This window comes from Pseudomonas sp. NPDC086251, from assembly GCF_044746405.1.
GTDB lineage: Bacteria > Pseudomonadota > Gammaproteobacteria > Pseudomonadales > Pseudomonadaceae > Aquipseudomonas.
This window is the reverse complement of the sequence record NZ_JBIVBY010000033.1, coordinates 1-54,910: the sequence shown is the minus strand read 5'-3', so window position 1 is coordinate 54,910 and position 54,910 is coordinate 1. Positions and strand designations below refer to the sequence as shown.

Sequence of the window (54,910 nt, the reverse complement as noted above, 5' to 3'; positions counted from 1 at the left end):
ATGTCGGCGGTCATGTTGACTTCTTGCGGCATCCAGTGGTTTGCGCAGCCGTCCAGGTATTTCTGCCAGGCCCAGTCGTACTTGAAAGGTACGAGTTGGTTGAGGTCGGCGCGGCAGTTGATCATGCGCTTTTCGTCGACCGCTACACGGGCCGAGGCGCCTTCGAGTTCGGCAAGGCCTTCGGCGACGTCAAGGTTGTCCAGGGCCGCTTTGGCACGGGCGATGGCGGCTGAGTCCGACGCGGTAACAGCGCGAGCTTCTTGCGCAGCGACACCACCAGCGGTGTCGAGGCGGTCCATGTTGGCTTCAGTCGCGTGGCCGGCGTTGGCGCCTTTCACCACGGTTTCGCCGCTGTCTTCTTTGTCGAATTCGTCCCAGCTCAGCATGACGTGTCGTCTCCTGCGTGAGGGCCAGATGCCCGTGTGAAAACTGATAGGTTGGTTTTTCACACGACCGTCTGGCCGCGTTGGATCTTAAGGAATCGTTTTTTGCAGCGGTACACGCAGACAATAAACAGAATTTTGTACGGGTGTTCTGAGGCCACTGACGGGCGCAGAAAGTGTGGACGGCTTCTGCGTGGGCTTCAGACTGGCGTGTTCCCCTGTAAGGGAATATTGCAGGCCCGATTTACGGCGCATTATAGGGAAATTTTCGGCCGCGTGGTGCGACGAAATGGCACTGAGAAGGGTAGGCAGGGGACGTTTTTAGGCGGGAGTGAGGGTTTACAGGGCTTTGGCTGGTATCGCGGGTGCAGATTTTTTTTTTCATAAATTTTGGCGCTCGATTATTTTTGTTCAAAAAACAATCAAAAACCGCGTTTTCCACTACATGTTGTGTTTTGAGTCGGTTTTCGGTAGCTCAAGACACAACTAAGCCCGACCAGCGTCGGGCCTTGAAGTCATGCTCATTGATCAGCTGAGACGCGCTGCACCGACGTGGTCTGCGCCATCGGCCGCTAACTTGGCAGCGCCGGTGTGATCGGAGCCGTCGGAAGCGAAAGATGCCGAGCCGGTGTGGTCGTAACCATCAGAAGCGACAGCCGCTGCAGTGGTGAAAGCAGCCGAACCTGTGCGGTCGTAGCCGTCGGCGGCGAAGGTGTTGGCGGCCAACATAGACAGGGTCAGGGCGAGGATCAGTTTGGTGTTCATGGTGTGGCTCCAGATGCTTGGCGTTGTGTGCCTTAGTGTGGAATGCATGTTACGCCGGTCAATTCGATTAAAAAGCCAAATAAATGCTAAAAGTAATCGTATAAATCGATAGGTAAGGTTCGGCGCTTCATCTGCCTTAAGTAGCGGGCGGGTGGGTCGAACCTTGGGAAAGTGAGGGTGGGTGATTAGCCGCTGGTGCAGCCGTTACCCATGACGCTGTAACGCAGAATGTGGCGTTGGCCTTTGGAATCGTCGTATTCCATTTTCGCCGGAACAACTTCGCAAACGTTGGGGATTTCGCTCATCGAGATAACTTTGGCGATGTCCAGATGCGTGGAGTAAGTGTATTCCTCTACCGCCGGTTGTTGCTGTGCGACATCAGCCGGGGCCTCGTCTGCCATGGCGGTTGCGCACAGGCTGCTGAGGGCCAGAACTAATAAAGCTTTCATTTCAGGTTACCTTTTAAAGGTCGAGTGGGGTCACGCAATCTTTTTGGGATTGCGTGTGGAACTTGAGTTTTCGTCTTGGATTTACACCCTTCGTGGGGGCTGCAACTGGGTGAAGCGTTTGCCTAGTTGGCGAGGCTGATTTTAGGCGTGGGGGGTGGATTCATATAGGCGTGCTTTTGATAAACACCTTTGGCAAATTTCGTAACAATCGCGCCAAACCCTGTAGGAGAGAGCTTGCTCGCGATGGACGTAAACGAAAACGTGCCCCGTCTGACACCCCGATGCGCTCTCGGATTTATCGCGAGCGAGCTCGCTCCTACAGGGGCTGCGGGGTGTTTGGGACGTGCGTTCCGGGCTTATCACGATAATTTGTAGGGGCTTGTTACTACCATCGTCGAATGGTTCTATAGGCCCGTCCCGGCTACAACAGGGTCATACAAAAACAACTATTCCACCGAGGTAAGAAAGATGAGTGCGGCTTCCCTGTATCCCGTTCGTCCCGAGGTTGCGGCTAACACGTTGACTGACGAGGCGACCTACAAGGCCATGTACCAGCAGTCCGTCGTCAACCCGGACGGCTTCTGGCGCGAGCAAGCCAAGCGCCTCGACTGGATCAAGCCTTTCACCACGGTGAAGCAGACTTCCTTCGACGATCACCATGTCGACATCAAATGGTTCGCCGACGGCACCCTGAACGTTTCCTACAACTGCCTCGACCGTCATCTGGCCGAGCGCGGCGATCAAGTGGCGATTATTTGGGAAGGGGACGACCCTGCCGAAAGCCGCAACATCACCTACCGCGAGCTGCACGAACAAGTCTGCAAGTTCGCCAACGCCTTGCGCGGCCAGGATGTGCACCGCGGCGACGTGGTGACTATCTATATGCCGATGATCCCCGAAGCCGTGGTCGCCATGCTGGCCTGCACCCGGATCGGCGCGATTCACTCGGTGGTGTTTGGTGGTTTCTCGCCGGAAGCCCTCGCCGGTCGCATCATCGACTGCCGCTCGAAAGTGGTGATCACTGCGGACGAAGGCATTCGTGCCGGCAAGAAAATTCCGCTCAAGTCCAACGTCGACGACGCGCTGACCAACCCGGAAACCAGCAGCATCCAAAAAGTCATCGTGTGCAAGCGCACCGGTGGCAACATCAAGTGGAACCAGCATCGCGACATCTGGTACGAAGACCTGATGACAGTGGCGGGCAGCGTTTGCGCGCCGAAAGAGATGGGCGCCGAAGAAGCGCTGTTCATTCTTTACACCTCCGGTTCCACCGGCAAGCCGAAGGGCGTGCAGCACACCACCGGCGGTTACCTGCTGTATGCGGCCATGACCCACGAGCGCGTGTTCGACTACCGCCCGGGCGAAATCTACTGGTGCACCGCCGACGTCGGCTGGATCACCGGCCACACCTACATCGTCTACGGCCCGCTGGCCAATGGCGGGACCACGCTGCTGTTCGAAGGCGTGCCGAACTACCCGGACATCACCCGGGTGGCGAAGATCGTCGACAAGCACAAGGTCAACATCCTCTACACCGCGCCAACCGCGATTCGCGCGATGATGGCGTCCGGCACCGCCGCTGTTGAAGGCGCTGACGGCAGCAGCCTGCGACTGTTGGGTTCGGTCGGTGAGCCGATTAACCCGGAAGCGTGGGACTGGTACTACAAGAACGTCGGCCAATCCCGTTGCCCGATCGTCGACACCTGGTGGCAGACCGAAACCGGCGCGACCCTGATGAGCCCGTTGCCGGGCGCTCACGGCCTCAAGCCTGGTTCTGCGGCGCGTCCGTTCTTTGGTGTGGTGCCAGCGTTGGTGGACAACCTGGGCAACATCATCGAAGGCGTGGCCGAGGGCAATCTGGTAATCCTCGATTCGTGGCCAGGCCAGGCGCGTACGCTGTATGGCGACCATGACCGTTTCGTTGACACCTACTTCAAAACCTTCCGTGGCATGTACTTCACCGGTGACGGTGCGCGTCGTGACGCCGACGGTTACTTCTGGATCACCGGGCGTGTGGATGACGTCCTTAACGTGTCCGGTCACCGCATGGGCACCGCCGAGATCGAAAGCGCGATGGTCGCTCACCCGAAAGTCGCCGAAGCGGCGGTGGTCGGTGTGCCGCACGACATCAAGGGGCAGGGCATTTATGTCTACGTCACCTTGATCGGTGGCGAAGAGCCGACCGAGCAACTGCGCCTGGAGTTGAAAAACTGGGTGCGTAAAGAGATTGGGCCGATTGCCTCGCCGGATGTCATCCAGTGGGCGCCGGGTCTGCCGAAAACCCGTTCGGGTAAAATCATGCGCCGGATTCTGCGCAAGATTGCGACGGCCGAATACGATGGGCTGGGGGATATCTCCACCCTGGCGGATCCGGGTGTGGTGCAGCATTTGATTGATACGCACAAGACCATGAATGTTGCGTAAGTAGCGGTTCTTGAGTCATCGAAGCCCCACCGGGTGTTGAGCCTGGTGGGGCTTTTTGTTGGAAGATCAAAAGATCGCAGCCTCGTTTTACTCGACAGCTCCTACAGGACAACGCGATCCCTGTAGGAGCTGTCGAGTAAAACGAGGCTGCGATCTTTTGATCTCCACCAATATTTATCGGCTCACCCGTAGGGCACTTCCCACTGTTACCCGCCGCTCAACAAGTAACCGAATGTGTAACCTGGTGCACGCAGGCGGGGCATTGGGAAACACAAAACCCCGCTCCCCGGCCTCTCCAGCATCGCTAAAGAATAAGAAGCAACGCTAAGCTTGCCGGATTAGAAGGCTTTGCCAATAATAGGCCCGCAATTTGCAGCATAGATCGGTTCATTGTCTTTTGCTCTTGCATGAATTTGCAAGGCTGTCAACGCGCCTAAACCGCTTTCTCAGTGCATCTGTAATTAGTTGTCGCATTGAAGAAATATCGGCTTCGGGCCTGTCGTTAGAATGCCGATCACTCGCTCGTCGTTGCTCGCGTTGAAATCAACGTGGGTTTCCCAAGACGCAGCATCGCTTTGCGGTTTAACCCATTCGCATATTGGGCTGTCGCTCACTCTGCCGTTTTAGCCCTTTACCGATGGAGTCCCAAGATGAAGAAACTCGTGCTGCTTGGCGCCCTGGCACTGTCCGTGCTGTCCCTGCCATCCTTCGCCGATGAAAAGCCTCTGAAAATTGGTATCGAAGCGGCTTACCCTCCGTTTGCTTCCAAGGCACCGGACGGCAGCATCGTTGGTTTCGACTACGACATCGGCAACGCCCTGTGTGAAGAGATGAAGGTCAAGTGCGTGTGGGTCGAGCAAGAGTTCGACGGCCTGATCCCGGCACTCAAAGTGCGCAAGATCGACGCGATCCTGTCGTCCATGTCGATCACTGAAGATCGCAAGAAGTCCGTGGACTTCACCAACAAGTACTACAACACCCCGGCTCGCCTGGTCATGAAGGCGGGCACTCCGGTCAGCGACAGCCTGGCTGAACTCAAGGGCAAGAACATCGGCGTGCAGCGTGGTTCGATCCACGAGCGTTTCGCCCGCGAAGTCCTGGCCCCGCTGGGTGCCGAGATCAAGCCTTACGGTTCGCAGAACGAAATTTACCTCGACGTCGCAGCCGGTCGCCTCGACGGCACCGTGGCAGACGCTACGCTGCTGGATGACGGTTTCCTGAAAACCGACGCCGGCAAAGGTTTCGCCTTCGTTGGCCCGGCCTTCACCGACGTCAAATACTTCGGCGACGGCGTGGGTATCGCGGTTCGCAAGGGTGACGCGCTGAAAGACAAGATCAACACCGCGATCACTGCCATTCGCGAGAACGGCAAATACAAGCAAATCCAGGATAAATACTTCGCCTTCGATATCTACGGCAAGTAACACGTCCCGGCGACAAGTCCGAAATGGCGCAAGCAACAGGATCACTGAGGTTTGCGCCATTTTTTCATCCCAACTTTCGAGGACCTGAATCATGTTGAAAGGCTACGGGGCTGTCATCCTCGATGGCGCATGGCTGACGCTTCAGCTCGCCTTGTCGTCCATGGTTTTGGCCATTTTTCTGGGTCTGATCGGCGTTGCGCTGCGTCTGTCCCCGATCCGCTGGCTGGCCTGGCTGGGCGACCTGTATTCCACGGTGATCCGCGGGATTCCCGACCTGGTGCTGATCCTGCTGATTTTCTACGGTGGTCAGGACTTGCTTAACCGCGTTGCGCCGATGCTGGGTTTTGACGATTACATCGACCTCAATCCGCTGGCCGCCGGTATTGGCACCCTGGGCTTCATCTTCGGTGCGTACCTGTCGGAAACCTTCCGTGGCGCTTTCATGGCGATTCCTAAAGGTCAGGCCGAAGCCGGCATGGCGTACGGCATGAGCAGTTTCCAGGTGTTCTTCCGGGTGTTGGTGCCGCAGATGATTCGCCTGGCGATTCCGGGTTTTACCAACAACTGGCTGGTACTGACCAAGGCCACCGCGCTGATTTCGGTGGTGGGGCTGCAAGACATGATGTTCAAGGCCAAGCAGGCGGCAGATGCCACCCGCGAGCCTTTCACCTTCTTCCTCGCAGTGGCGGCGATGTACCTGGTGATCACCAGCGTCTCGTTGCTGGCATTGCGTCACCTTGAGAAGCGCTACTCGGTAGGCGTAAGGGCGGCTGATCTATGATCTTCGACTACAACGTCATTTGGGAGGCCCTGCCGCTGTACTTCGGCGGCCTGGTGACCACCCTCAAATTGCTCGCGCTGTCGCTGTTTTTCGGCCTGTTGTGCGCCTTGCCGCTGGGCTTGATGCGCGTCTCGAAAAACGCGGCCGTCAACATGAGCGCCTGGCTCTACACCTACGTGATCCGCGGCACGCCGATGCTGGTGCAGCTGTTTTTGATCTACTACGGCCTGGCGCAATTCGAAGCGGTGCGTGAAAGCTTCTTGTGGCCGTGGCTGTCCAGCGCCACGTTCTGTGCGTGCCTGGCCTTCGCCATCAACACCAGCGCCTACACCGCCGAAATCATCGCCGGCAGCCTGCGCGCCACGCCGAACGGCGAGATCGAAGCGGCCAAGGCGATGGGCATGTCGCGCTACAAAATGTACAAGCGCATCCTGTTGCCATCGGCCCTGCGCCGGGCGCTGCCGCAGTACAGCAACGAAGTGATCATGATGCTGCAGACCACCAGTCTGGCGTCCATCGTGACCCTGATCGACATCACCGGTGCCGCGCGCACGGTCAACGCTCAGTTCTACTTGCCGTTCGAAGCCTACATCACGGCGGGCGTGTTCTACCTGTGCCTGACCTTCATTCTGGTGAAGCTGTTCAAACTGGCCGAGCGCCGCTGGCTGGGCTATCTGGCCCCGCGGAAGCACTGATATGGAACGCATCGATCATGCATTGCCGTGGAGCCACCTGGGCAGCGAACGGCAGATTTCGGTGTTCCGCTTCGGTGCTGGCGAGCGCAAGGCTTACATTCAGGCCAGCCTGCACGCCGATGAATTACCGGGGATGCGCACGGCCTGGGAGCTGAAAAAACGCCTGACCAAACTCGAAGCCCAAGGCTTGCTCAACGGTGTGATCGAACTGGTGCCGGTGGCCAATCCACTGGGCCTCGGTCAGTTGCTGCAAGGCAATCATCAAGGTCGTTTCGAAGCCGGCAGCGGCAAGAACTTCAACCGGGATTTCGTCGAGCTCAGCGCGCCCGTGGCCGCCGAGTTGGACGGGCACCTGGGCGATGATCCGCACGCCAATATTCGTTTGATCCGCCAAGCCATGAGCGATGTGCTCGCCGCATTGCCACCGGCCGCGAGTCAGTTGCAAGGCATGCAACGCATCTTGCTCAGCCATGCTTGCACTGCCGACGTGGTGCTGGACTTGCATTGTGACGCCGAAGCGGCGCTGCACATGTACGCCTTGCCGCAACACTGGCCGCAATGGCGTTCGCTCGCCGCGCACCTCGATGTAAAGGTCGGCCTGCTGGCGGAAGATTCCGGCGGCAGTTCCTTTGATGAAGCCTGTTCACTGCCGTGGCTGCGTTTGTCGCGCCTGTTCCCGGACGCACAGATTCCACTGGCCTGCCTGGCGACGACCATTGAACTGGGCGGACAGGCCGACACCGGTCGTACCCAGGCTGAGTTCCACGCCGAAGGCATTCTGGCGTTCCTCGCCGAGCAAGGCCTGATCAGCGGCGAATGGCCGAAGCCTGCGCAAGAGGCGTGTGAAGGCATGCCGTTTGAAGGCACCGAATTGCTGTTCGCGCCGCACCCTGGCGTGATCAGCTTTTTGCGTAAACCCGGTGAGTGGATCGAGGCCGGCGACGAAATTTTCGAAGTGATCGATCCGTTATCGGATCGGGTCAGCACGGTGTGTGCTGGTACGTCCGGGGTGCTGTTTGCCATTGAACGGCTGCGTTATGCCCAACCCGGTTTCTGGCTGGCCAAGGTGGCGGGGCGCGAAGCGCTGCGTCACGGGCGCTTGCTCAACGACTGACTGACTGTTTTTGTGAGAACCGACCGCATGTACAAACTTGAAGTCCAAGACCTGCATAAACGCTATGGCAGTCACGAAGTGCTCAAGGGCGTGTCCTTGAAAGCGGCGGCTGGCGATGTGATCAGCATCATCGGCTCCAGTGGCTCCGGCAAAAGTACTTTCCTGCGCTGCATCAACCTGCTGGAGCAGCCGCACGCGGGCAAGATTCTGCTCAACAACGAAGAACTGAAACTGGTCGCCAACAAGGACGGCGCGCTGAAAGCCGCCGACCCGAAACAGCTGCAACGCATGCGTTCGCGCCTGTCGATGGTGTTCCAGCATTTCAACCTGTGGTCGCACATGACCGCGCTGGAAAACATCATGGAAGCGCCGGTCCACGTGCTCGGCATGTCCAAGGCCGAAGCCCGCGAGAAGGCCGAGCACTACCTGAACAAGGTTGGCGTGGCCCATCGCAAAGACGCTTACCCGGGCCACATGTCCGGCGGCGAACAACAGCGTGTGGCGATTGCCCGTGCGTTGGCGATGGAACCTGAGGTGATGCTGTTCGACGAACCGACCTCGGCCCTCGACCCGGAACTGGTGGGCGACGTACTGAAGGTGATGCAAGCCCTGGCGCTGGAAGGCCGGACCATGGTCGTGGTCACGCACGAAATGGGCTTCGCCCGCGAAGTGTCGAACCAGTTGGTGTTCCTGCACAAAGGCGTTGTCGAAGAAAGCGGCAACCCGCGTGAGGTACTGGTCAATCCACAGTCCGAGCGTTTGCAGCAATTCCTCTCGGGCAGTCTCAAGTAAACCGAACTCCCGTTGCGCACCGGGATAGTGCATGCTTCGCAGCCTAGAGGCCGGCCCCAATCCCGGAGCGGACTTGTCGGCTCCCCTGTAGGAGCTGTCGAGTGAAACGAGGTTGCGATCTTTTGACTTTGGTTTTTTAAGATCAAAAGATCGCAGCCTCGTTTCACTCGACAGCTCCTACAGTGGGGGAGATAAGCCGGTTCCCACAGTTGATCGGGGCCGGTTTCGGGATTTGCGTTCATTTACGGGCTAGCATTGGCCCATGCCTTCATCACTGTTTTTGTTTCGGATTGCCCGCCATGACTGCCCATCGAATTGGTTTCCTGATTTGGCCCAGCACTAAAGCACTGACGCTTGCGCTGGCTGAGGAGGCCTTGCGTGTTGCCCAGCGTGTGCATCCGGACGTGGTCTACGAACTGTCGTTCTTGCAGGCCGAACCGCCAGCCGAAGGCGCCTGGCAATTGCCGGGGGAACCGTGGGCCGGCAAGCTCGAAAACTTCCAGAAACTGTTCCTGCTCGCCGATGAGCCGCCGACCTCGCTTGCGCCGGCGCTCAGCAGTTCGCTCAAGCAATTGGTGCGTGCCGGTTGCGTGATCGGCGGTTTGTCGGCCGGTGTTTACCCGTTGGCGCAACTCGGTCTGCTCGACGGTTATCGCGCCGCCGTGCACTGGCGCTGGCAGGACGATTTCGCCGAACGCTTTCCGAAAGTCATCGCCACCAGTCATCTGTTCGACTGGGATCGCGATCGCCTGACGGCCTGCGGTGGCTTGTCGGTACTCGACTTGCTGTTGGCGGTGCTGGCCCGTGACCACGGTGCCGAACTGGCTGGCGCGGTCTCCGAAGAACTGGTGGTCGAGCGCATCCGCGAAGGCGGCGAACGCCAACGCATTCCGCTGCAAAATCGCCTCGGTTCGAGTCATCCGAAGCTCACCCAAGCGGTGTTGCTGATGGAAGCCAACATCGAAGAACCGCTGACCACCGACGAAATCGCCCAACACGTGTGCGTGTCCCGTCGGCAATTGGAGCGCATCTTCAAGCAATACCTCAACCGCGTGCCGAGCCAGTACTACCTGGAACTGCGCCTAAACAAGGCCCGGCAGATGTTGATGCAAACCAGCAAGTCGATCATCCAGATCGGCCTGTCGTGTGGCTTCTCCTCGGGGCCGCACTTCTCCAGTGCCTACCGCAACTTCTTCGGCGCCACGCCGCGCGAAGATCGCAACCAGCGGCGCAGCAGCAGTCCGTTCGAATTGTCCTCGGTGCCGTCGGAGCGCGGTTAAGGCTGGCGCCGGTCACTCGTCGACATCAGAGTCCTCGGAAGTCGACACCTCCATTTCAGCCTGTTCGATCACGGCTTCGACGCCGAAATCGGTGCTGGTTTTTTTGAAGTAAGCGATCAGTGTTTGCACGCTCTGCGCATTCAGCGGATTACCCCTCAGGTTGATGCTTTCAGCGATTTCCAGTGGCAGCTCCAGGATGTCGTGGGGGATGTGGGTGATCGCGTTGTCACTCAGGTCGGCGACATCCAGTCGTGTCAGTTTCAGCAGGCCCGGCGGCAGTTCAGTGATGCCCGTATGGGTCAGCAGCAGTGTTGATAGATCCGGCATCTGACTGACGTCGGGGGTCAATCCCAGTGGGTTGTTGCTCAGGTCCAGATAGTCGAGTTGCTCCAACTGCGCCAGTGCCTGCACGGCTTGAGCGGTCAGGGTGATTTCACATTCGCTCAGTGCCAGCGACGTCAACTTGCCCATTTTGAATATGGCTTCAGGCATTTCGTGCAGCGCGTAATCACGGATGGTCAGGCTCTTCAGTTGAGGAAAACTCTGTAGAAAACGCCCGGCGCCGGAGGTCAGTCCGGCGTCGCTGTGCATGTACAGCAGTGACACATGGCTGAAGTCCGCCTGCAATACAGGCAGTTCGCCGGTGATGATGGTGCTCAGCGTCAGCTCATAACTGGGCTCGTTTTCCTGATTGAAATCGTCCAGTTCAGTCTCTCGGCGCCAGCAGCGTTCTACCCGCTGTTTGAATTCATCGCGGGTGGCGTGTTCGATCATCACCTGCTGAGGGGTAAAGGGTTCGCCACTGACCGGGTGAAGCGCGGGGATGTCGGCAGTCCAGGCGGCCAGTTCGTTGCGCAAGGTGTCGTACTCGGTTTCCAGGCGTGCCAGTTCGGCTCGGCCCTCGGCCAGCGACCCAGGCAGGTGGTAAATGAACTCGCTGGCCTCTTCCTGATCCAGTCGCGGATAAAGCACTTGCAGACGCCGGATATCGGCCTGTTCGGCAAAGATGCCGAAGTCGCGATGAGTCTGGTTGAAATGAATCTTGATGCGTTCACGGCCCGTGGCGGATATCGGATTTCCTCCCAGGTCGAAACCCTCCTGAGTTTTGCTGGGCAGGCTGAAAAGCGCGGCCGGCAGTTCCTTAATCTGGTTGTCATTGAGCAAGGCCGTTCGCAGGCGAGGCCGCGTCAATAATCCGGGGGGAAGTTGGTGCAGGCCGGTGCTGGAAAGGTCGATGTAGTTCAGGTCAGGCATGTTCTCCAGAGAAGGGGACGCACCGAGCGGATTTTTGTACAGATCGAGAACGCGCAAGTGCCTCAGGGCCGAAAGGGTGGCCTGGTTCTGTTCGGTGAGGGTCACTGCGCAATCGCTGAGGATCAGTTCGCTTAGTTGCGGCCAGCGCGCAATGGCATCCGGCAACTGACCCAATTCGAAATCGCGCATCGCCAGACGATTGAGTCCGGAAAATCCCCTCAAAAAATCATTCACACCGCGCGTAGCGCGATGGCCTTCAAGCAGCAGGTTGCGCACCTGAGGGAAATCAACGGTCAGCCTGGGCAGCTCTCCCCAAATCGGCTGGGAGAAATTGAAGGAAAGCGGTTCGTCATTGGCGCTGTCGTGTGTGGCCTGGCGGCGCCAGCAGTCCAGTAACCGGCCTGTCATCTCCCGGCGCCCTTGCCGCTGCGTGGCGAATTGCTCGACGTTCAATCTGATTGACGTGTCCGGGACAAACAGCGGTATCGCATCACGCCACTCATCGAGTTCATCGAACAATTGCGCGTGTTGATTGAACAGACGCTGGAGCTCGGCACGTGGCCCGCCGGGATTCCGTCGCAATCGTTCGGCAAAGGCCTCGAGTTCTTCTGCTGTCAGATGAGGAAAGAGCCGATAAATGTGGCTTTGCAAGGAAGGCGTGTTGGCCGGCATGCGCCGATAGCCATCCGCCCCACCCAGCAAGCGCATCACGGCAGGGTCATAGGCGGGCTTGAGGATCGGCTGTTGCGCCAGCAGCGCACGCAACGTTTCACGATTGACGGCGTGGGTACGAATCAGCCGCTTGAGTCTTTCGCCTTCTCCCACGTTGATATCCAGGGCGATTCGCTCACTGTCGGGCAGCGCCTGCAACAGACTGGAATAGAGGGTGTCGGCGCTGTTGAGCGGCTCGCCCGTCTCATCGTAGGCTTGATAGGCGCCTGCATCGGTCAGCACCAGAACCTTGCGCGAAAGGGCGTCGGGGTTGCCGATGCGGTCGATCAACAGTCCGTCGTGAGCGTATTGGCGAATCTCCAGTTGCAGTTGTCCCGACCAGCCAGGCAGGCGTTCCAGCGTGTGTAACACCAAGCGATCGGTGTCGAGATTATTACGCGTCGAGTGCAACTCGAGGCCTTCATAAGCGCGAGTCACCCGCACTTGCAGGCCTGCTTCTTGCGCCAGATCCATGAGGCGTTTCGACACCGTTCCTCGCTCCAGTTGCTGCCGTTCCTGGGCGCTGGTGGTGTCGAGCAGCGCTTCGGCGAGGCGGGTGGGCAAGCCAGGCTCGGTGTCGATGATGCGCTGCACCCAGGGGCGCGCACCGTGTTCGAGTCGGCGGTAGTGCTGGCGGAAAAGGCTTTCCCGCTGGGCCTCGGTGAGCTCGGCCAGTGTGCGGCGCAGTGATCTCGCGCCGGCATCGTCGAGGGTTGGCAGGAGCGTTTTGATCAGGTCGCCATTGTCCAATTGCGCTTGATTGACCTGCACCACGGTCTGGTCAGCCATGACGCGTTCCCAGAGGGTTTTTCCTGTCGTATCGACCAGTCGCAGCCCCTTGTCCGCAGGCCAGTAACCGTAGTCGCAGAGCAGCTCCAGTTGCATCACCGGATCGGCGTTCAGGTACTCATCTGGACGATCGCTGCCGACTTGCTCGATGAAAGTCTGAAGATCCCGATCAATTTTGAAGCGCTTCAGCGTGTCGGCCAGCAGCGGTGGTACCTGCTCGGCATTCACATGCAGTTTGCGCAGGACGTCTTCATGGCAGCCGCTGATGGACAGCAAGCGTTCGCGCTCGCTTGCGGAAAAACCTTGCATGTCCGGGCCGATACGCCGCAGCAAAGTGGCCTGGTCCCAGGTCAGTGGTTGATCGAGTTCAGTCTGCCAGGCGCCTTGGTCGTTGTGCCTCAAAGTCGGTTGGTAGGCCTCGGGGCGAGTGGGGTGTTCGATGCGATGCTGACCGGTCAGCTTTTTAACTGAGTAGAGGTTGCCGTCGAGTGTCAGCAAGGTTTTGCCTTGATGCTGGTGAAGTCCCGTCGCGTCAGGTTTCGCGTCTTTTGGCAGTGCGCCGGAATGCTCGTAAGCCGTCAGGTCAGGTTTCCAGTAACGACTGTCGCCATCCGGTCGTTTCACCGAATTGAAGCGGTCGATGAACTGCACGACTTCCCGCGGCAGCACCGCGCGAAATTCGCTGACTGCAATCGCGCCGCCCGCGGCAAAGGTGCCCAGTTGCAGCGCAGATTCGACCATCGCCATGAAATGCTCGAACGCTTCTATCGTCTGGCCTTCTGCCCAGTCGACGATGCTTTCGAAGGTTTCATCGAGCAATTGATACGCGATGTACGCCAGCATCAGTTCGCCGAGAAACGGCACGAACGGCAGCGCGATGAAGGCTGCGATGTTCAGCAGTGCCGAGGCGATTTCCGTGAAGGAGTCCCATAACGCCCAGCGCGCTTTGCGGTCGACCGTGGCGGTGGCGACGGCGATGACACGCGCATCATTAAGGATCTTGTCGAGCTGGCGTTGATAAAGATGAACCCATAGGTCACCCCTGATGGGCGTTGCCGCTATATGCAGGTTCGGGCGCTGGTTGGGATTTTCTCTCCAGGTCGGGCGCGAATCGCCAGGTGGCACCGGTTGCCAGGTGATGGGGTTGAGTTGGCTGTTCAATTGAGTGAAGAAGTGCCCGCGATCCTCATGGTCGATGAAGCGGCTGAAAAATTGTTGATAGGCCGGATCGCGCAGGCGCTGGCTCAGCTCCTCGGCGAATGCAGCTGACGAGGCGTACTCCTTGATCGGATGTTCGGGGTCGTCAGGAATGTAGGCCACCACCCGGACCGTTTCGCGGGCGCGCTCCAGTTCCGGGGCAAACAGCAGAATGCCGGTCAGGCGCGCATTCATGAGCGTCAGTTCATGGCATCGCCATGGCTGTCCGTGCACATGCGCAAGCGGCGGGTGCTCGATCAGACCGAGGATCAGCCGCTGGACCTCGCTATTCAGCAGTTTTTGCAGATGCGCCATGTGCAGCGCAGCGGTCAGGGCGGTTTGCTGGCTCTGGCGAATGCTCGATTGCAGGATCGCCGCCGCCACCGGATTGCTGATGCCCAGGTTATCTTCCAGATACTGTTTATATCGCCCGCCGATGTCGAGTTCACGGCACAGAAGAGTGAACGCCGCGATAGGCATCGTCTGCAGCATCTGCGGCAGCGTTTTGAACTGCCCGGCGGAAGAGGGCGGAGTGATGTAAGTCGACGCGGGCTCAAAGGCGTCGGCTTCGGTTTCGGCGCTGTCGAAGTTGTGCAGCGCGGCCTCCAGCAGCGAGACGGTCCAGATGCGCGCCGCGCCGGATTTCAATCGCAGCCATGGGAGGTGCGCGGGGATGTACAGGCGCAGGAATGTCTGGCTGACGTCCAGCTCCAGATTGAAACGCTGCCGGATGGCGGCTTGAAGCAGGGGCGCCGCGAACGCGCTGGCGTTCTGCAGGTGCGCCAGGATTTGGTCGACCCGGTTTTGTGCGGTCCAGTGTCGAGCGTTCAATGCGCTCAATGCGGCGTGCTGGCTGCGCGATGCGTTTTTGATCGCGTCAGGTAGGCGTGGCCTGGTCTTCGAAAGGGCGTCGCGTTTTTGCGTAGAGGCCTGCCTCAGCCAGTGCGGGATAACGCGGCTCATGTGCTGGTAGTGAGTGTCCGGCCTGAACGGCGGTGGTAAGGCGGGTTCGATGTCGATGTTCATGGAGGGGCCATTTACGTTTCAGAAGGCCCACAGCAAACCCCACGAATATCGACCCTGTGCGGTACATAATTACCGCCACCGTGAAATCGTCTTGAGTAAGATCCCGCCAAGCCTGCCGCAAACCCCGGTAGCAGTTTAAACTGCGCCTTTGCGACCCTATATGTCGCATTGCCGTAAACCCGTGAAAATCCGGGGTTTGCGCTATAAGAAGTTGTCGCTTGGCGGCAAGGCCGGGCTGAAAACTGTCCTTACAATCCCCCCATCGCTCGCCAGTTTCAGGCGGGTGTTCCTCATCAGGAGACTCCGATGTCCGTTGAGCACGCTGCGGTACAACGCGCCGATTTCGACCAGGTAATGGTTCCCAACTATGCGCCCGCCGCATTCATTCCTGTGCGTGGCGCCGGTTCCCGCGTTTGGGACCAGTCTGGCCGCGAGCTGATCGACTTCGCCGGCGGGATTGCCGTTAACGTATTGGGCCACGCACACCCGGCGCTGGTCGCTGCGTTGACCGAACAGGCGAACAAGCTGTGGCACGTGTCCAACGTGTTCACCAATGAGCCGGCCCTGCGCCTGGCGCATAAGCTGATCGATGCGACGTTTGCCGACCGTGCGTTCTTCTGCAACTCCGGCGCCGAAGCCAACGAGGCCGCTTTCAAGCTGGCCCGTCGCGTCGGTTTTGATCGGTTCGGCAGCGAGAAGTACGAAATCATCGCCGCGCTCAACAGCTTCCACGGTCGTACCCTGTTCACCGTGAACGTCGGTGGCCAGTCGAAGTACTCCGATGGCTTCGGCCCGAAAATCACCGGTATCACCCACGTACCGTTCAACGATCTGGCCGCGCTGAAAGCCGCCATTTCCGACAAGACCTGCGCGGTGGTGCTGGAACCGATCCAGGGCGAGAGCGGCGTGATCCCGGCCGAACTTGAATACCTGCAAGGCGCCCGCGAACTCTGCACCGCGCACAACGCGCTGCTGATTTTTGACGAAGTGCAAACCGGCATGGGCCGCAGCGGCAAGCTGTTCGCCTACCAGCATTACGGCGTGACGCCGGACATCCTGACCAGTGCCAAGAGCCTGGGCGGCGGTTTCCCGATCGCGGCCATGCTGACCACCGAAGACCTGGCCAAACACCTGGTCGTCGGCACCCACGGCACCACCTATGGCGGCAACCCGCTGGCATGCGCGGTCGCAGAAGCGGTGATCGACGTGGTCAACACCCCTGAAGTGCTGGCCGGCGTCAACGCCAAGCACGACAAGTTCAAGGCTCGCCTGGAGCAGATCGGCGAGAAGTACGGCCTGTTCACCAAAGTCCGTGGCATGGGCCTGCTGATCGGTTGCGTGCTGAGCGAAGCCTGGAAAGGCAAGGCCAAGGACATCTTCAACGCCGCTGAAAAAGAAGGCCTGATGATTCTGCAAGCCGGCCCGGACGTGGTGCGTTTCGCCCCAAGCCTGGTGGTTGAAGACGCCGATATCGATGCCGGCCTGGACCGCTTCGAACGCGCCGCCGCAAAACTGACACAAGCCTGATAGACCCTTCGACGCCTGACTCTTCAGGCGTCGAACCCAATTTTTATACCGGGCCCGCTTCCCTGTAGGAGCGAAGCTTGCTCGCGAAGGTGTGTCAGCCACAGTGATGTCGACTGACACACCTTCGCGAGCAAGCTTCGCTCCTACAAGGGTCCGGCTTATTTTCCTCAAGAGTTTTACGAGAAAGGAGTGACACCATGCTGGTGATGCGCCCCGCGCAAATGGCTGATCTGGGCGAGGTACAGCGTCTGGCTGCGGACAGCCCGATTGGTGTCACTTCCTTGCCGGATGACGTTGAACGCCTGAGCGACAAGATCGCCGCGAGCGAAGCCTCGTTCGCCGCTGAAGTCAGCTTCAACGGTGAAGAGAGCTACTTCTTCGTCCTCGAAGATTCCGCCACCGGCAAACTGGTGGGCTGCTCTGCCATCGTGGCCTCGGCCGGTTATTCGGAACCGTTCTACAGCTTCCGTAACGAAACCTTCGTTCACGCCTCCCGTGAGCTGAAGATTCACAACAAGATCCACGTGCTCTCGCAATGCCACGACCTGACCGGCAACAGCTTGCTGACCAGTTTCTACGTGCAGCGCGAGTTGGTGGGGTCGCCGTGGGCGGAACTGAATTCTCGTGGTCGTCTGCTGTTCGTCGCCAGCCATCCGGAGCGTTTCGCCGATTCCGTGGTGACCGAGATTGTCGGTTACAGCGATGAAAACGGTGATTCGCCCTTCTGGGACGCCATCGGTCGCAACTTCTTCGACCTCAACTACGCCGAAGCCGAACGCTTGTGCGGGCTGAAAAGCCGGACGTTCCTGGCCGAGTTGATGCCGCATTACCCGATCTACGTGCCGCTGCTGCCGGACTCCGCTCAAGAAGCGATGGGCCAGGTGCACCCACGGGCGCAGATCACCTTCGACATCCTGATGCGCGAAGGCTTCGAGACCGATCACTACATCGACATATTCGACGGTGGCCCAACGCTGCACGCTCGCGTTTCGGGGATCCGTTCGATCGCCCAGAGCCGCGTGGTCCCGGTGAAAATCGGTGAGCCGGTCAAAGGCGTCGGTCGTCAGTACCTGGTGGCCAACGCCCAGTTGCAGGATTACCGCGCCGTTTTGCTTGAGCTCGATTACGCGCCGGGCAAACCCGTGACCCTGGATCTGGAAGCGGCCGAAGCCTTGGGCGTCGGTGAAGGTGCCAGCGTGCGCCTGGTCGCGGTTTGACGCCTGTTGATTGCCTAGAAAGCAGCGAAGTTTCACGGGTGGCGCAAGCGGCCCGTTTGAGGAGATAGCATGATCGTTCGTCCCGTACGCAGCAGCGATTTACCCGCTCTGATCGACCTGGCCCGCAGCACCGGCACCGGCCTGACCACCTTGCCGGCCAACGAAGAACGTCTGGCCCATCGGGTCGGCTGGGCCGAGAAGACCTTTCGCGGCGAAGCCGGGCGGGGCGATGCGGACTACCTGTTCGTGCTCGAAGACGACAACGGTCGCGTGGTGGGCATTTCCGCCATCGCCGGCGCCGTTGGCCTGCGTGAGCCGTGGTACAACTTTCGGGTCGGCCTGACCGTCAGCGCTTCCCAGGAGCTGAACATCTACCGCGAAATCCCGACGCTGTTCCTGGCCAACGACCTGACCGGCAACTCCGAGCTGTGCTCGCTGTTCCTCCACGCCGATTACCGCACCGGCCTTAACGGTCGCATGCTGGCCAAGGCGCGGATGGTCTTCATCGCCGAGTTCCCGCAGCTGTTCGGTAACAAGATCATCGCCGAAATGCGCGGCATGTCCGACGAAGCCGGGCGCTCGCCGTTCTGGGAAAGCCTGGGTCGGCACTTCTTCAAGATGGAATTCAGCCAGGCCGATTACCTGACAGGCGTCGGCAACAAAGCGTTCATCGCCGAACTGATGCCGAAATTCCCGCTGTACACCTGCTTCCTGTCGCCCGATGCGCGCAACGTGATCGGTCAGGTTCACCCGGACACCGAGCCGGCGCTGGCGATGCTCAAGAGCGAAGGTTTCAGCTACCAAGGCTACGTCGACATTTTCGACGCGGGCCCGGCGGTGGAGTGCGAAACCGGCAAGATCCGCGCCGTGCGCGACAGCCAGGCGCTGGTGCTGGCCATCGGTACGCCGGGTGACGACGCCACGCCCTTCCTGATTCACAACCGCAAGCGCGAAGACTGCCGGATCACTGCCGCGCCAGCACGCTTCGCCGCCGGCACGTTAGTGGTTGATCCGCTGACCGCCAAACGTCTTCAACTCAACGCCGGCGATCAAGTGCGCGCCGTTCCGTTGTCCGCTGCCCGGGAGTCGAAATAATGAATTCGCTATACATCGCAGGTGAATGGCTGGCCGGCCAAGGCGAGGCCTTTCAATCGTTGAACCCGGTGACCCAGCAAGTGCTGTGGGCCGGCGAAGGCGCCACCACCGCTCAGGTCGAATCCGCCGTGCAAGCCGCACGTCAGGCGTTCCCGGGCTGGGCCCGTCGCACCCTGGAAGAGCGCATCAGCGTGCTGGAGGCTTTTGCCGCCGCCCTGAAAAACAACGCTGACGAACTGGCTCGCACCATCGGTGAGGAAACCGGCAAACCCCTGTGGGAAGCGGCGACCGAAGTCACCAGCATGGTCAACAAGATTGCGATCTCGGTGCAGAGCTACCGCGAACGCACCGGCGAGAAGAGCGGCCCGTTGGGCGACGCCACCGCCGTATTGCGTCACAAGCCTCACGGTGTAGTGGCGGTGTTCGGTCCGTACAACTTCCCTGGTCACTTGCCGAACGGTCACATCGTGCCGGCGCTGCTGGCCGGTAACAGCGTGCTGTTCAAGCCCAGCGAACTGACGCCGAAAGTGGCTGAATTGACGGTCAAGTGCTGGATCGAAGCCGGTCTGCCTGCCGGCGTGTTGAACCTGCTGCAAGGCGCTCGCGAAACCGGTATTGCCCTGGCGGCGAACCCGGGTATCGACGGGTTGTTCTTCACCGGTTCGAGCCGCACCGGCAATCACCTGCACCAGCAATTTGCCGGTCGTCCGGACAAGATCCTTGCGCTGGAGATGGGCGGTAACAACCCGCTGGTGGTCGATCAGGTCGCGGACCTCGATGCCGCCGTCTACACCATCATCCAGTCGGCGTTCATTTCTGCCGGTCAGCGTTGCACCTGTGCGCGCCGCTTGCTGGTGCCGCAAGGCGCTTGGGGCGACACACTGCTGGCGCGTCTGGTGGCGGTCAGCTCGACGATTGAAGTCGGTGCATTCGATCAGCAGCCGGCGCCGTTCATGGGCTCGGTGATTTCCCTGGGCGCTGCGAAAGCGCTGATGGAAGCGCAGGAACATCTGCTGGCCAACGGCGCGGTGGCACTGCTGGAAATGACTCAGCCGCAGGCACAAGCTGCCTTGCTGACGCCCGGTATTCTGGACGTGACAGCGGTGGCCGACCGTCCTGACGAAGAGTTGTTCGGCCCGTTGCTGCAAGTGATCCGCTACGCTGATTTTGAAGCGGCGATCGATGAAGCCAACGACACGGACTACGGCCTGGCGGCCGGTCTGCTGTCGGACTCCGAAGCGCGTTATCAGCAGTTCTGGCTGGAAAGCCGCGCCGGTATCGTCAACTGGAACAAACAGCTGACCGGCGCGGCGAGCAGCGCGCCATTCGGCGGCGTCGGCGCCTCGGGCAACCACCGCGCCAGCGCCTACTACGCGGCCGATTACTGCGCGTACCCGGTGGCCTCGCTGGAAACCCCGAGCCTGACCTTGCCAGCGGCCCTCACGCCCGGCGTGAAAATGGCGTAACGCCCATTCGCGAGCAAGCCCGCTCCCACATTGGAATGCATTTCCCTGTAGGAGCGAGGCTTGCCCGCGAAGGCCGCGACGCGGTCACACTGAATAGTTACTGAAGCCTAACAACAGAATTCTCGTGGAGCCTCGCTGATGAAATCCTATGAAGTCAATTTTGACGGTCTAGTGGGGCCGACCCATAACTACGGCGGCCTGTCCTACGGCAACGTCGCGTCCCAGAGCAACAGCCAGCAGTCTTCGAACCCGAAGGAAGCCGCGCTGCAAGGCCTGGCGAAGATGAAAGCGCTGATGGAAATGGGCTTTCAGCAAGGCGTTCTCGCGCCACAGGAACGTCCGGACGTGGTAGCCCTGCGCCGTTTGGGTTTCAGCGGCACCGACGCCCAAGTGATCGAGCGCGCCGCCAAAGACGCGATGCCACTGCTGGTGGCCAGCTGCTCGGCGTCGAGCATGTGGGTGGCGAACGCCGCCACGGTCAGCCCGAGCGCCGACACGGCGGATGGCCGCGTGCATTTCACTGCGGCCAACCTGAACTGCAAATACCACCGCAGCATCGAACACCCGACCACCAGCCGCGTACTCGGCGCGATGTTCGCCGACCAGAAGCACTTCGCGCACCACGCCGCCTTACCGGCCGTGGCGCAGTTCGGTGACGAAGGCGCGGCCAACCACACGCGTTTCTGCCGTGAGTACGGCAAGGCCGGCGTCGAGTTCTTCGTGTTCGGTCGTAGCGCGTTCGACACCCGCTACCCTGCGCCGCAAAAGTACCCGGCGCGCCAGACGCTCGAAGCGTCCCAGGCCGTTGCGCGTTTGCACGGTTTGAGCGATGACGGCGTGGTCTACGCCCAGCAGAACCCTTCGGTAATCGATCAGGGCGTGTTCCACAACGACGTGATCGCGGTCGGTAACGGCGAAGTGCTGTTCTATCACGAGGACGCGTTCCTCGACACCGAACAGATGCTGGCTGAATTGCAGAGCAAACTCGCCAAAGTCGGTGGGAAATTTCAGTCGATTTGCGTACCGCGTTCGGCGGTTACCGTGGAAGACGCGGTGCGTTCCTACTTGTTCAATAGCCAGCTGCTGACGCGTCCTGACGGTTCGATGCTGTTGATCGTGCCGGAAGAATGCCATGGCAACGAGCGTGTCTGGCAGTACCTGCAAGGTTTGACCAGCTCCGGCGGGCTGATCCGCGAAGTGAAAGTGTTCGATCTCAAGCAAAGCATGCAGAACGGCGGTGGCCCGGCTTGCCTGCGGCTGCGCGTCGCACTCAACGAAACCGAACTGGCGGCCGTCAACCCAGGGGTTATCATGACGGCACCGTTGTACGGCACGTTGACCGAATGGGTCGACAAGCACTACCGCGACCGCATGGCCGAAACCGACCTGGCAGACCCGCAATTGCTGCTTGAGTGCCGGACGGCACTGGATGAACTGACGCAAATCCTTAAACTGGGCGCGGTTTATCCATTCCAGATCAATTGAACGTCGAGAGCGTAAAAACATGAGCGATACCCTGCAGCTGATCCTTGAAGACACCGACGGCACGCAACTGGAAACCTCCTGCACCCGCGTCGCGGTCCTGTGGCAAGGCAAAGAGCTGTGGATCCAGCAGGACGGCCGCGGCCAATTGCTGATCGGCGTGGACGTCGAAGAAGGCGACGCTGAATACGCAAACCTGCTGTTGCGCCCATTGGCGACTAATCTGGTAAGTCTGCAACTGGAAATGGAGCCGGCTGAAGTCGGTGACGAAGACCACGTGCACGGCCCGGATTGCGCACACGACCACTAAGGAAACCGCTCTATGCTCGCCCTCGGCAAACTGCTTGAACTGACCCTCGCCGGCCGCGAACCGGCGGAGAAGACTCAACTGACTGTCGAAGGCGTGCGCATGCGCTGGTTGAGCGAAGGCGCGCTGGAAGTCCGGCCGCCGGAAGCTCGCGACAACCGCCTGGACCTGCTGCTATCAGCCGGCATCCATGGCAACGAAACAGCGCCGATCGAGCTGCTCGATCGCCTGTTGCATGACATCGCCCGCGGCGACTTGAAGCCGCGCGCCCGTATTCTGTTCCTGTTCGGCAACCCGGAAGCGATTCGCAAAGGCGAGCGTTTCGTCGAGCAGGACGTCAATCGGCTATTCAATGGCCGTCACGAACAAAGCAGCGGTTCAGAGGCCCTGCGCGCCTGTGAACTGGAGCGGCTGGCGGCGAGTTTCTTCAGCCTGCCGGACCGCGACCGCTTGCACTACGACCTGCACACCGCGATCCGCGGCTCGAAAATCGAGCAGTTCGCCCTGTATCCCTGGAAGGAAGGCCGCCAGCATTCACGCCTGGAACTGGCGCGCTTGCGGGCTGCCGGCATGGAAGCGGTGCTGTTGCAGAACAAACCGTCGATCGTGTTCAGCTCCTACACCTACGACAAGCTCGGCGCCGAGTCTTTCACCCTCGAACTGGGCAAGGCGCGGCCTTTCGGGCAGAACGACGGGGTCAATGTCGATCTGCTGGAAACCCGCTTGAAGCAGATCATCGAAGGCAACGAGCCGGTCGCTACCGAAACGGCGCTGGACGGTTTGCAGTTGTTTAGCGTGGCGCGGGAAATCATCAAGCACAGCGATAGCTTCCGCCTGAACCTGCCAGCCGATATCGAGAACTTTTCGGAATTGGAAGTGGGTTATCTGCTGGCCGAAGACATCGCCCAGACCCGCTGGATCATCGAGGAAGAGGGCGCCCGGATCATCTTCCCGAACCCCAAAGTGAAGAACGGCCTACGCGCCGGCATCCTGATCGTGCCAACTACCGACGAAAACCTCGCCTGAATTCAACACAAACCAATGTGGGAGCTAGCCTGCTAGCGATTGCAATGTGTCAGTCACCCTGGTTGTCGACTGATACACGCTGCCCCTTGTAGGAGCGAGGCTTGCCCGCGAAGGCGATTCAACATTCAACATCACTGTTGATTATGAAATCGCCTTCGCGGGCAAGCCTCGCTCCTACAGGGACGGGTTGTGTTTAGACCGCTACCGCACGTGGCTCACTGCGACGCAATGCGCGCATCTTGTGCAGCGTATCCGCGCAAGTCTTCGCCGCTTCCTGGCCTTTGTGCGCGAAATGCTCGAAGAAGAACTTATGATGCAGTTCTTCACCGGCATGGAAGTGGTGCGGGGTCAACGACACCGAGAACACCGGCACTTCGGTTTCCAGTTGAACCTGCATCAGGCCGCTGACTACCGACTGGGCAACGAACTCGTGACGGTAGATCCCGCCATCCACCACCAGGGCTGCGGCAACGATGCCGGCATAACGTCCGGTCTTGGCGAGTAACTTGGCGTGCAGCGGCATTTCAAACGCACCGCCGACTTCGAAGAAATCGATGTCCGATTCCTGATAACCCTGGGCAATCATTTCGGCCACAAAGCCTTTACGGCTCTGATCGACGATATCCTTGTGCCAGAAGGCCTGGATGAACGCCACGCGCTCGCCCTGATGGTTTTTGCTTTTGCTATCGATTGCGGTGGGTTGCATGTTCTGGTTCCTGTTTGTGTGAAAAACAGGGCTTATGAATCGAATGGGATTTAAGGGTACGCACGCTGGCACGAATGCGGCGGACGGCCCTTTGGCGCCAATCCCGTTCTCTCTTCATCCGGACTATGACCGTCGGCCCCGGGATCACACCGGGTCTGCTGACCTTGCCACCAGCCACCGCCGAAGCCGTGCTGCCACCAAGCGCTCGCGGGCTAAGCGCATTGCGCGCCATTACCGCCGGTGGGGAGTTGCACCCCGCCCTGAGAACGTTTTGCCGCCAGAATGTTTGGCGGCGAAGCGTTTTTAACACATATTTCTCGCCTGTGCATCGCTGCTATCTGATGATTGCTATCGACTTTTTCGTCGGTTCAAGAAGCCTTTTCCCACGCAAGGGTTGATTATTCGTCGGCATGACCGCAGTAATTCCTACTTGAAAGGGATTTCCCCCTGCTTACCGAGGCCAGATTCATGAGCGTTATCGATCTTCGCAGCGACACCGTCACCCAACCGACCTCCGGCATGCTCCACGCGATGGCCAACGCGGCCACCGGTGACGACGTTTACGGCGAGGATCCGACGGTCAATCGCCTCGAAGAAGAGCTGGCTCGACGACTGGGTTTTGCCGCCGCGCTGTTCGTCCCCACGGGCACCATGAGCAACCTGCTGGGCCTCATGGCCCATTGCGAACGCGGTGACGAGTACATCGTCGGCCAGCAGGCCCACACGTATAAGTACGAAGGTGGCGGGGCGGCGGTGCTCGGTTCGATCCAGCCACAACCGCTGGACGTGCAGGCCGATGGTTCGCTGGATCTCGATCAGGTTGCCGCCGCGATCAAGCCGGACGACTTCCATTTCGCCCGCACCCGTTTGCTGGCGCTGGAAAACACCATGCAGGGCAAGGTGCTGCCGCTGGAATACCTGGCCCGGGCCCGCAGTTTCACCCGTGAACACGGTCTGCAACTGCACCTGGACGGCGCGCGGTTGTACAACGCAGCGGTCAAACTGGGTGTCGACGCCCGGGAAATCACCCAGCACTTCGATTCCGTCTCGGTCTGCCTGTCCAAAGGCCTGGGCGCGCCGATCGGTTCGGTGCTGTGCGGTTCGGCGGAGTTAATCGGCAAGGCGCGGCGTTTGCGTAAAATGGTCGGTGGTGGCATGCGTCAGGCCGGCATTCTGGCGGCGGCAGGTTTGTACGCCCTGGATAAAAACGTTCAGCGTCTGGCCGACGACCACGCCAACGCACAGTTTTTGGCCGACGGTCTGCGCAAGGCCGGCTACAGCGTCGAGCCGGTGCAGACCAACATGGTTTACGTACAGATGGGCGATAAGGCTGAAGCGATCAAAGCCTTTGCCGCCGAGCGTGGGATCAAGCTCAGCGCTGCCGGTCGCCTGCGAATGGTCACGCACATGGACGTCAGTCGGGCGCAAATCGAGAAGGTTATCGCTACATTTGTCGACTTTTCTCGAAACTGACCGTGTTAGCCGTCCAATTGACTGGCTGTAACGTACAAACACACTGTACCTAGACACTAACGCCGATATAATGCGGCCCTTTGCCGTCGCTTCGTCTGTTGACGTTTCGCACAGGCCTTTGGCCGCAGCCTCCGTGGAAGAACCTAATGAAAAGCGCAGAAATCCGTGAAGCCTTCCTTCGCTTCTTCGAAGAGCAAGGCCACACCCGTGTAGCCTCCAGCACTTTGATTCCGGGCAACGACCCAACCCTGCTGTTCACTAACGCGGGGATGAACAGTTAAAGGAATGCTTACTTGGCCAGGAAAAGCGCGCGTACACCCGCGCCGTCAGCAGCCAGAAATGCGTGCGCGCCGGCGGCAAGCACAACGACCTGGAAAACGTCGGTTATACCGCCCGTCACCACACCTTCTTCGAAATGCTGGGTAACTTCAGCTTCGGTGACTATTTCAAGCGTGACGCGATCACCTATGCCTGGAACTTCCTGACGTCCGAGCAGTGGCTGAACCTGCCAAAAGAAAAGCTCTGGGTCACCGTCTACGCCAGCGATGACGAGGCCTACGACATCTGGACCAAGGAAATCGGCGTTCCGGCCGAGCGCATGGTTCGCATCGGCGACAACAAGGGTGCGCCGTACGCGTCCGATAACTTCTGGACCATGGGCGATACCGGCCCGTGCGGTCCGTGCACCGAGATTTTCTACGATCACGGCGCCGACATCTGGGGTGGCCCACCGGGCTCGCCGGAAGAAGACGGCGACCGTTACATCGAAATCTGGAACAACGTGTTCATGCAGTTCAACCGCACCGCCGATGGCGTGTTGCACCCGCTGCCAGCCCCGTCGGTCGACACCGGCATGGGCCTGGAGCGGATCAGTGCCGTGCTGCAGCACGTTCACTCGAACTATGAAATCGATCTGTTCCAGAGCCTGCTGAGCGCATCGGCCAAGGCCATCGGTTGCAGCAACGACAACCAGGCTTCCCTGAAAGTCGTCGCCGACCACATTCGTTCTTGCGGTTTCCTGATCGCCGACGGCGTGCTGCCGTCCAACGAAGGTCGCGGCTACGTGCTGCGCCGGATCATCCGTCGCGCCTGCCGTCACGGCAACAAACTGGGCGCCAAGGGCAGCTTCTTCTACCAGATCGTTGCGGCCCTGGTCGCCGAGATGGGCGAAGCGTTCCCTGAGCTGAAATCCCAGCAGGCGCACATCGAGCGCGTGCTGAAAGCTGAAGAAGAGCAATTCGCCAAGACCCTGGAACAAGGCCTGAAAATCCTCGAGCAGGATCTGGCCGAACTCAAGGGCGACGTGGTGCCGGGCGACGTAGTGTTCAAACTCTACGACACTTACGGTTTCCCGATGGACCTGACCGGCGACATCGCTCGCGAGCGCAACCTGACCATCGACGAAGCGGGCTTCGAGCGCGAAATGGAAGCCCAGCGCGTCCGTGCCCGTTCCGCCAGCGCCTTCGGCATGGACTACAACAGCCTGGTCAAGGTTGATGTTGCCACCGAATTCACCGGCTACCAAAACACCAAAGGTTCGGCCAAAGTCGTTGCCCTGTATAAAGAAGGGCAATCAGTCGACGTGTTGAGCGAAGGCGAAGAGGGCGTGGTGATTCTCAACCAGACGCCGTTCTACGCTGAATCCGGCGGTCAGATTGGTGACTGCGGCTATCTGCAGGCCGGCAACAGCCGTTTCGACGTGCGCGATACCACCAAAACCGGCGGTGCGTTCCTGCATCACGGCGTGTTGGCATCGGGCAGTCTGATTGTTGGGGCTCCGGTTGAGGCCCACGTTGAAGCAGAGGTGCGTCATGCGACGTCGCTGAACCACTCGGCGACTCACTTGCTGCATGCCGCGTTGCGTCAGGTGCTGGGCGATCACGTTCAGCAGAAAGGCTCGTTGGTCGACAGTCAGCGCCTGCGCTTTGACTTCAGCCACTTCGAAGCCATCAAGCCTGAGCAGTTGAAGCAACTGGAAGAGATCGTCAACGCCGAGATTCGCAAGAACTCCGCGGTTGAAACCGAAGAAACCGACATCGAAACCGCCAAGCAAAAAGGCGCCATGGCGCTGTTTGGCGAGAAGTACGGCGACAGCGTACGCGTGCTGAGCATGGGCGGTGCTTTCTCCGTCGAGCTGTGCGGTGGCATCCACGCCAACCGTACCGGCGACATCGGCCTGCTGAAAATCATCAGCGAAGGCGGTGTGGCCTCGGGCGTGCGTCGTATCGAAGCGGTCACCGGTGCTGCGGCGCTGGCATACTTGAACGCTGCCGAAGAACAACTCAAGGAAGCGGCCAACCTGGTCAAGGGAAGCCGTGACAACCTGATCGACAAGCTGTCGGCTGTGCTGGAGCGCAACCGTCTGTTGGAGAAGCAACTCGAGCAGTTGCAAGCCAAGGCAGCCAGCGCGGCGGGCGACGATCTGTCGGAATCCGCGCTGGACGTCAAAGGCGTGAAAGTGCTGGCCGTGCGTCTGGACGGTCAGGATGGCAAGGCGCTGCTGGCGCTGGTCGATCAGCTGAAAAACAAACTCGGCCGCGCAGTGATCCTGCTCGGCAGTGTCCATGAGGAAAAGGTCGTTCTGGTTGCAGGCGTAACCAAAGACCTGACTGGCCAACTCAAAGCCGGTGATTTGATGAAGCAAGCCGCTGCGGCAGTGGGCGGGAAGGGCGGTGGTCGTCCAGACATGGCGCAAGGCGGCGGTACCGACGCTGGCGCACTGGATGCCGCATTGGCCCTGACTGTTCCATTTGTAGAGCAGGGTTTATAAGGCAGTGTGTCCGGCCCGCAGTCTAGTGGCGGGCCGGAACGCTGTTTGAGTGATTATTTGGGCGCCCTTCATGGGCAGAGGCGGCTTTGAAATGGCTTTGATCGTACAGAAATTTGGAGGCACCTCGGTCGGCACTGTCGAGAGAATCGAGCAGGTCGCCGACAAGGTTAAGAAATTCCGCGAAGCCGGCGATGACCTGGTGGTTGTGCTGTCTGCAATGAGCGGCGAAACCAACCGTCTGATCGATCTGGCCAAGAAAATCAGTGGCGACGGCCAGCCAGTTCCGCGTGAGCTGGATGTGATCGTCTCCACCGGTGAGCAGGTGACGATTGCGCTGTTGGCCATGGCGCTGATCAAGCGCGGCGTGCCAGCGGTGTCTTACACCGGCAATCAGGTACGGATCCTGACGGACAGCGCGCACAATAAAGCGCGTATCTTGCAGATTGATGACCAGAAGATTCGCGGTGATCTGAAGGCCGGTCGCGTGGTGGTTGTCGCCGGTTTCCAGGGCGTCGACGAGCACGGCAACATCACCACCCTCGGCCGTGGCGGTTCCGACACCACCGGCGTGGCGCTGGCAGCAGCCCTGAAGGCTGACGAATGCCAGATCTACACTGACGTCGACGGTGTCTACACCACCGACCCGCGCGTGGTGTCCGTGGCTCAGCGCCTGGACAAGATTACCTTCGAAGAGATGCTGGAAATGGCCAGCCTCGGTTCCAAGGTGTTGCAGATCCGTGCGGTCGAGTTCGCCGGCAAGTACAACGTTCCGCTGCGCGTACTGCACAGCTTCAAGGAGGGTCCGGGCACCCTCATTACTATTGATGAAGAGGAAACCATGGAACAGCCGATCATTTCCGGCATCGCTTTCAACCGCGATGAAGCCAAGCTGACCATCCGTGGCGTGCCAGACACCCCGGGCGTTGCATTCAAGATTCTCGGCCCGATCAGCGGCGCGAACATCGAAGTCGACATGATCGTGCAGAACGTTGCGCACGATAACACCACCGACTTCACCTTCACCGTGCACCGCAATGACTTCCAGGCCGCACAAACCGTGCTGGAAAACACCGCTCGCGAGATCGGTGCCCGTGAAGTGGTTGGCGACATCAAGATCGCCAAGGTTTCGATTGTCGGCGTCGGCATGCGTTCTCACGCAGGTGTCGCCAGCCGCATGTTCGAATCCCTGGCCAAGGAAAGCATCAACATCCAGATGATCTCGACGTCGGAAATCAAAGTCTCCGTAGTGATCGAAGAGAAGTACCTGGAACTGGCTGTGCGCGCTCTGCACACGGCTTTCGAACTGGACGCTCCGGCCCGCCAGGGCGAGTGATGCGTTTGCCGAAGGGCGCGGTCTGACCGCGCCCTTTTGTTTTCTTGAATGGCGCGACCCGAGGCTGTTCTTTTGCTCGCGCTGGTCAATACTCAGGCATGTAGGGCTGCGATCGCTCCGGTTGTAGGTCGAGTGCCTTTTTTTTGCAGACTGTTGTCCCTGAAATGAAATGCGTGAGGAGAAAGGTATGCTGATTCTGACTCGTCGGTGCGCAGAAAGCCTGATTATTGGTGATGGCGAAATCACCGTGACCGTGCTCGGCGTCAAAGGAAATCAAGTGCGTATCGGTGTCAACGCCCCGAAAGAGGTCGCGGTCCACCGTGAGGAAATTTACCTGCGTATAAAGAAAGAGAAGGACGAAGAACCAAGCCATTAATTTTTATCGTTTTTTATGTTTGCAAACGGGGAAGAAGCTGGTTAATATACGCCCCGTGTTGCGGAGAGCTGGCCGAGTGGCCGAAGGCGCTCCCCTGCTAAGGGAGTACACCTCAAAAGGGTGTCGGGGGTTCGAATCCCCCGTTCTCCGCCATTATTTGCGTAGTACGTTGTAATCTGGCTTCTTCGGTAAGTGTTTGAAATTACTAGAAAAAGTGTTTGACATAGAGATTAGACGGCCTATAATGCGCGGCAACAAATGCACTCGTAGCTCAGCTGGATAGAGTACTCGGCTACGAACCGAGCGGTCACAGGTTCGAATCCTGTCGAGTGCACCATTTAAGGGTTGTTTGCAGTAATGCAAATGACTTGGCTTCAACCAGTTGTGATCTGGTATAAAAACACACATGCACTCGTAGCTCAGCTGGATAGAGTACTCGGCTACGAACCGAGCGGTCACAGGTTCGAATCCTGTCGAGTGCACCATACAACAGAAAGCCCGCATTTAATGCGGGCTTTTTGCCGTCTGGGATTTGGCTTTTCCTTGGGTACATCCTTTCTCATCGAACTCGACATGTGCGCTGCGACCTCGCTTGAGGTCATAGCGGTAGCGTGTGGCCGAATTGCCGATACTGATCTTGTCTGGCTTCCCGAGTGCGCTTTCAACGTCCTGCACGCTCATGCCGGCGACCACCCGCTGATTGATGATCGCCTCGCGGCGTTCGCGGGCACTGATCAGGTTGCCGCATTTGTCCTCGGACTGGCCAACGACCGTCAGTTCTCTCCTTTTGATTTTCATACCTGATGTTTCGCGGATCTCGGCTTCCGGCATGAGCGCCGTTGTGCTGGCTGGCGAGATGGCCGGTGTGAAGGTGCGCACATCCTGCAGCGAAAGGCTTTCACCGGCCGTACAGCTCAACGTGGTGAAGGTAATGCGCCCGTTGGCCGCTTCGCAGCGGTGAACGGTGGTGGCAAGCGCCGAGGGCGATGGGCAGAGCAGGGCGATCAGTAAAAAACAAAGTGCATTCGATGGCATTAAACGTCCTCCATGACGGTCCAACCCAAGGGTAGCCGTTACATTTTTCGACGACGGTGTGTTTTCTTTTCAGGATGAGTCGTCGCATTTTGATGGATCAGGGCCACGCTCAGGTTTGTCTTGCAAGCGCTTGTTTCAACCACGATTTTTTAACGTTTAAAACCGCCGGGCGGTGTATCATTGCGCCCGTCAGCCCCGCCGGGGCTTGTGGAATACCTCCATGGACTTACCCAGTAGTTACTCAGTAAACCGTTTTTCCAATCATGAATTGACTGATTGATCCTTCCGGCGTGCCCCGCTGCTGGGAGTGGAGTTCGCCTATGTCTGAAGTTGAAGTAAAGAAAACGCAAGAAAGCCTGCAGGACCGCCTCGCTCAAGTTGTTGAGCTGTTGCAGCGTCAGCGGGTGGTCGAAGACCTGACTCATCGCCAGGAAGGTCCGCATCACGACCGGGTCGAGAACCTGGTTCACCGGCAAAACCTCGTCGAACTGCAACGCAAGCTCGATGACCTGCACTCCGCCGACGTCGCCTACATCCTTGAAGCCTTGCCGCTGGACGATCGTCTGACGCTCTGGCAATTGGTCAAGGCCGATCGCGACGGCGACATCCTGCTCGAAGTATCCGACTCGGTCCGTGAAACCCTGATCGCCGACATGGACGATCACGAGCTCCTGGCTGCCGCCAAGGACATGGATGCCGACGAACTTGCTGACCTGGCCTCCGAGCTGCCGCGAGACGTCGTCCACGAGCTGATGGAAACCCTCGATGGTCAACAGCGTGAGCGCGTGCGCTCCGCGTTGTCCTATGACGAGGAGCAGGTCGGCGCACTGATGGACTTCGAGATGGTGACGATCCGTGAGGATGTCAGTCTCGAAGTGGTGCTGCGCTACCTGCGTCGTTTGAAGGAATTGCCGGGTCACACCGACAAGCTGTTCGTAGTCGATTACGACGGCGTGCTCAAGGGCGTGTTGCCGATCAAGCGGCTGCTGGTCAACGATCCGGAGAAACAGGTTTCCGAAGTCATGGCCAGCGATCCGGTGAGTTTTCACCCGGACGAAGATGCCTACGATGCGGCTCAGGCATTCGAGCGTTACGACTTGATCTCCGCGCCTGTGGTCGACAAGAACGGCAAACTGATCGGCCGTCTGACCATCGATGAAATGGTCGACCTGATTCGTGAAGAGAGCGAAAACGAAGTTCTCAACATGGCGGGTCTGCGTGAAGAGGAAGATATTTTTGCGTCGGTCTGGAAGTCCCTGCGTAACCGTTGGGCCTGGCTGGCGGTAAACCTGATCACTGCGTTCGTGGCATCCCGGGTGATCGGTTTGTTCGAAGGCTCTATCGAGAAGCTGGTGGCGCTTGCGGCGTTGATGCCGATTGTGGCGGGTATCGGCGGTAACTCGGGAAACCAGACCATTACCATGATTGTTCGCGCGATGGCGCTGGACCAGGTGAGTACCGGCAACACTTCGCGCCTGATGCGCAAGGAGTTGGCGGTAGGCCTGATTAATGGCCTGGTCTGGGGTGGGGTCATTGGCGTTGTCGCCTATCTGTTGTATGGCAGTTGGTCCCTGGGTGTCGTGATGACCGCGGCCATGACGTTGAACCTGCTGCTGGCGGCATTGGCGGGGGTTTTGATTCCTATGACGCTGGCTCGTCTGGGGCGCGACCCGGCCATGGGGGCGAGTGTGATGATTACGGCCATGACTGACAGTGGCGGCTTCTTTATCTTCCTTGGGTTGGCGACGATTTTCCTGCTCTGAGTGGACACCTCGTCCTGAAAGATTTACACCTGTTTTGCCCTGACCCCCGATGCATTGCATCGGGGGTTTTTTATGGGGTGTATATCCATTATTCGGGTGAGGGCTGCTATTGGTTCCGCCCTTACGGCGGGTCACTTTCGAAAAGCGCGAAGGTAACCAAAGCGCTTTTGCCCTTTCGTTCGGTGCCTCGCTTAGGCTCGGCATGCCCTCGCTCCGGTCCTGCTCCGTGGGCCCGCCGCCATCGGCCATCCATGGCCGGGGGCGGCTAACCCGGCATCCCTGCCGGGTTGCCCACTGCGCAGAACCTCCACTCGGCCTCTCGATGGGACGGTGCATCAAGATCAAAAGCACGGCGGCCTGCAGGCCGGCCTGATTGGGGAATACGCATTCCCCTGTAGGAGCGAGCTCGCTCGCGAAGAACGTCAATGACGGCGCGTGTTAACAGGATAAACGCGGTGCCTGTGGGTCCATCGCGAGCAAGCTAGCTCCTACAGGGGATCGGTGCGATACAAATAGATGCGCACACACGGTCAATGTAGGAGCGCCGAAGGCTGCGATCTTTTGATCTTGCCGTTGCTTTGCTTTGCTTTGGCTTCAGATCTGCCGCCCCTTTCCCATAGGCCGAATGGCGGGGTAGAGCGCTACCGCAGAAACGGATATGCCCCCAATCCATCCAATCAACAAATTCTCTACACCCATACTCCAGGCAAAAAAAAGCCAGCAATCATGCTGGCTTGGATTTTTTTCGGGATAGATCAGGAAGCGTCTGCGGCCATTTCGGCATCATGCGCAATCAGCGAAACCAGGGCGTTCTGCTGACGATGGGAGAGTTGGCGGAAGCGTTGCAGCAGCTCACGTTCGTGCAATGACAGCTCTGGGCTGTCCAGGCGCATGCTCAATTCTTCGCCCAGTGCGCCTTCCTGAATAAGACTCTGCTCAAGGCGCGCAATGATTTCGGAGTTCATGCTGCGATGATGATTGCGAGCCACTTCGGCAATGCGTTCACGCATTCCGTCTGGCAGACGTACGACGAACTTGTCAGCCGTACGGCTGGAATAAATTGCCTGTTTCAATGGGCGCATATATTTAACCGGTTAGTTCAGGGGAGCGGTTCTCGGGATTGGCCGCAGGATGTCTGATAGGACAAGCGCTCTGGCCAAATGTTCAACCTGAATTGATAGAGGCTCGCATCATGCCTCAAAGTTGCCAGATCATTGGCGTCAATTCTGTGACAAATATTGATCGGGGTAAAGGCTTAATGCCAGCACCCATTATCAGAAATGCGGACTGGTTTGAAAATTTTCCCCGGGTCCGTATCAATGACCGTTTTCTGTTGCCCAACAGTAATGTCCGAAGACGGCTGAAGGCGCATGCTATTCGGATTCGATCATTGTTCCTTACTTATACAGGATAGTGGCAAATGGCCGATTTACTAGTGGCATACCGGCAGCGGGAGACGTTTTCAGGATGGATGGCAGGCTGATTTTCCTGATGGGGCCGTCCGGGTCTGGCAAGGACAGCCTCATCGAAGCTGCTCGAGCACCCTTGCAGGCGCTCAATTGTGCAGTGGTGCGCCGCGTCATAACGCGCTCGGCCGAGTCGGTGGGTGAGGACGCCGTGGGCGTTTCCCACGAAGAATTCGAGCAACGCAAGGCCGCGGGTGATTTCGCGTTGTCATGGCACGCCAACGGTCTGGCTTACGGCATTCCGGCCGAAATCGATCAATGGCTCAAGGACGGCTGTCATGTCCTGGTCAACGGTTCGCGTGGCTACCTCGCGCAAGCGCTACGTCGTTATCCCACGCTGTTGCCGGTGTTGTTGACGGTCAAGAATGACGTCCTGCGAGAGCGCTTGTTGCGACGTGGTCGTGAGGGGCTTGCGGAGATTGAAGCCAGGCTGCGCCGCAACGGACTATTTACGACGGATGGTTTAATCGGTGATGCGCAGATCCACCGACTCGACAACTCCGGCGACCTGGCTGTGACAGTCGCCAATCTGCTGGACCTGTTGAAGGCTAACGCAATACCGGATCGAATTTGAACTTGCGCCCGGCGATCAGCGCCAACACGAACAACGCGCTGAAGACGCCGCAGGCAATCAGGGGCAAGGTGACGATCGCGTCCTGAACCAAAGATAAATGAAGAATGCCGCTCAGTAAGGCGAGGATGAAAAATCCAGCGGCTGATTTGGACATGCTGTGCTCCTGATGGGGTGAATCAAAATACCAAACGTTCGGACGACTGAGGCGGTAGCCGACTGCTGTCTTCACTGACGAACACGCGCTGATCACTCATCACCGCCAATTGCGGCGCTTTTTGCAGTTGAAGGTAAAGAGGCATGCGTTGGGCGACCGGCTCAGCGCTGCTCTCGGGGGCAAAATGAAAACCCAACAGAATCGCCAGGGCGATCGCATTCGAGAGTAAAAGGGCGCTGTTCATGAGGCTGGCCTCCGTTGTTCTTTGAGAACAGTTAAAGCAGCCGGCATGCCAAGAGTCTAACGGCTATTAAATCCTTTAAAAACAATGAATTAAGATATTCTCACGAACTGTGTGCATTGCATTTTGCAATGATGGCTTTTTGCGGTGATGCAAATTGCACGGTAAACCAGGCCACGTCCCCGCGAAGCATCTGCCTACACTTAAAAAGCCCACGGACGACATGACAAAATCAGACCTGCCCGTTAACATGCACGCCGTCCTCGCACCGCATTCCACGCGGGCGATTTGTGTCTCAGTAGCTCAATTGGATAGAGCATCCCCCTCCTAAGGGGAAGGTTGGCAGTTCGAACCTGCCCTGGGACACCATATCAATCGGGCCTTTCATGCCATTCTCCTGACCGCTCGATTTCTTCGTGACAGCAGGGTGGCAACAGCAGGCCAAAAAGAAGCCCCGCCGGGCAGTGCTCGGTGGGGCTTTTTTGTGCCCGCTTGAACGACGAAAAAGTCACGGCGAGACCAGAATTGGGTTCCCGCGGTCTTAGCGACTGTAATCAACGTAGGGGCCAAGGTAATAACCTTGCATATCACCAGTGATTCGATAAATGACTTCCCGCCCAGGCTTGATGCGGGAAGCGATAGTTTTGATCGCAGCACCGCTGCATAGGCCCGATTCGGCGAGGCCGGTACCGAGGTTCACTTCGCCGGCAGGCAAGTTGAAAGAGGCCCTTTGCCCCGGCCCTATCTTGGCTGCGCGCTGACCATCAATGTAGAACACGATGTCGCAACCCGAGCCGACAAACCCGTCATCCCGGAAAACAGTCAGGAGCCCTGATTCATTCGTGCCCCGGATTTTGAATGGATAAATCTGATCGGCAGGCACCGGTCGCGAATCGGCAATCGGCAACGGTGATGTTGCACATCCGCCCAAGGCCAATAAGAGCACGCCCGCCGCGATAATCCTGTGCATGATTTTTTTCTCCTGGCAGAAAGCGAATGAATCACTGCTTGAGTGATCAAGTGTGTGTCTGGTCCTGATATAGGTTTAGACCTGTTTCAGCACAACCTCCCGACGACTTACATGGCAGCCCGGTCATTGCTGTGCCTTACTCCAGACTCCACTGATGGGGCGAAATCGATGCGACGCAGAGGCGCAAAATTCTGGTTATGGACCAACACGCGGTTACCCCTTCACACCCACGATGAGGTGCTCGGCAATGGTGTGCACATCGAAGTGCAGGCGCGGATCAGTCATGAGGGGATTACCCAGGTCTTCGTCGGCGTCTACGGCACAGATGGCTGGGCGATTTGCGAGGAGTTTCATGATCGATGCATCGGTGAGCAGTACTGCATGGCGCTGAAATGGGGCGCGCAGCGGGCGCGGGAGATTGTCACGGACACCCAGGCGTTCGTCGCGCCGCACCGGGTGCAGTTGACCTTGAGCACGGTGATCACCGATGAGTCGGTGCTGGCGTTGCGGCGCATGGAAATGACCGAGCGTGAGCGTTTGAAGATCCGCTCCGACGACGCGTGGACGGAGTATCAGGCCGCCAAGGCGGCCATGTTGGCCCTGATGCGCTCGACCAAAGTCGATCCCAAAGTCTGGGCAGAGCACAAGGACCGTCTGCGGCAAGCGATCGATCGGCGAACCAGCGTACAGCGTGCCTACCTGTGTTGACGCCGATTCAGCACTAAGTGCGCCGCAGGGCCTCGATGGTGTCGATCAGTTCATCGTAGGACACCGGTTTTCCAATGTGCTGGTCGAACCCGGATTGCCGTGACTTTTGAATGTCGCTTTGTGCGCCGTAGCCGGTCAGCGCAATCGCCGGCACATCCTTGACCAGTGGCAGCTGACGCAAAGCGCTCATCAGCTCGTGGCCGTTCATGACCGGCATGCCCAGGTCAGAAATGATCAGGTCGAAACGGGTGCTCTTCGCGGCATCCAGCGCAGCCACCGGACGGTCGAAGGCCACTACTTCGGCGTCCTCCATTTCCAGCAGCATCTTCAAGGTTTCCAGGACGTCGGCGGAATCGTCTACCAGCAGGATGGTCAAGCCGCTGAGTCTTCCAGAGGCATCATTGACCTGAGTCGAAGACTGGGCCTCGCCCTTGGTCTGTGCCAGTGGCAAGTAAACGCTGAACGTACAGCCCGTTCCCACCCCGGCCGAACTCACCTCGACGGTGCCGCGTTGCGCCTCGGTCAACTGGCGAACCAGCGATAAGCCAATCCCCAACCCTTCACGGTTGTGCGTGGCGTGCTGCTTTTCCGCCTGGCTGAACAGGTCGAATACATGGTCGAGGTTCTCCGGCGCAATGCCGGCCCCATTGTCTTTGACGTCCAGCCGCGCCATGTCCCCGGACTGGCTGGCAATCAACTGCACACGACCCTTGGGCGGGGTGAATTTCAGGGCGTTGTTCACCAGGTTCCAGATGATTTGCTCAAGTCGTGTCGGGTCGGCATGCACCATTAACGGATCGCAAGGCACCAGCAATTCAAGCGTGATGTCATGCTGGTCATTGAGCACGACGGTGTGGATGTCGCGCAGCACACTGGTCAGGTCCACGGCGACCGGTTGCAGCTTGAGCTTGCCAGTGCGCACTCGGGCCACGTCGAGCAGGTCATCGATGATGCGTGCCTGGCTGGTGACGGCATCGCAGATGGTGTTGACGGCCCTGGCCGCCGGCGCCACGGACTTGGTCAGCGGCAAGCGCCGCAGCAGTTCTGCGTTGAGCTGGATCAGGTTGAGCGGGTGCTTGAGTTCGTGGGACATGACCGCGAAGAACTCATCCTTGAGGTAATTGGTGTTGCGGGTCTCGGCCAGTTGCTGGCTCTGCTCTTCATGCTGGCGTTTGTGGCCGGTCAGGTCCCGGGCAATTTTCACGTAGCCTTGAAGATTGTCGCCGCTGAGCAGGGTCACTTCGCCGCTGCAAAAGAACCGGCTACCGTCCTTGCGCAGATGCCAGCGCTCATCGTCGCTGCGGCCATGGGTGCGCACCGACAACAATTCGTTTTCAGGCACGCCCGAGGCGCGATCCTCGGCCGAGAAAATGAAGTCATAGTAAGCGCCTTCGGCCTCGGCCTTGCTGTAGCCAAAGATCAATTCGGCGCCTTTGTTCCAGCTGGTGATGATGCCCTGTTCATCGAGGGTAATGATGGCGTAGTCGCGGGTGCTCTCGGCGACCAGGCGCATGCGTTCTTCGCCCAGGCGCAGCTCTTCTTCGGCCGCGCGACGTTTGGTGATGTCGATGAACGTCAGTACGGTGCCGTCGATATGGTCTTCGCTGGAGCGATACGGCAGCAGGCGGGCGATGTACCAGCGGTTGTCGGTGCTGCTGACTTCGCGCTCGATCATGTTCAGCGATTCGAACACCAGCGCCGCATCACCGGCCAGGTTGTCGTAATGCAGGCGATGGGTGATGTCGAGCAAGGAGCGCCCGGTATCGACCGGCAACATGCTGAAGATGTCGGTGGCGCGCGGGGTGAACCACTTGATGCGCATGCTGCGGTCGACAAACACCGTGGCGATGTCGGTGGAAGCGATCAGGTTGGTCAGGTAATCGTTGATCTTGTCGGTTTCTTCAACCTTGGTTTTCAGCTCGAAGTTGACCGTCAGCAACTCTTCGTTGATCGACTGCAGCTCTTCCTTGCTGGTCTCCAGCTCTTCGGTGGCCGAGCGCAGTTCTTCGTTGATCGCCTGCATTTCTTCATTGGAAGCCTTGAGCTCTTCGCTGGAGATTTCCGACTGTTCGATGGTGTCCTGCAAGTGCAGCTTGGTGCGTTGCAGTTCGCGCTCCAGGTTGGACAGCACCTGGCTTTCGGTCTGGAGCACGGTGCTGGCCGCCAGCTCCGTAGGGTCGACCTCTACTTCCTCGAAAATCACCAGAATGTAGTCGCCGTCCGACTCTTCGTCCTTATAAGGATGAGCGACCAGATCGATCAGGTAACGCCGGTCGTCGCGCTTGATCGGCACTTCGCGGGATTTGACGGGCAGGCCGCTCTGTTGGACCTGGAACAGCGTGGTGCGGATTTCCAGGCGCAGCTCCGGAAGGATCAGTGTCAGCAGATTGCGCGACAATTCACCGCCGACATGCCGCAGGAAGCGCCCGGCACTTTCGCTCATGTGCAGGATGTCGGCGTTGCCGTCGACGATCACGCTCGGCGGTGCGGATTGCTCGAGGGCGCGTTGATGGATGTCGGCAAATGACAGTTTGCGTCGCGCGCTGCTTTGCGGCGCTTCGCGTGAAACATTGCTGCGTACATAACCGCCGCGCGGCATGGTCGGCGTGCGTCGACTGTTGGCGCCGGTCTTGGCGCGGAAAATCCGGTTGCGTTTGTCCACCGGGGCGAACAGTTCGTGGCACGCATCCGCGCTCTCGGACGAGCCGAGAAACAGGAAACCGCCAGGACGCAGGGCGAAGTGGAACATTTGCAGAATTTCGCGCTGCACTTCGCGATCGAGATAGATCAGCAGGTTGCGGCAAACAATCAGGTCGATCTGCGAGAAGGGCGGGTCCGACAACAAACTGTGCTTGGCGAACAGGACTTTTTCGCGGATTTCCTTGCGAATCCGGTAGTGGTCGTCTTCCTTGATAAAGTAGTGCCGCAGCCGCGTCGGCGGCACGTCGGTGATGATGGCTTGCGGGTACAGGCCGGCCCGGCCGACGCTGATGGCGCGCTCGTCGATGTCGGTGGCAAACAGTTGCATCGACGCCGCGCTGTTGTCGAGTTGCAGTTGATCGTTGAGCAACATCGCCAGGCTGTAGGCTTCTTCGCCTGTCGAGCAGCCGGCCGACCAGATGCGGATTTCTTCTTTCTCGGGATGCGCCGACACCGCCGCGCTGACCAGTTGCGGGACGACATCCCGTTCCAGCGCTTCGAAGGCTTCACGGTCGCGGAAGAAGTTGGTCACGCCAATCAGCATGTCCCCCAGCAGCGCCTTGGTTTCTTCGGGATTGCTTTGCAGATAGTTGTAGTACGCGCGCAGATCCGGCTGGGCCGTGACCTGCATCCGGCGCTCGATCCGGCGCAGGACAGTCGCCCGCTTGTAGTGCTTGAAATCATGGCCGGTGCCAGTGCGCAACTGGATCAGGACGTCATGCAGCAATTGTTCGGCGACCACCGCTTCGCGTTCGGACACGGCGGCGACGGTTTGCAGTTCGGGATCGTTGACTGTGGGCAAGCTGATTTCCTGGGAGTTGCGCCACAGCTCCAGGAGCTTTTGCGGCATGTCGATCACGGGCAATACCAGGTCAACCATGTTGGTTTCGATGGCTGCGCGGGGCATGCCGTCGAACTCGGCGTCTTCCGGCGCCTGGGCCAGTGTGATGCCGCCCTGTTCCTTGATCCGCGACAAACCGACCGCGCCGTCCGAACCGGTGCCTGACAGCACCACACAGAAGGCCCGCTCGCGGTGCACGTCGGCCAGGTCGCGGAAGAACAGGTCAATGGAGGCATGGCGACTTTCGCGCGATTCGGGGGTGCTGACTTCAAGAAAACCGTCGTTCATGGTCAAGCGTTGCGCGGGTGAAATCACGTACACCCGGTTTTTCTCGATGGCCACCGTTTCGCTGACCTGCAGGACCGGCATCTGGGTCGATTCCTGGATGATTTTGTCAGCGATGCTTTCGTGATCCGGCGACAGATGAAGAATGATCACGAACGCCATGCCGTTGTCCTGGGGCATGTTCTCGAAGAACAGTTTGATCGCTTGCAGCCCGCCCGCCGACGCGCCTATACCCACCACCGGGAAGTCCAGGGTGCTGGGGCTCTGGGCCTTTTGCTCAGGAGCATTGGCCGAGTGCTTGGGTAAGGTGCTCATACATTCTGCCTTTGCCGGCGATGGGTAAGGGGACTTTGGTTTCAAACGGGGTGAGGCGCACGTCAATAAACCAGAATAATCCCGTTTTTCGATAACACCTTCAAATATTTAGCTCGCTTTGGGTCGGGGTATAAATTCTTTGACAGCCAAATGCACAATTGCGCTCCCCTCGCTTCAAGGGAACGCCACTACTGGCCGATAACCTGAATGGTCTTCTTAAATTGCCTGGAAATCCTCGATGCTGTCGTATCACCAAAAGCGTTTTTTGATCGTCGATGATTTCTCGGATTTCCGCAGTTCCGTCCGGTCCATGCTGCGCGAGCTCGGCGTCAAGGATGTCGACACCGCCGATACTGGCGAGGCGGCGCTGCGCATGTGTTCGCAGAAGGCTTACGATTTCATCCTGCAGGATTTCCACCTCGGCGATGGCAAGAAGAACGGTCAGCAGGTGCTCGAAGACCTGATGATCGAGAAGCTGATCAGCCATGAAGCGGTGTTCGTCATGGTGACCGCCGAAACCAGCCAGGCCATGGTGCTCAGCGCGCTTGAGCATGAACCTGATGCCTACCTGACCAAGCCCTTCAATCGTTCCGGCCTGGCCCAGCGCCTCGAACGGCTGGAGCAGCGCAAAACCTTGCTCAAGCCGATCCTGCAAGCCCTCGACCGGGGCAAACCGGTGGAAGTGCTGAATGCCTGCATCGCCCTGTGCAAGCAAGACATCCGCTATTCGCCGTTGTGCCTGCGCTACCGCGCCGATGCCTTGCGTGACCTGAATCAGAACGAGGCGCTGGAGCGGCTCTACGACAGCATCATTGCCGATCGACCGTTGCCGTGGGCGTTTGCCGGGCTCGGCAAGTTGCTGTTCAAGCGCGGCCAGGTCAGTCAGGCCAAAGGCGTCTACGAAAAAGCCCTGAAAGTGTTCCCGATGATGCCGGCGCTCTACGACGGCATGGCCGACGTACTGGTCGCCGAAGGGGACACCAAGGCAGCCCAGAATGTGTTGGAAGAGGCGATTCGCTTGTCACCGCTGGCGGTGCGCCGCCAGGCATTGCTGGGCAAGCTGGCCATGACCAACGAAGATTTTGAAACGGCCTCAAAAGCCTATCGCCAGGCTGTGTCCCAAGGTGCCCAGTCGCGTTTCAAGGATGCGGAAAGCAACCTCGGCCTGGCCCACGCGCTGATCAGCAAAGGCAGTGAAAAGGGCCTGGACACCCGGACCCGACTGGAAATCAACACGACATTGAGTGCGGTGGCGAAGGAAAACCCGAGCGACCCTGGGCTGCAGATTCGTGCGCGCCTGATGAAGGCTACCAGCCTGCTGCTCAACGATGCCGAGACCGCCGAGAAGCTCACCGAGCAAGCGATGATGCGCCTCGATGGCATGGAACAGTTCATGAGCGCCGAAGCGGCGCTGCTGGTGGCCAAGCAATTGCAAATGCTCGGGCAGGCCAGCGCTGGCGCCTCGATGCTGAAAAACTGCGCGGAAATCTACGGCGACGACCCGACGGTGATGAAGGGCATCGCCAAGCTGACCGACGACCCGGCCATCCTCAATTCCGGCAATGCGGCCGCCGACCTCAACCGTCAGGGCGTGCGGGTGTACAAGACTGGCAATCTGGTGGAGGCTCGCGAGGTATTCCGCAAAGCATTGGCGCTGCAACCGAAGAACATCAGCATCGCCCTGAACCTGGCGCAATCGCTGCTGCACGGCACCGACACCAGTGTGCCTTCGGCGGAAATGGAAGAGTGTCGGACCTGCCTGAAAATGGTCGGCCTGATGCCTGACACCGATGCGCGTTTTCCCCGTTATCAGAAACTGCGAAGCAAGGCGTTTGGCGAATGAACGACAACGATCAGGCACTCGATTTTTCCACGGTGATTGCCTCCACCGTGCACGACATGAAGAACTCCCTGGCCATGTTAATGCAGGCCCACAGCCAATGGCTGGCACGGTTGCCCGACGCGACGCGGCAAACCCCGGAGCAGGGCGTGATCGAGTTCGAGTTCGCCCACCTCAACGGCATGCTGGTGCAGTTGCTGGGGTTGTACAAACTCGGCGTCAACCAGATGCCGTTGCAACCGGCCTACCATGAACTGGATGACTTCATCGAAGCGCAACTGGCCTGTCATCAGGACGTGTTCGCCAGCCGTGGGATTATGGCGACCTATGAAGTGGACCCGTTGAGCCCGCTGGGTTTCTTCGACCGGGAGTTGATCGCTTCGGTGCTGGCCAACAGCATCAATAACGCCATTCGCTACGCCCGCCACGCGCTGTTGATCAGCGTCAGCGATGAAGCCGGGCAACTGGTGCTGACCATCAACGACGATGGCGAGGGTTACCCGCCCGAGATGATCGAGCGCCAGGCCGATTACGTGCAGGGCATCAATCACAGCAGCGGCAGCACCGGGCTGGGCTTGTATTTTGCCGGGCGAATTGCTGCGCTGCACCAGCGCAATGGCGTCGGCGGACGCACCGAAATCAGCAACGGCGGCCCGTTGGGCGGCGGCGTGTTCAGCCTGTATTTGCCCTGATCGGTCTTTTTGTTGGCGCCTGCTTGAAATTCCGAACAGCCGGAGCCTATTTTGTACGGGTCGCCGTTCGCGGCTCGCACAATAAAAAGGATGGCGTCATGACAACCGGTGGCCAGGGTTCACTCGCGGAGCGATTGACGGGCATTGATGAGATCGAGTGTGTTACGCCGGACTTGAATGGCGTACCCCGCGGCAAGGTGATGACCGCCGAGGGCTTTCTCGAAGGGCGGCGTTTGCAGATGGCGCGGGGTGTGCTGCTGCAATGCATCATGGGCGGATACCCGCCAGCCCGTTTTTACGGCAGCGACGATGGCGACCTGGCGCTGGTGCCCGACACGGCGCACATCCATCGCTTGCCCTGGAGCAAGCCACCGCGCGCATTGGCCATTTGCGATGCCGACGAACTGACCGGTGGACGTTCTAACCTGTCGACCCGCGGCCAATTGAAAGCGGTGATCGCACGTTACGCGGCCCTCGGCCTGGCGCCAGTGGTGGCAACCGAGCTGGAGTTCTTTGTCTTCGCACCGAACACCGATCCGACTCAACCCTTCCAGCCGCCGCTCGGCCTGGACGGTCGTCGCGAAGACGGTCAATCCGCGTTCAGCGTCAGTTCCAACAATGGCTTGCGCCCGTTCTTCACTGAAGTCTACGAATGCATGGCGGCCCTGGGCTTGCCGCGCGATACCTTCATGCACGAAATGGGCGTCAGCCAATTCGAGATCAACCTGCTGCACGGCGACCCGCTGCTGCTGGCCGACCAGACTTTTTTATTCAAGCACCTGCTCAAGGAAGTCGCGCTCAAGCATGGCCTGACCGTGGTCTGCATGGCCAAGCCACTGGCGCACACGCCAGGCAGTTCGATGCATATTCACCAGAGCATCGTCGAGATCGGCACCGATCGTAACGTGTTCAGCGACAAGGCCGGCAAACCGACCGCGATGTTCCGTCATTTCATCGGTGGGCAGCAGGCCGGCATGGCGGATTTCACTGCACTGTTCGCGCCGAACGTGAATTCCTATCAGCGTTTGTGCCATCCGTATGCATCGCCGAATAATGCCTGCTGGTCCCACGATAATCGTGCGGCGGGTTTGCGCATTCCGGCCAGTTCGCCGGCCGCTCGTCGGGTCGAAAACCGCTTGCCGGGGGCCGACGCCAACCCGTATCTGGCGATTGCCGCAAGCCTGGCCGCGGGATTGTATGGCATTGAACACCAGCTGGAACCGAGCGAGCCGATCCAGGGTGTGTTCGAAGTACCGGACAATCTTTCGCTGCCGTGTACCTTGCATGCCGCCCTTGAGCGTCTGAAACGTAGCCAATTGGCGAAGGAACTGTTTGGCTCCGAGTTCATCGAAGGCTACATCGCGACGAAGACCCTGGAACTGACCAGCTTCTTTGATGAAATTACGCCCTGGGAACGCCGTGTTTTAGCAGCCCAGGCCTGACGCATCGTATCTATGGAGCTATCTTTTCGGGTAGCCCGTTTCTCACTGCAAGGAGCCGCTCGGAACGCCGATGCGCCAAATCTGGAAACCCTTTCGAGCGCTTTATTTCGCTTCGCTGATGATGTTGATCGGCTCTGGCCTGCTGAGTACCTACTTGGGCTTGCGCCTGGCGGCGGATCACGTCGACAGTCTGTGGGTCGGTGCGTTGATGGCCGCCAACTATTTCGGCCTGGTGCTGGGCGGCAAGATCGGCCATCGGCTGATCGCGCGGGTCGGGCATATTCGGGCCTATTCGGCCTGCGCCGGGATTGTCGGCGCGGCCGTGCTGGGCCATGGCCTGGTCGACTGGTTGCCGGCGTGGCTATTCCTGCGGGTCATCGTCGGCCTTGGCATGATGTGCCAGTACATGGTCATCGAAAGCTGGCTCAACGAACAAGCCGAAGCCTCGCAGCGGGGCGCGGTGTTCAGCGGCTACATGATCGCCTCCTACCTGGGCCTGGTGCTGGGCCAGCTGATTCTGGTCATGCACCCGGCGCTGGGCCTGGAACTGTTGATGCTGGTCGCGCTGTGCTTTGCCTTGTGTCTGGTGCCGGTGGCCCTGACGCGGCGGATTCACCCGGCGCCGTTACATCCGGCACCGATGGAGCCGCGCTTCTTCATCAAGCGCGTGCCGCAGTCGTTGAGTACGGTGCTGGGGGCGGGGCTGATCATTGGTTCGTTCTACGGCCTGGCACCGTTGTATGCCTCGCAGCAAGGGTTATCCACCGAGCAAGTCGGTCTGTTCATGGGTAGCTGCATCTTCGCCGGACTGTTGGTGCAGTGGCCGTTGGGCTGGCTGTCGGACCGTTATGACCGGGCCTTGTTGATCCGCTGTTTTGCGGTGGTCCTGGCCCTTACCGCGTTGCCGCTGGCAATCATGCAACAAGTACCGCTGGAGGTTTTGTTTGTTGCCGGGTTCTTCTGTTCGCTGGTGATGTTCTGCCTGTATCCGCTGGCAGTAGCGTTCTCCAATGACCACGTCGAGGGTGATCGGCGGGTGTCCCTGACGGCAATGCTGCTGGTGACCTACGGCGTGGGCGCGAGCATCGGGCCGTTGGTGGCCGGGGTGCTGATGAAACTGTTCGGCAGCCACATGCTGTATGCCTTCTTCAGTTTCTTCGCACTGGTGCTGGTGTGGCGAATTCGCCCGAAAGCAGTCACCAACCTGCATCAGGTCGACGATGCACCGCTGCATCACGTGGCCATGCCCGACAGCATGTCGAGTTCGCCGCTGGTGGCGTGCCTCGACCCGCGTGTCGATGAGCAGGTGGTGCAGGAACAGATGCAGAACCCGGTCAATCCTGAGCCGGACCCGGAACCCGAAACCGAACCGGTGGCCGAAAGCGATCTGCCTCCGGACGATCCGGACACCGGTCGCGAGCAAAGTTTTACCGAGGCCAGGCCTTAAATCCCAGGCATAAAAAAACGGGCAGTCACCGCAAGGGACTGCCCGTTTTTTATGGCGGTGTCGAACTACATGTCGTCTTTGTCGAAGCGTCGCGCTTCGCGCTGAAGCTGATAGACGAACCGCTCGACTTGCCGCTGCACCAGGCCGCTCATGTTGTGAAAGCGGATGCCGGCGAAGGTGGTGGAGATCTTTTCTTCGAAGTGCAGGTAGCGCAACTCGACCGGCGCGGTCATTTTGCCAAAGGGCAGGGCGGCGGCGAAGCGGTCGTAGACCTGGCCGAGTTGCAGGCTGCCGGTGATGTCGCCGTCGAAGCGCAGCTTGCAGCCGGTGGCGGAGATGTCCAGCAGCTTGCCGCTGATCGGTGCCTTGAGCTTTTCACCGTCCAGATCGACGTTGACCAGTTGCGCCAGTTTCAACGCCGCACGGAACGCATTGCGCCGCTGGTGGTAAACCACCTCGGCGGGCAATGGGCCACGGTAGCAGCGGCTGCCGCCGCACTCGTCGATGCTCAGCGGGCCGTTGCTTTCCCAGGCAATGCGCACACCGTCGTGGAAGCCTTCGACCTTGAACGGTTCGCCGGCCAGCAGGAAGCGTTCACCGTCGCGTGGAATCATTTCGTCCAGGGCGATCGTCTTGCCTTCACGATCGATGTCCACCAGATAGCTCTGGAAGCGCTGGCTGCGCTCGTTGAACGTAATGATCAGCGGGTCATGGCTTTCTTGCAGCTGGCGAAGATTGCCGGAGATCTCCAGGGGCGTGCTGAGCACCTTGGGTGGCTGCGGAGCATCGTCCGCGTTTAAGGCATTGGACACGGTTCATCAATCTCCAGACAAAATTTGACTGCGGCTAGCCAGCATTTTGCCAGCATGTTTCGCGTCTTGATAGGGCGTGCGCATGTTGCCGGCTCAAGCCTGACTGAGTGGGCGCGGCTTCACAAGGGTGGAGAATGATCCGCTGGCATTGTAGAGCGCTGGCGGTTCACCGCCGGTGAGGATTTTCAGCTGAGTGGCCGTGGCGGCCTGCTGCATGATGATCGACTGGCCATTGTTGACGTTGGCGGCCTGGCATTGGGCCAGGAGGTCGGTCAGTACATCGCTTTGTGCCAGCAATTGCTCGCCGATGCTCGACTGCTCGGCCAGTTGCTCAAGGCCCTTGCGCGTGGTCGGCAGGTTGAGGCTGGCGAGGATTTCACTGCGTTTGCGGCCATGCTGTTCGAGCAAGATGATCAGTGCCTGCTTCTGCGCCAGAATGTCTTCGAGCAGTTGCATGTCGCGACCATGCAAGGCGAGGGACTCGGTTTGCAGTAACTGCAGCAAGTGTTGGGCTGGAGCGAAGTCGTCGGTGATCAGTTGCAGCAAATTAGTGTCGTGCATGGCTGGCCTTGGGTTTTAAGCGTCCAAAAGCCTGGCGCAGACCGTGGTGGCCTAGCGCTGGGCTTCGAAGTTGAGCAGTTTGCTGGCTACGCGGTTGCTGTCGACTTTATAGCTGCCATCGGCAATCGCTGCTTTCAACTCGGCCACGCGGGCTTTGTCGACGGCAGGCTGATCGCGCAGCGAGTCAGTGACCTTCTGCAACTGTTGAGCCTCATTGCTGAGATGTACCGATTCCCCGCTTTTGACGGTGCTGGCCTGTTCGGCCGGGGTATTCAGCGGCGCGGATTTGCCGACTTCGGCGGTTTCCTTGGCAACGCTGGTACGTGTACTGCCCGTCAGTGATGAGGAACTGTTCAAACGGTTGAAATCGATGACCATGATAAAAAAACCTCTGGGTATTTGGACGCTTGCCATGTTTTCGGCCATACCCGGAAAAACTTTAGGCCCATTTATCAATGAGCTTGCGCGCGCCAGCGCTTGCCCTGCCTGGGGCACAGTTTAGGCAACAGTCGGGCGGTGCGCCATCTCTTCATGAGCACAGGGCGCATGCGCAGGGCGTCCGCGAACGAAGGTCGCTACATGGCCACTTCCACCTGGCCGGGCGCGATGACTTGCGCCTTGATGACTCGCTGCGAGTTGAGGTTTTTCACCCTGATCTGTTCGCGCAGGCCGCCATTGGACAGCGCTTCACCCGGCATGCGCACGCTGAGCGTACCACTGCGCGCGGTGATCACCACTTGGTCGCCCTTGCTGATCACTTCGGCCTGTTCCATGTGCACCAGAGTAACTACCTGATCGGCGACCATTGGTCGGGTCAGTTTCTGCCCGATCGCCTGATCGACTGAGGTCAGGTAGCCCTGGCTGATCAAGCTGATGTCGCGTTCACGCAACGTCACGTCTTCGGGCTCGATAATGCCGGTGCGGCGCAGGGGCCGGGTGGTCGTCACGATGTCGCGAAACAGGCGGACTTGAGCGGGCACGAAGACCGTCCAGGGCGATGCGCCTTCGCAGCGAACCTTGACGGTCACCCGGCCCAGTGGCTTGGCCGGACTCTCCAGGGTGGCTGTCAATTCCTTGTCGCACATGGGCATGCGCAGGCGCGGATCGAGTTGGTTGACCTGGATCTCGTAACGGCCTTCCGTTTGACTCGTCGCCAAATAGTCCTCTACGGTGAATTCAAGAAAGCCCTGTGTGACGCCGATAAGCATGTCAGGCAAGGTAACCGCGTCAGCAAGGGCAGGGCTGCCAGCGTTGAACAGGCAAACGGCCGACATCGCGCAAAGCAATTTGCGGGAGATTGATGTCAGGCGTCGGGAAAATGTCGGTTCTGTGTTCATAAGAGTTAAAAAGCAAGCGCCGTGCCGTTTAGTGATGAATGCGCGTCGCAACACACTTAAGCGTTGGTGTAGGAGTCTGTGCATGGCTGGTGTAATGGATGCGGTGAACCAGCGCACGCAACTGGTTGGGCAGAATCGCCTTGAGCTGTTGTTGTTCCGTCTCGACGGCCAGCAGCTTTACGGGATCAACGTGTTCAAGGTTCGGGAGGTGCTGCAATGCCCCAAACTCACGCTGATGCCAAAATCCAGTCCTGTCGTGTGCGGTGTGGCGAATATCCGGGGGGCGACCATTCCGATTCTTGATCTGGCGATGGCGACCGGCTCCGGCGCCTTGAAGGACAAGAACAATCCCTTCGTGATCATCACGGAGTACAACACCAAGACCCAGGGTTTCCTGGTCCGCTCGGTGGAGCGCATCGTCAACATGAACTGGGAGGAGATCCATCCGCCACCCAAGGGCACGGGACGCGATCATTACCTGACGGCTGTGACTCGGGTCGACAATCAGCTAGTCGAAATCATCGACGTCGAAAAAGTCCTGGCGGAAGTGGCGCCGACACCGGAAGCGATTTCCGTTGGCGTGGTGGATGTCGAAACCCAGCACAAGGCGCTGTCCTTGCGCGTGCTGACGGTCGACGATTCGTCGGTGGCACGCAAGCAGGTCACGCGTTGCCTGCAGACGGTCGGTGTCGAAGTGGTGGCGTTGAACGACGGTCGGCAAGCGCTGGAATACCTGCGCAAACTGGTCGACGAGGGCAAGAAGCCGGAAGAAGAGTTCCTGATGATGATTTCCGACATCGAGATGCCGGAAATGGACGGGTACACCCTCACGGCCGAAATCCGCGCCGACCCGCGCATGCAAAAGCTTCATATCATCCTGCATACTTCGTTGTCGGGCGTATTCAATCAGGCGATGGTCAAGAAAGTCGGTGCCGATGACTTCCTGGCCAAGTTCCGTCCTGATGACCTGGCATCCCGGGTAGTCGACCGGATCAAAGCAGCAGACATCAGCTAGGGGCCTTTTGCCCCTGGCGGTCAACACGATTTAAGAGGCGGTATCTTTGTCTACGGGTAATTTGGATTTCGAACAGTTCCGGGTCTTCCTGGAAAAAGCCTGTGGCATTTTGCTCGGTGAAAACAAGCAATACCTGGTCTCGAGCCGTCTCAACAAACTGATGGAACAGCAGGGCATCAAGTCCCTGGGTGAGCTGGTGCAGCGTATCCAGACCCAGCCGCGCAGCGGTTTGCGCGAGATGGTGGTGGATGCCATGACCACTAACGAAACCCTGTGGTTTCGTGACACCTATCCGTTTGAAGTCTTGAAGAACAAGGTGCTGCCCGAAGCGATCAAGGCGGCTCCCGGCCAGCGCCTGCGGATCTGGTCGGCGGCGTGCTCGTCGGGTCAGGAACCGTATTCGCTGTCGATGTCGATCGACGAGTTCGAGCGGGTCAACATGGGCCAGTTGAAGATGGGTGTGCAGATCGTTGCCACAGATCTGTCCGGCACCATGCTGAACAACTGCAAGACCGGCGAGTACGACAGCCTGGCCATCGGCCGCGGTCTTTCGCCCGAGCGCCTGCAACGTTACTTCGACCCGAAAGGGCCGGGACGCTGGGCGATCAAGGCGCCGATCAAGAGCCGGGTGGAGTTTCGCTCGTTCAACCTGCTGGACAGCTACGCGAGCCTCGGCAAGTTCGATATCGTGTTCTGCCGCAACGTGTTGATCTACTTCTCCGCCGAGGTGAAGAAAGACATCCTGTTGCGCATCCACGGCACGCTGAAGCGCGGCGGTTATCTGTTCCTCGGTGCCTCCGAGGCGCTGAACGGATTGCCGGACCATTACCAGATGGTCCAGTGCAGCCCGGGGATCATTTACCAGGCGAAGTGAATCGTTGGCGGCAACAAAAAAACGGGAGTCCTCAGGGGCTCCCGTTTTTTGTTGCCTGATGATTTCCCCCAAACACCGCAACCCCTGTAGGAGCGAGGCTTGCCCGCGAAAGCGGTGTGTCAGACAACATCATCTTGACTGCCCCGACGCTTTCGCGGGCAAGCCTCGCTCCTACAGGGAAAGGTGTTGTTCATTGGAAAGCGGCAGAAAAGCGGCAGCCAGCGGAAATCGGTTGCCGCTTTTCTGGCATTGCCGCTTTACCACTGCCCGCAAAGCCCCGGTTTACGGGCTTTTTTGAATTGGCACGACGCTTGCTATGTCTCTGTTACGAAAAATCAGGTCACCCGAAGGTTTCCCGACATGAGCATCAGCTTCGATAAAGCGCTCGGTATCCACGAACAAGCCCTGGGCTTCCGCGCCCAGCGTGCCGAAGTCCTGGCCAACAACATCGCCAACGCCGACACCCCGAACTACAAGGCTCGGGACCTGGACTTCTCGAAAGTGCTCGCCGAGCAGAGCGAGAAAACCAAAAACGGCACGTTCGCCTTGAACATGACCAACAGCCGTCATATCGAAGCGCAAGGCCTGGGCAATGGCGACGAGTCGCTGCTGTACCGCACGCCGATGCAACCGTCGATTGACCAGAACACCGTGGACGCCCAGCTGGAACAGTCGAACTACGCGGAAAACGCGGTCAACTTCCAGGCCAGCTTCACCCTGCTCAACAGCAAATTCAAAGGGCTGGTGTCAGCCCTGCGTGGAGAGTAAGTCATGTCCCTGTCCAGCGTTTTCAACATTGCCGGTAGCGGCATGAGTGCCCAGACCACTCGCTTGAACACCGTTGCTTCGAACATCGCCAACGCCGAGACCGTTTCGTCGAGCATCGACCAGACCTACCGTGCGCGTCACCCGGTGTTCGCCACCATGTTCCAGGGCGGCCAGAGCGGCGGCAGCGATTCGTTGTTCCAAAACCAGGACGCCGCCGGTCAAGGCGTGCAAGTGCTGGGCGTGGTCGAAGACCAGAGCAACCTCGAAGCGCGCTACGAGCCGAACCATCCGGCTGCCGACGCCAAGGGCTACGTCTACTACCCGAACGTCAACGTGGTGGAAGAAATGGCCGACATGATTTCCGCCAGCCGTTCGTTCCAGACCAACGCCGAAATGATGAACACCGCCAAAACCATGATGCAAAAGGTCCTGACCCTCGGTCAGTGATAAGGGGCGACTCAGATGAGTGTTACCGATACGACCGGTGGTTTGAGCCTCAAGGATATCCTGGCCAACTCCTCGATCAAGACCAACACCAATAACGATAGCCTCGCATCGGCCGCCGGCAGTGCCAGCGGCAAAAAGGCCCTGGGCAAAGACGCGTTCCTGCAATTGCTGGTGACGCAGCTGAAAAACCAGAACCCGCTGGAGCCGCAGGACAACGGCGCGTTCGTCGCGCAGTTGGCGCAGTTCAGCAGCCTGGAAGGCATCACCACGCTCAACGAGACCGTGTCCGGGATTGCCGGCAACTACAACTCGTCCCAGGCGTTGCAGGCTTCGTCACTGGTCGGCCGTTCGGTCATCGCGCCGGGCGACAAGGCGGTGGTCGACACAACGAAGGGTTTGACCGGTTCGGTGGCGATACCGCAGTCGGTGGCGTCAGCCACCCTGACGATTTCCGACAAGGACGGCAAAACGGTCCGCACGATCAAGCTGGAAGACCAGAAAGCCGGTAATTCGAGCTTCACCTGGGACGGTAAGGACGATGCCGGCAACGTTGTCGCATCGGGTACTTACACGTTTGGGGCAACGACCACGATCGATGGTCAGGGCGCAGCGCTGGTCACCAATCTGCCGGCGACCGTCAACAGCGTGACCATCAGCCAGACCGGCGGTGAGTTGATGCTCAACCTGGCCGGGCTGGGCAGCGTCGCCCTGTCCAAAGTTCAAACCATTGGTATATAGAGCCGACTAACACGGCACAAAGGAGTGGAATATGTCTTTCAATATCGGCCTTAGCGGTCTCTATGCAGCCAACAAACAACTGGACGTGACCGGCAACAACATCGCCAACGTGGCGACCACCGGTTTCAAATCGTCCCGTGCAGAATTCGAAGACGTGTACTCGGCGACCAAGTTGGGTTCGGGCAGCAAGACCACCGGCAGTGGCGTGCGCCTGGCCAACGTTTCCCAGCAGTTTACCCAGGGTGACATCAACAACACCGGTAACGTGCTGGACATGGGCATCAACGGTTCCGGCTTCTTCGTACTGAACAACAACGGTTCGCTGTCCTACACCCGTGCCGGTACGTTCAAGGTCGACAAGGAAGGTTTCGTCACCAACACCGACGGCACCTCGCGCCTTCAGGGTTACGGTGTGGATGCCAACGGCAAGATCGTCAACGGTGTGCTGACCGACCTGCGCATTGACACCTCCAACCTGGCGCCGAAAGCGACCGGCCTCATTTCGTCGACGATCAACCTGAACTCAACTGCGGCGGTGATCGATCAAACCGTTCCCGCCAACAAGTTCGACCCGAGCAAAGTCGAGACGTACACCAAGCCGTTCAGCACGCCGGTGTATGACAGCCAGGGCAACAAGCACGTCATGGACCAGTACATGGTCAAGACGGGCGCCAACACCTGGGATGTCTACACCCTGATTGACGGTCGTAACCCGGATGGCAGTCTGCCCACCGCGCCGACAGCGCCGGTCCCTTCGACCATGACTTTCGATTCGACTGGCAAGCTGGTCCAGGTCAGCACTCCGGCCCCGCCAGGTGCTCCGGTCATCAGCAGTGACCTGAAGGTCACCACCTGGGTTCCGGGTTCCGTGACCAACGGCGTCTGGACCGCCAACGGTGCGAGCGCCAACCCTGCGGGCGTGACCATCTCGATGGCCAACACCACGCAATACAATGCCGACTCCGCGCGCTCGATTCCAACGCAGGATGGCTACGCCACTGGCCAGATCACCAACCTGACCATCGACGGCAGCGGTGTGTTGCTGGCCAACTTCAGCAACAACCAGACCAAGCCTATTGGCCAGATTTCGTTGGCCAGCTTCACCAACGAACAAGGGTTGCAGCCGGTGGGCGGCACCAGCTGGAAAGAAACCTACGCGTCGGGTATCCCGGGCTACGATGCACCGGAAACCGGCACCCTGGGTTCGATCGCTTCCAACTCCCTGGAAGAGTCCAACGTCAACGTGACCAACGAACTGGTCGACCTGATCAAGGCCCAGAGCAACTACCAGGCGAACGCCAAGACCATCTCCACCCAGAGCACCATCATGCAGACCATCATTCAGATGACCTGATGCGGGTGGGTGGTTAGCGCTTCACCAAGAGCCCCTCGATCGAGGGGCTTTTTTATGACTGGGATTTTTGTCAGGGACCAGGATTTTGTGTTGTCCGGGGACGGCCTCTTCGCGGGCAAGCCTCGCTCCTACAGGTTTGATTTCATCTGTAGGAGCGAGGCTTGCCCGCGAAGGCGTCAGACCTGCCGTCATATTCCTCAAGGCAAAAGAAAACCCCCGACAAGCCAGAGACCTGTCGGGGGTTCTTGTGTTACCGGCTCAGCTTATTGGCAAGCTTCGCAATCCGGCTCGTCGATGGCGCAGGCCTTTGGCACTGGAGCAGGGCCGGCAGGTGCTGCCAGGACCGAATCTTCACCGTGGTTGCCGCCGCTGGAAACAGCGTTCAGCTTGCCGGTGTTGATGGTCGACTTCTCGGTGCTGGTCGCGGCCAGGGCACGGAGGTAGTAAGTGGTTTTCAGGCCACGGTACCAGGCCATGCGGTAGGTCACGTCGAGCTTCTTGCCCGAAGCGCCGGCGATGTACAGGTTCAGCGACTGCGCCTGGTCGATCCACTTCTGACGACGGCTGGCCGCGTCGACGATCCACTTGGTATCCACTTCGAACGCGGTCGCGTAGAGCTCTTTGAGTTCTTGCGGGATGCGCTCGATCTGCGGCACCGAACCGTCGTAG

The 54,910-nt window shown here is 59.1% G+C and carries 44 protein-coding genes, 4 tRNA genes, 3 pseudogenes and 1 riboswitch; of the genes and pseudogenes, 35 read left to right on the top strand and 16 right to left on the bottom strand.

Features of this window, described 5'->3' with window-relative positions:
• The 3 genes and pseudogenes from ACIPL2_RS28720 to ACIPL2_RS28710 form a co-directional block, all read right to left on the bottom strand.
• Nucleotides 1–386, bottom strand: a pseudogene (locus ACIPL2_RS28720) (ribonucleotide-diphosphate reductase subunit beta); the annotation flags it as partial.
• Between the two features lie 525 nt (nt 387–911).
• Nucleotides 912–1,148: a hypothetical protein gene (locus ACIPL2_RS28715; RefSeq protein WP_401362299.1), complete on the bottom strand. Its 237-nt coding sequence runs from the start codon at nt 1,146–1,148 to the stop codon at nt 912–914.
• Nucleotides 1,149–1,333: 185 nt separating this feature from the next.
• Entirely contained in the window at nt 1,334–1,597 is a 264-nt protein-coding gene (locus ACIPL2_RS28710; protein WP_401362297.1) for a DUF2790 domain-containing protein, read from the bottom strand.
• 468 nt (nt 1,598–2,065) lie between these two features.
• On the opposite strand from ACIPL2_RS28710, the gene acs reads away from it, so the two are divergent.
• The 7 genes from acs to argR all read left to right on the top strand — a co-directional run bounded on the left by acs (nt 2,066) and on the right by argR (nt 10,107).
• Complete coding sequence (acs, locus tag ACIPL2_RS28705; RefSeq protein WP_401362294.1) at nt 2,066–4,021, top strand: acetate--CoA ligase; 1,956 nt, start codon at nt 2,066–2,068, stop codon at nt 4,019–4,021.
• Nucleotides 4,022–4,671: 650 nt separating this feature from the next.
• Nucleotides 4,672–5,445, top strand: a complete 774-nt coding sequence (locus ACIPL2_RS28700; protein ID WP_401362292.1) for an ABC transporter substrate-binding protein — start codon at nt 4,672–4,674, stop codon at nt 5,443–5,445.
• A 91-nt stretch (nt 5,446–5,536) separates the two neighbouring features.
• Nucleotides 5,537–6,226 carry an ABC transporter permease gene (locus ACIPL2_RS28695; RefSeq protein ID WP_401362289.1) on the top strand — a complete coding sequence of 230 codons (690 nt, stop codon included), beginning with the start codon at nt 5,537–5,539 and terminating at the stop codon, nt 6,224–6,226.
• Nucleotides 6,223–6,921, top strand: coding sequence for an ABC transporter permease (locus ACIPL2_RS28690; RefSeq protein ID WP_059404902.1), 699 nt, complete (start codon nt 6,223–6,225; stop codon nt 6,919–6,921). Before ACIPL2_RS28695 ends, ACIPL2_RS28690 begins: the two co-directional genes overlap by 4 nt.
• Before the next feature lies 1 nt (nt 6,922).
• A complete protein-coding gene (locus ACIPL2_RS28685) occupies nt 6,923–8,035 on the top strand; it encodes a M14 family metallopeptidase (RefSeq protein ID WP_401362285.1) in 1,113 nt (370 codons plus the stop codon).
• A gap of 27 nt (nt 8,036–8,062) precedes the next feature.
• A complete protein-coding gene (locus tag ACIPL2_RS28680) occupies nt 8,063–8,827 on the top strand; it encodes an ABC transporter ATP-binding protein (RefSeq protein ID WP_008154324.1) in 765 nt (254 codons plus the stop codon).
• 299 nt (nt 8,828–9,126) lie between these two features.
• The gene (gene argR, locus ACIPL2_RS28675) at nt 9,127–10,107 is read left to right on the top strand and encodes a transcriptional regulator ArgR (protein WP_059404900.1); all 981 of its coding nucleotides are present in this window, start codon (nt 9,127–9,129) and stop codon (nt 10,105–10,107) included.
• Between the two features lie 12 nt (nt 10,108–10,119).
• On the opposite strand, the gene ACIPL2_RS28670 is transcribed toward argR, so the two are convergent.
• Nucleotides 10,120–15,084, bottom strand: a complete 4,965-nt coding sequence (locus ACIPL2_RS28670; protein ID WP_401362281.1) for a dermonecrotic toxin domain-containing protein — start codon at nt 15,082–15,084, stop codon at nt 10,120–10,122.
• Nucleotides 15,085–15,390: 306 nt separating this feature from the next.
• Here ACIPL2_RS28670 and ACIPL2_RS28665 point away from each other — a divergent pair, with 306 nt between their 5' ends.
• The 7 genes from ACIPL2_RS28665 (at nt 15,391) to astE (ending at nt 23,204) form a co-directional block, all read left to right on the top strand.
• Complete coding sequence (locus ACIPL2_RS28665; RefSeq protein WP_401362278.1) at nt 15,391–16,611, top strand: aspartate aminotransferase family protein; 1,221 nt, start codon at nt 15,391–15,393, stop codon at nt 16,609–16,611.
• Nucleotides 16,612–16,808: 197 nt separating this feature from the next.
• Complete coding sequence (aruF, locus tag ACIPL2_RS28660; protein WP_401362275.1) at nt 16,809–17,828, top strand: arginine/ornithine succinyltransferase subunit alpha; 1,020 nt, start codon at nt 16,809–16,811, stop codon at nt 17,826–17,828.
• Nucleotides 17,829–17,897: 69 nt separating this feature from the next.
• Complete coding sequence (astA, locus tag ACIPL2_RS28655) at nt 17,898–18,923, top strand: arginine N-succinyltransferase (protein WP_401362272.1); 1,026 nt, start codon at nt 17,898–17,900, stop codon at nt 18,921–18,923.
• On the top strand, nt 18,920–20,389 hold the full coding sequence (gene astD / locus ACIPL2_RS28650) for a succinylglutamate-semialdehyde dehydrogenase (protein ID WP_401362378.1): 1,470 nt from the start codon (nt 18,920–18,922) through the stop codon (nt 20,387–20,389). The genes astA and astD overlap by 4 nt, the downstream gene beginning before the upstream one ends.
• Nucleotides 20,390–20,527: 138 nt before the next feature.
• On the top strand, nt 20,528–21,874 hold the full coding sequence (gene astB, locus ACIPL2_RS28645; protein ID WP_401362269.1) for an N-succinylarginine dihydrolase: 1,347 nt from the start codon (nt 20,528–20,530) through the stop codon (nt 21,872–21,874).
• A 19-nt stretch (nt 21,875–21,893) separates the two neighbouring features.
• Nucleotides 21,894–22,181 carry a hypothetical protein gene (locus tag ACIPL2_RS28640; RefSeq protein ID WP_010457234.1) on the top strand — a complete coding sequence of 96 codons (288 nt, stop codon included), beginning with the start codon at nt 21,894–21,896 and terminating at the stop codon, nt 22,179–22,181.
• A gap of 12 nt (nt 22,182–22,193) precedes the next feature.
• On the top strand, nt 22,194–23,204 hold the full coding sequence (gene astE / locus ACIPL2_RS28635; protein ID WP_401362266.1) for a succinylglutamate desuccinylase: 1,011 nt from the start codon (nt 22,194–22,196) through the stop codon (nt 23,202–23,204).
• A 193-nt stretch (nt 23,205–23,397) separates the two neighbouring features.
• On the opposite strand, the gene ACIPL2_RS28630 is transcribed toward astE, so the two are convergent.
• Entirely contained in the window at nt 23,398–23,910 is a 513-nt protein-coding gene (locus ACIPL2_RS28630) for a 6,7-dimethyl-8-ribityllumazine synthase (protein ID WP_401362263.1), read from the bottom strand.
• A 101-nt stretch (nt 23,911–24,011) separates the two neighbouring features.
• A riboswitch (FMN riboswitch) is annotated at nt 24,012–24,182 on the bottom strand.
• Between the two features lie 196 nt (nt 24,183–24,378).
• Here ACIPL2_RS28630 and ltaE point away from each other — a divergent pair.
• The 7 genes and pseudogenes from ltaE to ACIPL2_RS28595 all read left to right on the top strand — a co-directional run bounded on the left by ltaE (nt 24,379) and on the right by ACIPL2_RS28595 (nt 30,347).
• On the top strand, nt 24,379–25,383 hold the full coding sequence (gene ltaE, locus ACIPL2_RS28625; RefSeq protein ID WP_401362261.1) for a low-specificity L-threonine aldolase: 1,005 nt from the start codon (nt 24,379–24,381) through the stop codon (nt 25,381–25,383).
• Between the two features lie 146 nt (nt 25,384–25,529).
• A pseudogene (alaS, locus tag ACIPL2_RS28620) lies at nt 25,530–28,153 on the top strand (alanine--tRNA ligase).
• 91 nt (nt 28,154–28,244) lie between these two features.
• On the top strand, nt 28,245–29,486 hold the full coding sequence (locus ACIPL2_RS28615; RefSeq protein WP_401362259.1) for an aspartate kinase: 1,242 nt from the start codon (nt 28,245–28,247) through the stop codon (nt 29,484–29,486).
• A gap of 187 nt (nt 29,487–29,673) precedes the next feature.
• Complete coding sequence (gene csrA, locus ACIPL2_RS28610) at nt 29,674–29,862, top strand: carbon storage regulator CsrA (protein ID WP_002554426.1); 189 nt, start codon at nt 29,674–29,676, stop codon at nt 29,860–29,862.
• Between the two features lie 62 nt (nt 29,863–29,924).
• Nucleotides 29,925–30,015: transfer RNA gene (locus ACIPL2_RS28605), tRNA-Ser, on the top strand.
• 107 nt (nt 30,016–30,122) lie between these two features.
• A tRNA-Arg gene (locus ACIPL2_RS28600) sits at nt 30,123–30,199 on the top strand.
• Between the two features lie 71 nt (nt 30,200–30,270).
• Nucleotides 30,271–30,347, top strand: a tRNA-Arg gene (locus ACIPL2_RS28595).
• Between the two features lie 19 nt (nt 30,348–30,366).
• Here ACIPL2_RS28595 and ACIPL2_RS28590 read toward each other — a convergent pair.
• The gene (locus ACIPL2_RS28590; protein ID WP_401362256.1) at nt 30,367–30,897 is read right to left on the bottom strand and encodes a cell envelope protein SmpA; all 531 of its coding nucleotides are present in this window, start codon (nt 30,895–30,897) and stop codon (nt 30,367–30,369) included.
• 320 nt (nt 30,898–31,217) lie between these two features.
• Here ACIPL2_RS28590 and mgtE point away from each other — a divergent pair, with 320 nt between their 5' ends.
• Nucleotides 31,218–32,660 (top strand): magnesium transporter, encoded by a 1,443-nt coding sequence (gene mgtE, locus ACIPL2_RS28585; RefSeq protein WP_401362253.1) that lies wholly within the window; start codon nt 31,218–31,220, stop codon nt 32,658–32,660.
• 755 nt (nt 32,661–33,415) lie between these two features.
• Here mgtE and ACIPL2_RS28580 read toward each other — a convergent pair.
• Nucleotides 33,416–33,742 carry an Arc family DNA-binding protein gene (locus tag ACIPL2_RS28580; protein ID WP_003178899.1) on the bottom strand — a complete coding sequence of 109 codons (327 nt, stop codon included), beginning with the start codon at nt 33,740–33,742 and terminating at the stop codon, nt 33,416–33,418.
• Between the two features lie 385 nt (nt 33,743–34,127).
• On the opposite strand from ACIPL2_RS28580, the gene phnN reads away from it, so the two are divergent.
• Nucleotides 34,128–34,700, top strand: coding sequence for a phosphonate metabolism protein/1,5-bisphosphokinase (PRPP-forming) PhnN (phnN, locus tag ACIPL2_RS28575; protein WP_401362250.1), 573 nt, complete (start codon nt 34,128–34,130; stop codon nt 34,698–34,700).
• On the opposite strand, the gene ACIPL2_RS28570 is transcribed toward phnN, so the two are convergent.
• Both ACIPL2_RS28570 and ACIPL2_RS28565 read right to left on the bottom strand, forming a co-directional pair.
• Entirely contained in the window at nt 34,675–34,854 is a 180-nt protein-coding gene (locus tag ACIPL2_RS28570) for a PA3371 family protein (RefSeq protein WP_401362248.1), read from the bottom strand. The genes phnN and ACIPL2_RS28570 overlap by 26 nt on opposite strands.
• A 22-nt stretch (nt 34,855–34,876) precedes the next feature.
• Nucleotides 34,877–35,098, bottom strand: a complete 222-nt coding sequence (locus tag ACIPL2_RS28565; RefSeq protein WP_401362245.1) for a hypothetical protein — start codon at nt 35,096–35,098, stop codon at nt 34,877–34,879.
• Between the two features lie 289 nt (nt 35,099–35,387).
• On the opposite strand from ACIPL2_RS28565, the gene ACIPL2_RS28560 reads away from it, so the two are divergent.
• A tRNA-Arg gene (locus ACIPL2_RS28560) sits at nt 35,388–35,464 on the top strand.
• Nucleotides 35,465–35,636: 172 nt separating this feature from the next.
• Here the strand turns inward: ACIPL2_RS28560 and ACIPL2_RS28555 are convergent.
• Nucleotides 35,637–36,065, bottom strand: coding sequence for a hypothetical protein (locus ACIPL2_RS28555; RefSeq protein ID WP_401362242.1), 429 nt, complete (start codon nt 36,063–36,065; stop codon nt 35,637–35,639).
• 168 nt (nt 36,066–36,233) lie between these two features.
• Here ACIPL2_RS28555 and ACIPL2_RS28550 point away from each other — a divergent pair, with 168 nt between their 5' ends.
• The gene (locus tag ACIPL2_RS28550) at nt 36,234–36,773 is read left to right on the top strand and encodes a hypothetical protein (protein WP_401362239.1); all 540 of its coding nucleotides are present in this window, start codon (nt 36,234–36,236) and stop codon (nt 36,771–36,773) included.
• Nucleotides 36,774–36,786: 13 nt separating this feature from the next.
• Here the strand turns inward: ACIPL2_RS28550 and ACIPL2_RS28545 are convergent, their stop codons facing one another.
• Nucleotides 36,787–40,914, bottom strand: coding sequence for a CheR family methyltransferase (locus ACIPL2_RS28545; RefSeq protein ID WP_401362236.1), 4,128 nt, complete (start codon nt 40,912–40,914; stop codon nt 36,787–36,789).
• Nucleotides 40,915–41,152: 238 nt separating this feature from the next.
• Between ACIPL2_RS28545 and ACIPL2_RS28540 the strand changes: the two genes are divergently transcribed.
• The 4 genes from ACIPL2_RS28540 to ACIPL2_RS28525 all read left to right on the top strand — a co-directional run bounded on the left by ACIPL2_RS28540 (nt 41,153) and on the right by ACIPL2_RS28525 (nt 46,335).
• A complete protein-coding gene (locus ACIPL2_RS28540) occupies nt 41,153–42,757 on the top strand; it encodes a response regulator (protein WP_401362233.1) in 1,605 nt (534 codons plus the stop codon).
• Nucleotides 42,754–43,446 carry a sensor histidine kinase gene (locus ACIPL2_RS28535; protein ID WP_401362230.1) on the top strand — a complete coding sequence of 231 codons (693 nt, stop codon included), beginning with the start codon at nt 42,754–42,756 and terminating at the stop codon, nt 43,444–43,446. The genes ACIPL2_RS28540 and ACIPL2_RS28535 overlap by 4 nt, the downstream gene beginning before the upstream one ends.
• Nucleotides 43,447–43,646: 200 nt before the next feature.
• Entirely contained in the window at nt 43,647–44,888 is a 1,242-nt protein-coding gene (locus ACIPL2_RS28530) for a glutamine synthetase family protein (protein ID WP_401362375.1), read from the top strand.
• 70 nt (nt 44,889–44,958) lie between these two features.
• Nucleotides 44,959–46,335 carry an MFS transporter gene (locus ACIPL2_RS28525; protein ID WP_401362227.1) on the top strand — a complete coding sequence of 459 codons (1,377 nt, stop codon included), beginning with the start codon at nt 44,959–44,961 and terminating at the stop codon, nt 46,333–46,335.
• A 65-nt stretch (nt 46,336–46,400) separates the two neighbouring features.
• Here the strand turns inward: ACIPL2_RS28525 and ACIPL2_RS28520 are convergent, their stop codons facing one another.
• The 4 genes from ACIPL2_RS28520 to flgA all read right to left on the bottom strand — a co-directional run bounded on the left by ACIPL2_RS28520 (nt 46,401) and on the right by flgA (nt 49,045).
• Nucleotides 46,401–47,147: a flagellar brake protein gene (locus tag ACIPL2_RS28520; protein WP_401362224.1), complete on the bottom strand. Its 747-nt coding sequence runs from the start codon at nt 47,145–47,147 to the stop codon at nt 46,401–46,403.
• Nucleotides 47,148–47,240: 93 nt separating this feature from the next.
• Nucleotides 47,241–47,708 (bottom strand): flagella synthesis protein FlgN, encoded by a 468-nt coding sequence (locus ACIPL2_RS28515; RefSeq protein ID WP_059404875.1) that lies wholly within the window; start codon nt 47,706–47,708, stop codon nt 47,241–47,243.
• 51 nt (nt 47,709–47,759) lie between these two features.
• Nucleotides 47,760–48,086: a flagellar biosynthesis anti-sigma factor FlgM gene (gene flgM, locus ACIPL2_RS28510; RefSeq protein ID WP_401362220.1), complete on the bottom strand. Its 327-nt coding sequence runs from the start codon at nt 48,084–48,086 to the stop codon at nt 47,760–47,762.
• 197 nt (nt 48,087–48,283) lie between these two features.
• Nucleotides 48,284–49,045 carry a flagellar basal body P-ring formation chaperone FlgA gene (gene flgA, locus ACIPL2_RS28505; RefSeq protein ID WP_401362217.1) on the bottom strand — a complete coding sequence of 254 codons (762 nt, stop codon included), beginning with the start codon at nt 49,043–49,045 and terminating at the stop codon, nt 48,284–48,286.
• Between the two features lie 82 nt (nt 49,046–49,127).
• On the opposite strand from flgA, the gene ACIPL2_RS28500 reads away from it, so the two are divergent.
• The 6 genes from ACIPL2_RS28500 (at nt 49,128) to flgE (ending at nt 54,241) form a co-directional block, all read left to right on the top strand.
• Nucleotides 49,128–50,060 (top strand): chemotaxis protein CheV, encoded by a 933-nt coding sequence (locus tag ACIPL2_RS28500; RefSeq protein ID WP_059404872.1) that lies wholly within the window; start codon nt 49,128–49,130, stop codon nt 50,058–50,060.
• Nucleotides 50,061–50,106: 46 nt separating this feature from the next.
• Nucleotides 50,107–50,934, top strand: coding sequence for a protein-glutamate O-methyltransferase CheR (gene cheR / locus ACIPL2_RS28495; protein WP_149417395.1), 828 nt, complete (start codon nt 50,107–50,109; stop codon nt 50,932–50,934).
• 360 nt (nt 50,935–51,294) lie between these two features.
• Nucleotides 51,295–51,702: a flagellar basal body rod protein FlgB gene (gene flgB, locus ACIPL2_RS28490; RefSeq protein ID WP_059404870.1), complete on the top strand. Its 408-nt coding sequence runs from the start codon at nt 51,295–51,297 to the stop codon at nt 51,700–51,702.
• A gap of 3 nt (nt 51,703–51,705) precedes the next feature.
• Nucleotides 51,706–52,149, top strand: a complete 444-nt coding sequence (gene flgC / locus ACIPL2_RS28485) for a flagellar basal body rod protein FlgC (RefSeq protein WP_007937507.1) — start codon at nt 51,706–51,708, stop codon at nt 52,147–52,149.
• 15 nt (nt 52,150–52,164) lie between these two features.
• Nucleotides 52,165–52,887 (top strand): flagellar hook assembly protein FlgD, encoded by a 723-nt coding sequence (gene flgD / locus ACIPL2_RS28480; protein ID WP_401362206.1) that lies wholly within the window; start codon nt 52,165–52,167, stop codon nt 52,885–52,887.
• A 31-nt stretch (nt 52,888–52,918) separates the two neighbouring features.
• Entirely contained in the window at nt 52,919–54,241 is a 1,323-nt protein-coding gene (flgE, locus tag ACIPL2_RS28475; protein WP_401362203.1) for a flagellar hook protein FlgE, read from the top strand.
• A 263-nt stretch (nt 54,242–54,504) separates the two neighbouring features.
• On the opposite strand, the pseudogene ACIPL2_RS28470 reads toward flgE, so the two are convergent.
• Nucleotides 54,505–54,910: pseudogene (locus ACIPL2_RS28470) on the bottom strand (ribonucleoside-diphosphate reductase subunit alpha); the annotation flags it as partial.

What these genes read in the sequence shown, in the direction of transcription:
- ACIPL2_RS28715 (WP_401362299.1), bottom strand. Translation starts at nt 1,148, where the DNA reads ATGAACACCAAACTGATCCTCGCCCTGACCCTGTCTATGTTGGCCGCC.
- ACIPL2_RS28710 (WP_401362297.1), bottom strand. Translation starts at nt 1,597, where the DNA reads ATGAAAGCTTTATTAGTTCTGGCCCTCAGCAGCCTGTGCGCAACCGCC.
- acs (WP_401362294.1), top strand. Translation starts at nt 2,066, where the DNA reads ATGAGTGCGGCTTCCCTGTATCCCGTTCGTCCCGAGGTTGCGGCTAAC.
- ACIPL2_RS28700 (WP_401362292.1), top strand. Translation starts at nt 4,672, where the DNA reads ATGAAGAAACTCGTGCTGCTTGGCGCCCTGGCACTGTCCGTGCTGTCC.
- ACIPL2_RS28695 (WP_401362289.1), top strand. Translation starts at nt 5,537, where the DNA reads ATGTTGAAAGGCTACGGGGCTGTCATCCTCGATGGCGCATGGCTGACG.
- ACIPL2_RS28690 (WP_059404902.1), top strand. Translation starts at nt 6,223, where the DNA reads ATGATCTTCGACTACAACGTCATTTGGGAGGCCCTGCCGCTGTACTTC.
- ACIPL2_RS28685 (WP_401362285.1), top strand. Translation starts at nt 6,923, where the DNA reads ATGGAACGCATCGATCATGCATTGCCGTGGAGCCACCTGGGCAGCGAA.
- ACIPL2_RS28680 (WP_008154324.1), top strand. Translation starts at nt 8,063, where the DNA reads ATGTACAAACTTGAAGTCCAAGACCTGCATAAACGCTATGGCAGTCAC.
- argR (WP_059404900.1), top strand. Translation starts at nt 9,127, where the DNA reads ATGACTGCCCATCGAATTGGTTTCCTGATTTGGCCCAGCACTAAAGCA.
- ACIPL2_RS28670 (WP_401362281.1), bottom strand. Translation starts at nt 15,084, where the DNA reads ATGAACATCGACATCGAACCCGCCTTACCACCGCCGTTCAGGCCGGAC.
- ACIPL2_RS28665 (WP_401362278.1), top strand. Translation starts at nt 15,391, where the DNA reads ATGTCCGTTGAGCACGCTGCGGTACAACGCGCCGATTTCGACCAGGTA.
- aruF (WP_401362275.1), top strand. Translation starts at nt 16,809, where the DNA reads ATGCTGGTGATGCGCCCCGCGCAAATGGCTGATCTGGGCGAGGTACAG.
- astA (WP_401362272.1), top strand. Translation starts at nt 17,898, where the DNA reads ATGATCGTTCGTCCCGTACGCAGCAGCGATTTACCCGCTCTGATCGAC.
- astB (WP_401362269.1), top strand. Translation starts at nt 20,528, where the DNA reads ATGAAATCCTATGAAGTCAATTTTGACGGTCTAGTGGGGCCGACCCAT.
- ACIPL2_RS28640 (WP_010457234.1), top strand. Translation starts at nt 21,894, where the DNA reads ATGAGCGATACCCTGCAGCTGATCCTTGAAGACACCGACGGCACGCAA.
- astE (WP_401362266.1), top strand. Translation starts at nt 22,194, where the DNA reads ATGCTCGCCCTCGGCAAACTGCTTGAACTGACCCTCGCCGGCCGCGAA.
- ACIPL2_RS28630 (WP_401362263.1), bottom strand. Translation starts at nt 23,910, where the DNA reads ATGCAACCCACCGCAATCGATAGCAAAAGCAAAAACCATCAGGGCGAG.
- ltaE (WP_401362261.1), top strand. Translation starts at nt 24,379, where the DNA reads ATGAGCGTTATCGATCTTCGCAGCGACACCGTCACCCAACCGACCTCC.
- ACIPL2_RS28615 (WP_401362259.1), top strand. Translation starts at nt 28,245, where the DNA reads ATGGCTTTGATCGTACAGAAATTTGGAGGCACCTCGGTCGGCACTGTC.
- csrA (WP_002554426.1), top strand. Translation starts at nt 29,674, where the DNA reads ATGCTGATTCTGACTCGTCGGTGCGCAGAAAGCCTGATTATTGGTGAT.
- ACIPL2_RS28590 (WP_401362256.1), bottom strand. Translation starts at nt 30,897, where the DNA reads ATGCCATCGAATGCACTTTGTTTTTTACTGATCGCCCTGCTCTGCCCA.
- mgtE (WP_401362253.1), top strand. Translation starts at nt 31,218, where the DNA reads ATGTCTGAAGTTGAAGTAAAGAAAACGCAAGAAAGCCTGCAGGACCGC.
- ACIPL2_RS28580 (WP_003178899.1), bottom strand. Translation starts at nt 33,742, where the DNA reads ATGCGCCCATTGAAACAGGCAATTTATTCCAGCCGTACGGCTGACAAG.
- phnN (WP_401362250.1), top strand. Translation starts at nt 34,128, where the DNA reads ATGGATGGCAGGCTGATTTTCCTGATGGGGCCGTCCGGGTCTGGCAAG.
- ACIPL2_RS28570 (WP_401362248.1), bottom strand. Translation starts at nt 34,854, where the DNA reads ATGTCCAAATCAGCCGCTGGATTTTTCATCCTCGCCTTACTGAGCGGC.
- ACIPL2_RS28565 (WP_401362245.1), bottom strand. Translation starts at nt 35,098, where the DNA reads ATGAACAGCGCCCTTTTACTCTCGAATGCGATCGCCCTGGCGATTCTG.
- ACIPL2_RS28555 (WP_401362242.1), bottom strand. Translation starts at nt 36,065, where the DNA reads ATGCACAGGATTATCGCGGCGGGCGTGCTCTTATTGGCCTTGGGCGGA.
- ACIPL2_RS28550 (WP_401362239.1), top strand. Translation starts at nt 36,234, where the DNA reads ATGCGACGCAGAGGCGCAAAATTCTGGTTATGGACCAACACGCGGTTA.
- ACIPL2_RS28545 (WP_401362236.1), bottom strand. Translation starts at nt 40,914, where the DNA reads ATGAGCACCTTACCCAAGCACTCGGCCAATGCTCCTGAGCAAAAGGCC.
- ACIPL2_RS28540 (WP_401362233.1), top strand. Translation starts at nt 41,153, where the DNA reads ATGCTGTCGTATCACCAAAAGCGTTTTTTGATCGTCGATGATTTCTCG.
- ACIPL2_RS28535 (WP_401362230.1), top strand. Translation starts at nt 42,754, where the DNA reads ATGAACGACAACGATCAGGCACTCGATTTTTCCACGGTGATTGCCTCC.
- ACIPL2_RS28530 (WP_401362375.1), top strand. Translation starts at nt 43,647, where the DNA reads ATGACCGCCGAGGGCTTTCTCGAAGGGCGGCGTTTGCAGATGGCGCGG.
- ACIPL2_RS28525 (WP_401362227.1), top strand. Translation starts at nt 44,959, where the DNA reads ATGCGCCAAATCTGGAAACCCTTTCGAGCGCTTTATTTCGCTTCGCTG.
- ACIPL2_RS28515 (WP_059404875.1), bottom strand. Translation starts at nt 47,708, where the DNA reads ATGCACGACACTAATTTGCTGCAACTGATCACCGACGACTTCGCTCCA.
- flgM (WP_401362220.1), bottom strand. Translation starts at nt 48,086, where the DNA reads ATGGTCATCGATTTCAACCGTTTGAACAGTTCCTCATCACTGACGGGC.
- flgA (WP_401362217.1), bottom strand. Translation starts at nt 49,045, where the DNA reads ATGAACACAGAACCGACATTTTCCCGACGCCTGACATCAATCTCCCGC.
- ACIPL2_RS28500 (WP_059404872.1), top strand. Translation starts at nt 49,128, where the DNA reads ATGGCTGGTGTAATGGATGCGGTGAACCAGCGCACGCAACTGGTTGGG.
- flgB (WP_059404870.1), top strand. Translation starts at nt 51,295, where the DNA reads ATGAGCATCAGCTTCGATAAAGCGCTCGGTATCCACGAACAAGCCCTG.
- flgC (WP_007937507.1), top strand. Translation starts at nt 51,706, where the DNA reads ATGTCCCTGTCCAGCGTTTTCAACATTGCCGGTAGCGGCATGAGTGCC.
- flgD (WP_401362206.1), top strand. Translation starts at nt 52,165, where the DNA reads ATGAGTGTTACCGATACGACCGGTGGTTTGAGCCTCAAGGATATCCTG.
- flgE (WP_401362203.1), top strand. Translation starts at nt 52,919, where the DNA reads ATGTCTTTCAATATCGGCCTTAGCGGTCTCTATGCAGCCAACAAACAA.